We start from the raw sequence: 53,581 nt of genomic DNA on the forward strand, positions 1-53,581 counted from the left end.
CTGGACGACATCCTGTGGCTCAACAGGCTCCACAACCACACGCCTCGAAAGTGCCTGGGCTTCCAGACACCCGCCGAGGTCTACGCCCTGTTGCACTTCAAGTGTGAATCCACATCCCGGCATTCGCCGGGATGAGCGGACTAGGTGACCCCCGCCGCGCTCAACACCGCCGCCTGGCGCTGGGCCAGGCCCTCTTCCGAGAAGCCCTCCAACGAGGCCTCGAACAGCGCCTTCCAATTATGCCGCGCCCCAAGGTGCAAGAACGCCGCGCCCAGGCCGATAGCGGCGCGGTCCATGAACACGAACTCGCGGGGGATGGTGATCGGCCCCTTTTCCTTCAGGGCCTGGCGCACCTTGAAGGCCTCGCGGCGGCCATATTCGCCGGGCGGCACATCGTCGGCGACGGTGCGCACCCGGTCGTCCAGCAAGGGGCCGTAGATGAACCGCGCCCAGACGTTCAGCACATCGACCAGGTCGTCATTGAGATTGGCGAAGCCCCAGCTGCGATAGGCCTCCCTCTGCTCGGCGCGGTCGTCGTTCAGCAGGCCGCGATAGAGCCGCACCACCCCGGCGACAAAGCGCGGCGGAAAGATGCGGATACAGCCAAAGTCCAGCAGGTTCAGATGCGCCGCGCCATCGCCGCCCTCGGGCCCGCCAAAGGTGTAGTTGCCCAGATGCGGGTCGCCATGAATGATCCCCAGCTTGGTCATCGGGGTCCACCAGGCCTCGAACAGCAGGGCGGCGATGCGGTCGCGGGTCTCCTGAGGCGCGTCCTTGAAGGCCAGCAACCCCTGCCCCTGCATCCAGGTCATGCTCAGCAGTCGCTTGGTCGACAGCGATAGCACGGGCTGGGGCACCAGGATCTCGGCGCGGCCAGAGAAGAAGTCGCCATAGAGCGCCATCAGCTTGGCCTCGCGCTCGTAGTCCAGCTCCTCGCGCAGGCGGTCGCCGATCTCGACGATCATCTCGGTCGGGTCGATCGAGCCGTCCATGCGCTTGAACAGTCCAAACAGGCCGCGCAGCTGACCCAGATCGCTCTCGACCGCGCTCTGCATGTCCGGATATTGCAGCTTCACCGCCAGGGCGCGACCGTCGGGCCCGACGGCGCGGTGCACCTGGCCCAGGGACGCGGCGGCGGCGGCCTCGTGCTCGAAGCTGTGGAAACGACCCTCCCACTCCGGCCCCAGCTCGGCGGCCATCCGGCGGCGGACGAACGGCCAGCCCATGGCGGGGGCGTTGGTCTGCAGCTCGGCCAGCTCGGCGGCGAATTCCGGCGGCAGCAGGTCGGGCACGGTGGCGAACATCTGGGCCGCCTTCATCAGCGGACCCTTGAGACCGCCCAAGGCCGCCTTCAGGGCCTTGGCGTTGCGGGCGTCGGCGCTGTCGCCGCCGAACAGGCTGTTGGCGCCGTAGCTGACGGCCGCGCCCGACAGGCCGGCCCCGACCTTGGCGAAGCGGGTCAGGCGACCGGCGAGGCGGTCACGTTCGGGGTCTCTGGGATTATCGGCCATGCTCTAGGTCGTCCCTCTGTGGGGGAGGTGTCGGTGAAGCCGACGGAGGGGGGAGTCGGCCGGCGTGGGATTACTCCCCCCTCCGGCGCTTCGCGCCACCTCCCCCAAAAGGGGAGGACTTAAGAGTGCAGGGCCGCGCCTCACACCAAGGCCTCGAACTCGTCCACCAACCGCTCCAGCTGCGCGCAGCCCGCCGCCCAGAAGGCCTTGTCGCGCGGGTTCAGCCCGAACGGCTCCAGCGCCTGGACATAGGTGCGGGTGCCGCCGGCCGCCAGCAGGTCCTCGTAGAGCGGCGCGAACGCCGCCGGGTTCTCGCGGCGCTTTTCCATCAGGCCGCGCACCAGCAGGTCACCGAACGCATAGGCATAGACATAGAACGGCGCGTGCACGAAGTGGCTGACATAGGCCCAGTAGTGCTCATAGCCCGCATTGAGGGTCACGGCCGGGCCCAGGCTCTCGGCCATCACCTCGACCCACAGCTGGCCGATCTGGTCTGGAGCCAACTCGCCCGCTTCGCGGGCTTCGTGAAAACGCCGCTCGAAGCGGTGGAAGGCGATCTGGCGGACCACGGTGTTGAGCCCGTCCTCGATCTTGCCCGCCAGCAGCCCCTTGCGGTCAGCCGGGGTGGCCTCGGCCAGCAGCCGGTCGAACACCAGGCCCTCGCCGAAGATCGAGGCGGTCTCGGCCAGGGTCAGGGGGGTGTCGGCCAGCAGGGTGCCCAGCGGCGCGCACAGGGTCTGGTGCACGGCGTGGCCCAGTTCGTGGGCCAGGGTCAGCACGTCGCGCCGCTCGCCCATAAAGTTCATGAAGACGTAGGGGTGACGGTCGGCGGTGACCGGGTGCGAATAGGCCCCCGACTGCTTGCCGACGCGGGGGCGGGCGTCGATCCACGGCTCGGCGAAGAAGGTCCGGGCGGTGTCGGCGAATTTGGGGGCCAGGGCCTGGTAGCTGTCGAGCACGATCTCGCGCGCCTCATCCCAGCCATAGGCGCGGGGGGTGGCGGCGGTCAGGGGCGCGTTGCGGTCCCAATAGTCCAGGGTCTCGCGGCCCATGATCTTGGCCTTCAGCGCGTAATAGCGGTGTGACAAGCGCGGATAAGCCTCGACCACGGCGGCTTCCAGGGCGTCGACGGCGTCGCCGTCGACCTCGTTGGCCAGGTGGCGCGACTGGGCGGGACTGTCGAAATGCCGCCAGCGATCCTCGACCTGCTTTTCGAACGCCAGGGTGTTCATGACCAGCGCCTGGGTCGAGACACGCTCTTCCAGCGCCTGAGCCAGGGCGTCGGCGGCGGCCTTCCTGCGTTGGCTGTCGGCGTCCGACAACCGGTTCAGGGCCTCGGGCAGGGTGAGGGTCTCGTCGCCCACCTTGGCGGTCAGCTTGGCCAGGGTCTCGTCATAGAGCCGCACCCAGTTGGACACCGCCGGGCTGCGATCGACGATGTAGCGCTCCAAGTCAGGCGACAGCTCGTGGGGCCGCGACAGGCGCAGGCGGCGTAGCCACGGTGTCCAGCGCTTGGCGGCGGGATGGGCCTGCAAGGCCGCTTCCAGCTCACCGTCCTCAAGCTGGTTCAGCTCCAGCGAGAAGAACAGGCTCTCGGCGGCGATCTGCGAGGCGCGAGCCCGCAGGTCGCCCTCAAACTTGGCCCAGGCCGGGTCGTCGCGGGCGACCGAGGTCGCCAGGCTGGCATAGGCCCCCACGCTCCACAGGCCGTTGGTCGCCTGCTCGTACAGCTTGATCCCGCGATCCAGCAGAACGCCCAGGCGCTCTGGCTCGCCGCGGGCCTGCAGGAACAAGCCCTCCAGCGAGGTCAGTTCGTCATTGGCGGCCTTGGCGGCGGCCAGGTCGGTTTCGATCTGCGGATCATCGCGACCGGCATAGAGGTCGGCGAGCGTCCACTCGGGCAGGGCGTCGTTCTTGAAGGGGGCGTTCATGGTCTACCGATATGGCGCGTGAGGGGGTGGACGCAATCGCGACGGATTGAATTTCGAAGTCATTGCTCTACATTGTAGATACTTCAGCCGGAGATCGAGCCATGCGCGCATCCGTCGCCAAGTGGGGCAACAGCCTCGCCGTCCGCCTGCCGAAGGACGCGGTGGAAGCGATCGGCCTGCGCGACGGTTCCCCCCTCGACCTGACGATCCAGGACGGCGCCCTGACGCTGCGCCCGCGCCAGTGGGACATCAAGGCGTTGGTCGCCCAGATCGACGGTGATCCTCCGCCGCTGGAATTCGACGACGCCCCGCGCGGCAGCGAAGTCTGGTGAGCGACTGGTCGCCCGTTCCTGGCGAGATCGTCTGGCTCGATTTCGCCCCGACCCAAGCCACGGAACAGTCAGGACGCCGACCGGCCCTGACCCTTTCGGATAGCGGCTATAACGCCGCGACGGGTCGAGCCATGGTCGCGCCGATTACCAGCAGGGCTCGCGGCTGGCCGCTGGAGGTCGCGCTGGCGGCCAATGATCCCGTCGAGGGCGCGGTCCTGGTCGATCAGGCGCGTTGCGTCGATTGGCGCGCGCGCTTCGCCAAGCCTGCCGGTTTTTGCGCGCCTGCCACCTTGGAAGCCGTGCGCGGCAAGCTCTCGGCGTTACTGGGCCTCTAGAGCACTTCCCGACCTGACTGCGTCAGGCCGTGAGCTCTAATCTTCTGTTTTGACGCATTTTTCTTCACGCGAACCGGAACGACTTCGCTCGAAAAATGCTCTAGCCCCCACCATTACCGCGAATTAAAATGCGCCGGAGCCCGCTCCCGAATATCCTTGTTCCATCGTTGAGGGACCTTCGATGCTCCGCGTCGCCGCCGCTATCGCCATTGTGCTGAGTCTTGCCGCCGCGCCGTCGGCCATGGCGACGGACAAACCCATGGGTTGGTTCGCGACCTCGGTGCGCAGCGTGTTCATCTTCCACAGCTGCACCGAGCGGTTGAAGGAGAAGTTCAATATTGGCCCGCTCACGGGCCTTGAGGTCACCAATATGGACACCGACGCCAAGCGCGCCGACGGGGCGATGGACGTGCGGTTCGAGGCGATCACCACCGAGAAGAAGACCGCCCGCAAAACCCACTTCGCCGGCGTCTGCCATGTCGGCCCCGAGGGCGAGACCCGCATCGACGCGCGGCGGGTCAGCCAGAGCGGCGGCGAGATCCGCCGGATCAACCCCGGCAAGGCCGGCTGACATCGTCTAAGCGGCCGTTCGTTACCCCGCGTTAAGGGCGACCGTTAATCCCTGACTCACGTCTCCGAAACCCGGTCTTTACACCCGTCCTGTATCACTCTGAACCAACAAGAGCCCTGTCCCATGTCGGACGCGGCCGGTTCAGTGGGTGTCTTCAAATGACCAAGACGGTTCTCGTCGTCGACGACGATCCGACTCAACGTCGGCTGATCCAGGCCGTGCTCGAGCGCGACGGCTTCGCGGTCTCGCACGCCGAGAACGGCGACGCGGCCATGGCTCACCTGGCCAGCGGCGCGCCGGTGGATGTGGTGCTGCTGGACCTGGTCATGCCCGGCATGACGGGCCACGAGACCCTGCAGGAAGTGCGGGCGCGCGGCTTTGCCCAGCCGGTGATCGTGCTGACGGCGAGCGGCGGCGTCGACACCGTGGTCAAGGCCATGCAGGCCGGCGCCACCGACTTCTTCATCAAGCCGGCCAGCCCCGAGCGGATCACCGTCTCGATCCGCAACGCCCTGTCGATGACCTCGCTGAAGGGCGAGGTCGAGCGGCTGACCAAGCGGGCCGGCAACCGCACCACCTTCGCCGACCTGATCGGAACCTCGCCGGCCATGACCCTGGTCAAGCGCATGGGCGAGCGGGCCGCCAAGAGCTCGATCCCCATCCTGATCACCGGCGAAAGCGGGGTCGGCAAGGAGCTGATCGCCCGAGCCGTGCACGGCGCCTCTGAGCGGGCCGGCAAGCCGTTCGTGGCGGTCAACTGCGGCGCCATTCCGGAGAACCTGGTCGAGTCGATCCTGTTCGGCCACGAAAAGGGCAGCTTCACCGGCGCCACCGACAAGCACCTGGGCAAGTTCAAGGAGGCCGACGGCGGCACCCTGTTCCTGGACGAGGTCGGCGAACTGCCGCTGGACATGCAGGTCAAGCTGCTGCGCGCCCTGCAGGAGGGTGAGATCGACCCGATCGGCTCCAAGCGCTCGCAGAAGGTGGACGTGCGCATCGTCTCGGCCACCAACCGCGACGTGGCCCACGCCGTCCAGCAAGGCCGGTTCCGCGAGGACCTCTATTACCGCCTGAACGTCTTCCCGATCGAGGCCCCGTCCCTGCGCGAACGTCGCGACGACATCCCGGCCCTGGTCGAGGCCTTCATCCGCCGCTTCAACATCGAAGAGGGCAAGCGGGTGGTCGGCGCCGCGCCGGAGACCCTGGGCTTCCTCAACGCCTTCGACTGGCCCGGCAATGTCCGCCAGCTGGAGAACGCGGTCTATCGCGCCATCATCCTGGCCGACGCGCCCTATCTGCAGCCCTATGACTTCCCGGCCATTTCGGGCGTCGTGCCCCCCCTGCCGGAGGCCGTCGCCTCCACGCCTTCTACCCCCGACCTGCCCGCCGTGCTGCAGGCCGCCCGCGCCGCCATGGCGCGCACGCCCACACCGGACTCGCCGGTTCGCATCCTCGACGACCGCGGTCACTTGCGGACGCTGGAAGAGATCGAGCGCGACCTGATCCAGCACGCCATCGAGGTCTATGCCGGCCATATGAGCGAAGTGGCCCGCCGCCTCGGCATCGGTCGCTCGACCCTCTATCGCAAGGTGCGCGAACAGGGCATCGACGTCGACATGCGGGAAGCGTCGTGACCAGCGGCGGTCAGATCCACGGCGGATGGCGGTCCAAGGCCTGATCGTCAGGCCATTTTCAGCGCGGAATTGAAGGAGGGCGTCCCGTCGAGAGGCGCCTCCAGCCTTAGCCAGCCGTCGCCCGCCCGACGGGCGGCGCCTTCCAGCTCCAGACCTTTAAGTTCGGCCGTCACCGTCGCCAGCGGCACGGCGCGCCCCCACCGTTGCGTCAGCTGCCGGGTGATCTCGGCGGCTGGAGTCACCGTGTGGCCCTTGCCTAGGACCAACAGGACCATCTCGCGAACCGAGCGGCTCTTGCGGCCGCGTCGGACGGGCGCGTCGGCGGCGAAGCTGGCGGTTTCGGCGGCTACCACCCCCTCCACCAGTCCGGCCTGTTCGATCGCCCCGAGCGCCAGGCTCAAGGCCTTCAGCTCGCCCTGGAAAGGGGCTTGAGCCCGCTTCTGCGCCTCGATCATGCGGATCTCCAAATCCGCCTTGCGTCTCAAAAGATATTCGTAGGTGCTCGCCATAGGAAAATGTCCGTCGTGCGTGAAACTTCCCCCGCGGTCACGCTATCGCGGGGCGTCGCCTGCCCGCGTTTTGCGGACAAGCTGCGCCGTAAAAAATGATTAAGAAATATACCTTCAAGTATCCACGAATTTTCGGCTCTGTTCCTTTCCAGAGACTTAACGTCGTTCGCCGATCACTGTTATTAAGCAATAAAATCAATGCTTATAGGGGATTGACACCACGACTTTCGATACCGCATTGGTTGTTGACCAAGATTACCACTTTTGCTCATTTTGAGGTTTTGCTTAGGCGTTTCACGCTTGAGACGAGCGCCTTTAGTCCTTGCTCGAAGCATTGATCTGGTGTCGGCGGCCAAAACCCTTGCCGCGCTTCATCGGCTTGCGCTCGCCTTTCGCCTTGGCGGCGATTTCCTTGAGCTTGAGGGTCTGGTTGACCGACATGGCCTGGCCGGCGCCGCCCTTCTCGGGATCGCCGAACGCCCGGCCGTAGGTCTCGATGCGCTGAGCGACCGAGCCCAGGAACTCGCCCTCCCATTCGGACAGCTCGATTCCCATCTTGTCGGCCGCACGCCGCGCACGCTTCAGGGCGTTCAACGCCGCCTTGCGGGCCTGGGCTCGGGGATCGGGCGGCTTGCTGGCGCGCATGGCGACAGACTAGCGGGCGTCGGCGGCCAGACGCACGGAGAAAAATGGCCAACTTGGTTGGCTACGAACGGGGACGCTCGCATTGCGAGGTCCCCGTTCGCTCGTTAGATCGCGCCGACGGCTGACAGGTACAGGTCCAGGATCGCATCCTCTTCCTGGCGCTTGGCGCGGTCCTGCTTGAGGATGCGGACCACCTTGCGCAGGATCTTGACGTCGAAGCCGTTGCCCTTGGCCTCGGCATAGACCTCCTTGATCTGCTCGGCGATCTCGCCCTTCTCGGTCTCGAGGCGCTCGATCCGATCGATGATGCTTTTCAGCTGGCCTTGGGCGGTGGAGTTCAGGACGTCTGAATGGGCGGCGTCGTCGGCCATGGTCGTCTCGCATGTGTCGGAGGGCGGAAAGGCCGGGAACCTAGTGGCAACGGGCCGCGAGTGGAAGGCGGATTCAGCGGCCCTCGACACGTCCGCGCGAGACTTCCGCCAAGGCGGCCAGGTCGGGGGTTTCGCCCCCACCCGCCAGCAAGGCCTCCAGCCCGCCCTCGACCAGGTCGGCCAGCGGCAGGGACAGACCCTTGTCCGCGCCCGCGGCCTGGGCCAGGCGCACGTCCTTCAGCGCCAGGTCGGCGGCGAAGCCTGGTGGGTGGTAGCGCCCCTCGGCGATCATGCCGCCATAGATCTTGTAGATCGGGGCGGCAAAGAGGGTGCTGGTCAGGACCTCCAGCAGATCGGCGGCCGGCACGCCGTGCGCCGCGCCCAGGGCGGTGGCCTCGCCCATGGCTTCGACGGCGGCGACGATCATCAGGTTGCCGGCGATCTTGACGGCGTTGGCGCGAACCGGATCCTCGCCCATCGGCCAGACCTTGGCCGCCAGGGCTCCCAGCACCGGCAGGGCTTGGGCCACGGCGTCGGGCGCGCCGGCCGCCAGCACGTTCAGCCCGCCGGCCCGCGCCACCGGTGGGCGGCCAAACACCGGGGCGGCCACGTAGCCCAGGCCCAGCGCGGCGTGCCGGTCGGCCAGTTCGCGTGCGAAGGCCGTGGAGATGGTGGCCAGGTTGACGTGCGTCAAACCAGGCCTGGCGCGCGGCAGGGCGTCCAGCAGCACCTCACGGATCGCCTGGTCATGAGCCAGGATCGACAGGACCATGTCGCCCTGCAGCGCCTCCTCGATCGTTTCGGCGACCTTGGCGCCCGAGGCGGCCAAGTGCGTCGCCGGGCCGGGCGAGCGGTTCCACACCGTTACGGCGTGGCCCTTCTCCAGCAGGTTCTCCACCATGGCCTTACCCATGGCCCCCAGGCCGATGAAACCGATGTCCATGGGAAGCTCCTGTCTTCCTTCTCCCCTTGCAGGAGAAGGTGGCGGCCGAAGGCCGACGGATGAAGGGTCTCTCAAACGTCCGACGTTCGGCCAAATCGATCAACTGGTCGCGGCGGGCGCGTTCTTCAACCCCTCATCCGGCGCTTCGCGCCACCTTCTCCCGCAAGGGGAGAAGGGATTTCAGAGCAAGCCGTGCTTCTCGATCGCCGGGCGCAGGGCCGCCGGGTCGGTAAAGTGGTGGGTGTGGAAGCCCATCGCCGACGCCGCCGCGATATTGGCGGCGCTGTCATCGACGAACAGCAGGTCGGCGGCTTCCAGGCCCGTGCGCTCCAGCACAATCTCGTAGATCCGCGGCTCGGGCTTGAGCACCCGCTCTTCGGCGGAAACCACGGCGTCGCGGAAATGGCGGAAGACCGGGCTCATGGCCTGCACGCCGGGCCAGCTCTCGGACGACATGTTGGTCAGGGCGAACTGCGGCACGTCGCGGGCCGCCAGGGCCTCGATCACCGACTCGGTCTCGGCCAAGGGTCCTGAGAACATTTCGGGCCAACGGGCCCACCAGGCGGCGATGTGCTCGGCATGGTGGGGATGCTCGGCGCTCAGCGCGGCGATGTTGTCGGCGAAAGTGACGCCGCGATCAGTGGCCGCGTGCCAGTCCATAGTCCCGACATGCGAAAGGAACCGATCCAGATGAACCGGTTCCTTGAAGATTTTCGCGTAGAGCGTGCGCGGATTCCAGCGCACGATGACGTTGCCGACGTCCCAGAGCATCGCCCTGGGAGGCCGTGCGGGCGTCATCAGCCCTGCTTGGCTTTGAAGCGCGGATCGGTCTTGTTGATGATGTAGACCACGCCCTTGCGGCGGACCAACTTGCAATCGCGGTGACGCGACTTCAGCGACTTCAGCGAGCTACGAACCTTCATGACCGTCTCTATACTCAGCGGAGAGGTTCGCGACCGCCATGCTGGCGAAAGGAACATCCGGGGTGTTTCGGAGGGCAGGCGTATAAGCAGCACAGGCAGCGGAGTCAATGCGCGCCATAGGTATCAGGTCACTCAAGGAAGCGCGATGACATGACCAGGGTCGCCGGAACCCAGGGCTACGACCAGGACGTCGCGGCGTTCTTCGAACGCTCGGAAAATGTCGCCTTCGCCGACAAGCACGCCGCGGTGCTCAGCGTCCACCCCGCCCCGCCCGGCAGGATCCTCGACATCGGGGCTGGAAGCGGTCGCGACGCCGCCGACTTCGCGAACCTGGGACACACCGTGCTGGCCGTGGAACCGACGCCGGCCTTGCTGGCCGGCGCGATCGCCCGCCACGATCATCCCGCCATCACATGGCTGGACGACAGCCTGCCGGATCTGTCGGCCGTTCTGGCGCGCGGCGAGACGTTCGACCTCGTCCTGCTATCGGCGGTCTGGATGCATCTGGACGAAGACGAGAGGCGGAGGGCCATGCCGAACCTCTCGGCCCTCTTGGCGGAGCGCGGCGTGCTGATCCTCTCGTTGCGCCATGGCCCCGTCCCTCCCGGTCGCCGAATGTTCGCGGTTGCGGCCACCGAGACCATCGCCTTGGCCCAGGCCGCAGACCTTCGGATCCTGGTCCACGAGACGCAGGACTCCATCCAGCCGGCCAACCGACTGGCAGGCGTCACCTGGACGATCCTGGCGTTCCAGGCCGAAAACGCCGCAGATCGAACGCGGCAGGCCGCAACCTTCACCGCTCTGTCGCCCTTGTGATTGCGGCCTTGGTACAAACCCCGTTAGCCTGCCGTCATGGATAGACGCGTTTTTCTCGTTCTGCTGTTGGCGGGTTGCGCCGACACCTCGACCAACGCTCCGTTGTCGCCTTCGACCGCCGCACCGACGCCGCTTGGCCCCGCCCCCATGCCGCCCGCGCCGAAGCCGGTGACGGCGGGCGGCGACATCAATTTCGACGCCTGGCTGGCCGCCTTCAAGCAGAGGGCCTTGGCCGCCGGCCTGAGCCAGGCCCTGCTCGACCGCGAACTGAACGGCGTGACGCCCGATCCCAAGGTGGTGTCGCTGGATGGCAGGCAGCCGGAATTCTCCAAGCCGGTCGGCGACTATATCAAAGGCGTGATTAGCGACGACCGCGTGGCCGTGGGCCAGGGCAAGCGCGAAACCCTGACCTTCCTGCCGGGCGTGGAGAGCCGCTACGGCGTGCCGCGCGACATCCTGCTGGCCGTCTGGGCCATGGAGTCGGCGTTTGGCAAGCTGCAGGGCAGTTTCGACGTCGTGCGCTCGATGGCCAGCCTGGCCGCCGACGGGCGCCGCCGGACCTGGGCCGAGGGCGAGTTGATCGCCGCCCTGAAGATCATCGATTCAGGCGAGGCCACCCGCGCCCAGCTGCGCGGCTCGTGGGCCGGGGCCATGGGCCAGACCCAGTTCCTGCCGTCCAACTACCTGACCACCGCCGTCGACAACGACGGTGACGGTCATCGCGACATCTGGGGCAGCGACAGCGACAGCCTGGCCTCGGCCGCCAACCTGCTAAAGAAGGGCGGCTGGAAGCCCGGCGTCGGCTGGGCCAAGGAAGTCATCCTGCCCGCTGGCTTCGACTACAGCCTGGCCGAGGGGCCGCGCGAAATCCCGTCCTGGTGGGAAGCGCTGGGCGTGCGGCGTGCCGATGGCCTGCTCTGGACGGCCGCCGACGCCGCCTCGCCCGCCGGCCTGATCCTGCCGGCCGGGGCAGCGGGTCCGGCCTTCCTGGCCCTGCCCAACCATTTCGCGATCCGCACCTACAACAACTCGACGTCCTACGCCCTGGGGATCGGCCTGCTGGCCGACCGCTTCGCCGGCGGCGGGCCGCTGGTTGCATCCTGGCCGGTCGAGACGCCGCTCTCGCTGGCCGACCGGATGGCCGCCCAGATCGCCCTCTCCCGCCTGGGCTTCGACCCCGGCCCAGCCGATGGCGTGATCGGGGCCGGCACCCGCAAGGCCCTGCGCGCCTGGCAACAGGACCGCCGCCTGCCGGCCGACGGCTATCTGTCGTCCGACATGGTGGCGCGGCTGAAGGCCCAGGCGGGGATTGGCTAAGCATCCGTTGGAGTAGTCGACAACAGGCCGAACTGTTGGCATAAAGTCCAACATGAAGGCGGAGTTGCTCCTTCGCGAACGTCACCTGCTTGCTGACGCCGCTTTTGTGGAGATGCGGATTTAACGTGTAAGCCGACCGGTGCTTGGGTCGATGCACGATTTCCAATACGCGCTGGTCTACGTGGTCAGTGGCGTCTGCGCGCTTCGCTATGACAACGAGGCCGGCAAGGGCGATCACAAGCACGAAAGAGAGCGTGAACAGGTCTACGCCTTCAGGTCTTCAGAGCACCTTCTGGCTGACTTCTGGAACGCGGTCGATGCGTGGAGGCCCCAATGAACACCGTGACCCTTTCCATCGGCTTGCGCGAAGACGTCAACCGACGCGCCCTGGGGGCGTTCGAGGGCAAGCCCCAAAGCGCGCGAATTTCGTTCGCCTCAACCGACCTTCTTTGGAGCACCTTGACCCGAAAACGCTGGGAGATCCTGCGAGCCATGAGGGCTCAGGGCGCTCTATCGATCCGCGAGGTCGCTCGCCGCGTCGGGCGTGACGTCAAGGCGGTACATGGCGACGTGCGGGCCTTGATCGCAGCGGGCGTCATAGAGAGCGCTGCCGGCGGCGGCGTGATCTTTCCCTATGACGCGGTTCACGTTGACTTCACGCTCGAAGCGAGCTCGGCGTAGGCCTCAGTGCGGCCCCGTCGCGTCGATCGAGCTGGCGTCGATGACCTGGCTTTCGTCGCGGCGCTCCTGGGCCTGCTCGGCGTCGCCGACCTTGCGCATGATCGGGTCGATCAGGGCGTAGGCGACCAGGCCCGACAGGATCGCCAGGTTCAGCAGGTAGGGCGACGGATGGGCCCACTTGTAGAGCGCCACGCCAAGCACCGGGGCGATGATCACCGAAGCCCCGTTGATGGCGCTGATGGCCCCGGCCACCGCCCCCTGCTCCTCGTGCCCCACCGACAGCGAGGCGCCGGCGGTGAAGCCCGGCCGCGCGAAGCCATAGCCCAGGCTGCACAGCGCGAAAGCCACCACGAGGGTATGGTAGTCGGGCGAGAAGGCGACGATCAGATTGCCCACGGCCGCGCAGCCGGCGCCCACCCACAGCAGTTGGCGAGGCTTCAGGCGCAGCATGCGGATCAGGCCCCATTGGGCGAGCAGGCTGGCCACCGCGCCGGCCATCATCGCCACGCCCGCGAAGGCGGCGGCCTTGGCCGGCGAGATCTGCAGCTTGTCGATGACCATGAAGCCCAGGGTCTGTTGGTTCACGGTCTGGGCGCTGGCCAGGAGAAAGCCGAAGATGATGAAGGGCATGATCCGCCGGTCGTTCCAGCGCACCCGGGCGCGGGGCTTGTGGTCGGCGGCGCCTTCCCGGTCGGGGATCTCCTCCGGCTTCTCTGGCAGCCCGCGCACGACCAGCACCAGCACGATCACCGCGATCAGGGCGAACGAGAACATCGGCCCGGCCAGCGTCACCAGCGGAAAGACCAGGAACGGCGCCACGGCCGGACCGAGGATCGTCCCCAGCCCGCTGGCCGAGGCCATGGTGGCCAGGGCGTTGGTGCGGTCGGCCGGCGCGGTGCGGTCGGCGACATAGGCCTGGGCCGCAGGGTTCGAGGCCGAGCCGACCAGGCCGAAGATCGCCCGCGACAGGGCCGCGCCTGCGAACACCGCCAGCGGAACCATCAGGCCCTTCAGGCCCATGAAGATGAAGAAGCCAAAGCCCAGCATCGAGATCGCGAAACCGGCCATGCCCAGCACGACCATCGGCTTGCGCCCCCGCTTGTCGGACATTCGCGCCCAGACCGGCGACATCACGCCCCACAGCAGGGCCGACAGCGAGAAGATCGAGCTGATCAGCACGTCCGGAATGCCCACCTCGCGGCCAATGGCCGGCAGCACGGTCTGCAGGGCGGTGTTGCCGGCGGCGCTGGACAGCAGCACGGCGAACAGGATGGCGAAGGCCCTGCCCTTGGCCCGCTCATCCAGGCTGGCGTTCGCCTGCGGGTCCGGACCGGACTGCGTCATGCTCTCCCTCCCAAGCGACGCGGGAGGACGCCGTTGAACCGGCTTTGGCTCCATCGGCCGTCAAACACTTGTTAGGCGGGTGTGGCGAAAGGCGCAACATGCCCTTCTGGGAGCGCGCCTCACGCTCACCTTGGATTAAGCATTGACGGCGATGATCCGGGCGCAAGTTACCCAGGGCTCTCTTCGTCATGTTCCAGATCATCGGCATCGTCCTGCTGTTTGGCCTCGTGTTCGGCAGCTTCATCATGTCTGGCGGCAAGATGGACGTGATCATTGAGGCCGCCCCCCACGAGCTGATGTGTATTCTCGGCGCGGGCATCGCCTCGTTCCTGATCTCGAACTCGATGACGGTGATCAAGGCCACCGGCGGCGGCTTCGGCAAGATCTTCAAAGGCCCCAAGTGGAAGACCAGCGACTATAGCGACCTGCTGAGCCTGCTGTTCCTGCTGACCAAGACCATGAAGTCCAAGGGCGTCATCGCCTTGGAAAGCCACATCGAAAAGCCGGGCGACAGCACGATCTTCCAGCGCTATCCGAAGATCACCAAGGACCACTTCGCCGTCGATTTCATCTGCGACACCCTGCGGATGATGACCATGAACCTGGAAGATCCCCACCAGGTCGAGGACGCGATGGAGAAGCAACTCGAAAAGCACCACCACGAGGGCCTGGCCCCGGCCCACGCCCTGCAAAGCCTGGCCGACGCCTTGCCCGCCCTGGGCATCGTCGCCGCCGTGCTGGGCGTCATCAAGACCATGGGCTCGATCACCGAACCGCCCGCCGTGCTGGGCGCGATGATCGGCGGCGCTCTGGTCGGCACCTTCCTCGGCGTCTTCCTGGCCTATGGCATGGTCGGCCCGTTCGCCACGCGCCTGACGGCTGTGGTCGATGAGGAAGGCTCGTTCTACAAGATCATCCAGGCCGTCCTGGTGGCCCATCTGCACGGCAACGCCGCCCAGATCAGCGTCGAGATCGGCCGTGGTAATGTTCCGACCCCCTCGCAGCCGAGCTTCCTGGAGTTGGAGACCGCGCTGCAGGCCATTCCCGCCGAGGCCTGATAACGGGCGCACATGACGATCACGCAGCGATCACGGATCCGTGAATTCTCTGCTTGCCCCTGCGTTCGAACTGATGTTCTGTGATCACAGGACGCGGCCCCAAGGCCGCGTCAGCGAACACAGCAGTCGCAAGGGAAGCCCCATGACCACCAAGGTTCTCCGCACCATCCTGATCGCCGGCATGGCCGTCTCGGCCCTGTCGCTCGCCGCCTGCGGCAAGAAGGAAGAGGCCGCCGACGCCTCGACCGCCGCGGCTCAAAGCGCCGCCGCCTCGGCCAGCACCGCCACCGACGCCGCCGCGACCGCCTCCGGCGCCGCCGCCGACGCCAACAAGGCCGCCGCCGACGCCGCCGCCGCTCCGGCTGGGGCCGTCGACGCCACCACCGCCGCCGAAGCGCCGGCCGCCGGCACGACCACCACCACGACCACTGTCGAGAAGAAGACCGAAGCGCCGGCCACTCACTAAGCCTAAGCCTTTCAAGGCTTTCGGAAGGGCCGTCCGCGAGGGCGGCCCTTCTTCTATGGGCCGCTCTCGCTATAAGGCAGGCATGAGCGAGCCCGCGCCCTCCCCCGATTCTCCGCTCGTCTGGCGCGACGACGGCATGCCGCTGTCAGCGCTGTACGGCGACGTTTACTTCTCCAGCGCCGACGGGCTGGCCGAGACCCGGGCGGTGTTCCTCGAGGGATGCGGCTTGCCAGCCGCCTGGGTGGGACGCGATCACTTCACGGTCGGCGAGCTGGGCTTTGGCACCGGGCTGAACATCGCCGCCCTGCTGGACCTGTGGCGGCGAAAAAAAGTGGCGGGCCAGCGCCTCCACATCTTCTCGGTCGAGGCCCACCCGATCACCCGCGACGAGGCGGCCCGGGCCCTGGCGGTCTGGCCGGAGCTGGGCGAAGCGGCCCAGGTGCTGCTCGACCATTGGCCCGGCGTGGCGCGCGGTTTCCACCGCGTCGACCTGCCCGGCTTCGACGCCACTTTCGACCTGGCGATCATGGATGTCGAACAGGCGCTGGCGACCTGGGACGGCGCGGCCGACGCCTGGTTCCTCGACGGCTTTTCGCCCGCCCTCAACCCCGCCATGTGGCGCGAGGAGATCATGGCGGCCGTCGCCGCACGATCGGCGTCCGGCGCGCGGGCCGCCACCTTCACCGTGGCCGGCGCGGTGCGGCGCGGCCTGGCCGCCGCTGGGTTCCAAGTCGATAAACGCCCGGGCTTCGGACGCAAGAAAGAGCGACTGGAGGCCCGCCTGCCGGGCGGACCGGTCGCGGCGCCCCGCCCTCGCCGCCTGGCGGTGATCGGCGGCGGGATCGCCGGAGCGGCCTTGGCCCGCGCGGGCCGCGCCGAGGGCCTGGAGGTCTGCCTGTTTGACGACGGCCATGCGCCGGCCTCGGGCAATCCCGCCGCCTTGGTCACCCCCGCCGTAGACGCCGGCGGCGGCCTACGCGCCGCCCTGCCGGCCCAGGCCTTTGCCCGCGCCGTGGCGCTGTACGAAACCCTGCCCGAGGCCGTGATCGCCCGCGGGGTGCTGAAACTGCCCGCCGCCCCGCGCGATGAGGCTCGCCACGCCGTCGTGTCCGAGCAGGACCTGTTCGAGCCTGGCGCCATGGCCTTGTTGGACGCCGACGCCGTCACCGCGCGCCTGGGCGAGCCCGCGCCGGGCGGCTTGCTGATGACCAGCGCCCTGGTGGTGGAGCCGGCCCGCGTGCTGGACGCCTGGCGTGGCGCGCTGACCGCAACCTTGGTCGCTCGCATCAACCATGACAACGCGACCTGGCGGTTGTTCGACGTCGACGACCGTTGCCTGGCGCAAGTGGACGCGGTGGTCCTGGCCGGAGGCGCCGGGCAGGCCCGGCTATGGCCCGACGCGCCGCTGCGGCCCATTCGCGGTCAGACCAGTTGGACAACCGGCCCGGCCCCAGCCCCAGCCACCGCCCCAGACCCCGTAGCCTTTGGAGGCTACGCGACGCCGACCCGCGAAGGCGTGCTGTTTGGCGCCACCCATGATCGTGACGACCTTGGAACCGAGATTCGCGCCGTCGATCACGCCCGAAACCTGGAGGCCCTTTTCAAGGGCTTGCCGAAGCTGGCGGCCAGGCTGGATCCAGCGACGTTCGAGGGGCGCGCGGCCGTCCGGGCCACCACCGCCGACCATCTGCCCCTGGCTGGCGCGGTTCCGGACGCGCCGACGGGGCTTTGGGTCATGGGCGGCCTGGGTGGGCGCGGCTTCTGCCTGGCGCCTTTGTTGGCCGAACATCTGGTCGCCCGAATTCTCGACGTGCCCTCGCCCCTGCCTCGCCCCCTGTCGGCGCTCATCGAGCCGGCCCGATTTTCATCGCGACAGGGCGTTGGCGAACGCCAAAGCCCCTGACGATCGACCAAAGAAAAGGGCCCGGCGTCGCCGCCGGGCCCTCGACTTCAGTGCTGATCGCGATCTTTAGAAGTTGATCGAGATCGTGGAACGGCGGTTCAGCGGTTCCTTCACACCATCGCCGGTGGCGACGGCGGGAGCGCTTTCGCCCTTCCAGTCGACGGCCAGGGTGGTGGCCGCGACGCCGGCGCCGACCAGACCGTCAGCCACGGCCTTGGCCCGGCGTTCGGAAAGCTTGGCGTTGTACTTCGGCGAACCCGAGGTGTCGGTATGGCCGACCACGGTGATCTTCGTGGCGTTGCCGCCCTTGGCATAGTCAGCCGCCTGGCTGATCACGGCCTGGGCTTCCGGCGTCAGCACGTACTGATCGAACGGGAAGTAGACCACGAACTCCCTGGCTTCGTACGCAGCAGCCGGAGGCGGCGGCGGCGGGGGAGCCGGCATTTCAGGCGGGGGCGGGGGGGGCGGGGGCGGCGGGGGCGGGGGGGGCGGCGGGGGCGAGCCGAAGGTGTAACGGACGCCCAGGGTGATCGAGGTGTCCTTGTACTTGCCGCTGAAGGTGCCGACATCGGTCACCGAACCACCAGCCACGGGGCTGACGTTCGAGGTCACCGAACCCCATTGCAGGTCGTCGGTCTCCAGGTAGCGACCCGTCAGGTCCAGGGACCAGTTCGGAGCGAAGTCCCAGGCGACGCCCAGCAGGCCTTGATAGGCCAGGGCCTGGTCGACGTCGTCGAAGCTGGTGTTCTGGATTTGCGCGGTGGTGACGGGCGTGACGGCCCGGCCAGCTTGCTGACCATAGACCTTGTTATGAACCCAGGCCGTGCCGACGCCCGCCCCGATGAAGGGGTGGAAGCTGGAGTCGGGCATGAAGTCATAGATGACGTTGGCCATCAGGGTGGTGGCCTTCAGCTCGCCGTTCGGTTCGCCGCAGGTCGGGTTGGCCACGGTGCGGATCGGGCCGGCGGTGCACAGACCGATCGGCTGAGGACGACCGGCCGAACCCTTGACGCCGGAGATGTCGCCGCTGCGATAGCCGTATTCGCCTTCGACCCGCCAGTTGGGGGTAAAGCGATAACCGATGCGGCCAAAGCCCGCCCAGTCGTCGTCGGCCGAGAACGTCCATTTGTAAGGTTGGCCGTCTGTGGCGTTGACCGACGAAGTCGCCTTGACGCCGTCGGTCATGTGGTACCCGACGTCGCCGGCGACGTACCATCCGCTCAATGCACTTTGGGCGGAGGCGCCTGACGCGGCGCAGAGCGCAAGCGTCGCGACACCTGCCAGCAACCGGATTTTCATGATGTGAACCCTCTAGATGAATGTCTTGAAGCCGACAGGAGCAGCTTCAAGACGACAAACGCGCCAAGTCAGGAAATAGGTGTGGCCGATCCGCCACAACGGCCTGTATTTCGTCGAGATTGCGACTTTGCAGCCTGCAACTCCCGCCGACCTTGAACCGAACCGGCGAAATCAGAGACTGAATTCTTGATCCCCGCGCCGTGAACTCTAGATTTTGACGCCGCTTCAACACGTGAAAACGCCAAATTCCCTGAGTTTCGCGCAAAAGAAGCGCTGCAGACGGCAGAATGCTAAAGCACCAGACCGGAAATGGTTACGCCAACGGTCAGAGATTTAAAGTGCGCCTGCTGCGGAACCATTCGCGGCCGAGCAGATCCGTGCACGCAAGGCCCGACAACAACGCAATCTTGGGAGGAGATGGTGGACGCGACAGGGATTGAACCTGTGACCCCCTCGATGTCAACGAGGTGCTCTCCCGCTGAGCTACGCGTCCGCCAAAGCGGCCCTGGAGCGCTCTAAAAGCGTCCCGGGCGGGAAGGTGTGGGGGTATAGCGGCGGCTTCTGGATCGCGCAAGCCGCCTTACTTGCCGCCTGGGAAAATTTTAGGCGGCCATCATCTTTTCGACTTCGGAGACCAGGTCGCGCAGGTGCACGGGCTTGGACAGGACCTTGGCGCCGGCGGGTGCGCGGTCCTGCGCCGAGAGGGCCACGGCGGCGAAGCCGGTGATGAACATGATGCGCAGGGACGGATCACGAGCGGCGGCCTGGCGGGCCACCTCTATGCCGTCCATGCCGGGCATGACGATGTCGGTCAGCAACAGGTCCCAGGGGGTGTCCAGGTGCTGGACCGCCTCTTCGCCGTCGGCGCAGGCCTGGACCTCGAAGCCAGCCCGCTCCAGGGCGCGGGCCAGGAAGCCGCGAAGGGAGTCATCGTCTTCGGCGAGGAGGATGCGGGCCATGCGGTCAGTTTCCGGGCGAACGTCGGGATTGGAAAGGAGGAATCTAGAGAAGGACGGTAAATCGCGAATGAATTACCGCCGACCGTCCACAGTTAAAGCCTGGGCGCCCGGTCCTGTCTCTATAACGCTGCGGCCTTGTCGTTTGACCCCGGCGCGCAGGGCCGCGACAATAAGTCCATGACCGCATGGGAGCAGATCGCTTCGAAAACGCCGGCGACGGCGGAGCATGGCTTTTCGCCGGCCTTCGAAGTGTTGCGCGCCGCGCCCGAGGGTCTGCCGCCGCCGACGCCCCTGGTCTTCGCCTCGCCCCACTCGGGAAAGCTCTATCCGCCCGAGATGATGGCCGCCGCCCGGCTGGAGGCTCGCGAGTTGCGCGGCTCCGAGGACGCTTTCGTCGATGACCTGATCGGCGGCGCGCCGGCCCTGGGGGCCAATGTGATCCGGGCCCGGCTGGCGCGGGCCTATGTCGATTGCAACCGCGACGCCTGGGAATTGGATCCCGCGATGTTCGAGGACGAACTGCCCGACTTCGCCCAAGGCCGCACGGCGCGCGTGGCGGCCGGACTGGGGACGATTGCCCGGGTGGCCGGCGAAGGCCGCCCGATCTATGCCCGCAAGCTCACCTTCATCGAGGCCAAGCTCAGGATCGACACCGCCCACCGCCCCTATCACGACGCGCTGGATCGCCTGCTGGCCCAGGCGCGCAACACCCACGGCCTGGCGGTGCTGGTCGATTGGCACTCCATGCCGGCGGCGGCGGCGCGCGGCCACCGGGCGCGCGGCGGCGGTCCGTGCGACATCGTGCTGGGCGATCGCTTTGGCGCGGCCTGCTCGCCCAAGATGACCGGGCTGATGGAAAAGGCGCTGGAGACGCTGGGCTATCGCGTCGCCCGCAACGCGCCCTATGCCGGCGGCTATACCACCGAGCACTACGGCCGCCCCGCCCGACGCACCCACGCCATCCAGGTCGAGATCAATCGCGCGCTCTATATGAACGAGACCACGCGCGAGCCGACCGAGGGTCTGGCGCGCCTGAAGGCGGACATCGAGACGGTGACCCGGCAGTTGGCCGCGACGGATTGGGCTGAGTTGCTCTGAAATTCTCTCTCTTTGAGAGAGAGAGAGAGAGAGAGCCATCGCGCAGCGATGGGAGGGTGAGAGGTTACACCCTCTCAGACCAAGGCGCCGCCTGGATGCCTTGCACAACGCGCTTACCCGCGCCGGCGTATGGATACTGGGACTACCTTGAGATCCCGCGCCCGGCACCGGTTGATCAAATAAAGGTATCGAGCTTTTCCGGTTGGCCGTGAAACCTCTCACCCTCCCACCGCCTGGGGCGGCGGACCCCTCCCTCACTCAAAGAGAGAGGGTTTTTAGCCGCCCAGGGCACAGACCAAAAAAAAGCCCGGCTCGAAAGCCGGGCAGTTCATTAGGGAGGAAACGCCCAGGAAGGGCAGAGGCGGCGAGGCCGCCTCACGGGTTGCTTATAGGGTGCGGTGCGAAATGCATCAAGCAAAATGTTCGGCAACGCTGTCACTTTTTGTCGCACTCAAGCTTAGAAATCCTTTGTAACATAAGGTTTAGCGGACGCCGATCGCCAAGCTTCGCCATATTTCGGCGCAATGCTGCAGTGCACAATTGGTTGCGAGAGAAACGACATCCACTCGTAACTTTCGCAAACCCCATAAAATTAAGGGGTTTGCGGCTGACACCGGTTTCCACGTCAAAGCCTTGCGCAGAGGTGGGGTGGATAAACGTCGCGCAGTCGCGTAAAAGCCGCGCGCCTGACGCGCACAGCGTCAAACCACTTCTCTTCTCCCCGAAAGCCCGCCTTCTCCATGTCCATGCGAAACATCGCCATCATCGCGCACGTCGATCATGGCAAGACCACTCTCGTCGATCAGCTTCTCGCCCAGTCTGGCGTGTTCCGCGCCAATGAGGCGACGACCGAACGCGCCATGGACTCCAATGACCAGGAGCGCGAACGCGGCATTACGATTCTGGCCAAGTGCACCAGCGTCCTGTGGAACGGTGAAGCCGGGGAAACCCGCATCAACATCATCGACACCCCCGGCCACGCCGACTTCGGCGGCGAAGTCGAACGCATCCTGGGCATGGTGGACGGCTGCGTCCTGCTGGTCGACGCCGAGGAAGGCGTCATGCCGCAAACCAAGTTCGTGCTGACCAAGGCGCTGAAGATGGGCCTGCGCCCGATCCTCTGCATCAACAAGGTCGACCGCGCCCACGCCGATCCGGACAAGGTCCACAACGCCGCGTTCGACCTGTTCGCCGCCATCGGCGCGACGGACGAGCAGCTGGACTTCCCGCACATCTACGCCTCGGGCCGCGCCGGCTGGGCGACGATGGACCTGAACGTCCCCAACGATAACCTGGCCCCGCTGTTCGACCTGATCGTCCGCCACGTGCCGGAACCCAAGCAGATCGCCAAGGTCGACGCGCCGTTTCAGATCCTGAACGTGCTGATCGAAGCCGACCCGTTCCTGGGCCGCCTGCTGACCGGCCGCATCGAGAGCGGCAAGGCCGTTCCCGGCATGGCCATCCACGCCCTGGACCGTGACGGCAAGGAAGTCGAGCGCGGCCGCATCACCAAGGTGCTGGCCTTCCGCGGCCTCAGGCGCCAGCCGGTTGACGAAGCCGAAGCGGGCGACATCATCGCCATCGCCGGCATGTCGAAGGCCACGGTGGCCGACACCCTGTGCGCCCTGGACGTCACCGAGGCCCTGCCCGCCCAGCCGATCGATCCGCCGACCATCTCGATGAGCGTCTCGGTCAATGACAGCCCGCTGGCCGGCAAGGAAGGCGACAAGGTCCAAAGCCGCGTCATCCGCGACCGCCTGCTGCGGGAAGCCGAATCCAACGTGGCCATCAAGGTCACCGAGTCCACCGAGGGCGACGCCTATGAGGTGGCCGGCCGCGGCGAACTGCAACTGGGCGTGCTGATCGAGAACATGCGTCGCGAAGGCTTCGAAGTGTCGATCAGCCGTCCGCGCGTGGTGTACCAGATCGACCCGGAAACCGGTAAGCGCCTGGAACCGATGGAAGACGTCATGATCGACGTCGACGACGAGTTCTCGGGCATCGTCATCGAGAAGCTGTCGCAGCGCAAAGCCGAGCTGAAGGACATGGGTCCGTCCGGCGCCGGCAAGACCCGCATCTCGCTGATCGCCCCGTCGCGTTCGCTGATCGGCTATCAGGGCGAGTTCCTGACCGACACCCGCGGTTCGGGCGTGCTGAACCGCGTGTTCAGCCACTATGAGCCCTACAAGGGCCCGCTCGACCAACAGCGCAAGGGCGTGCTGATCTCCAACTCGGACGGGGAAACCGCCGCCTTCGCGCTGTGGAACCTGGAAGATCGCGGCGTCATGTTCGTGGGCGCCGGCGAGAAGACCTATCTGGGCATGATCATCGGCGAAAACGCCCGGGGTGATGACATGGACGTCAACCCGATGAAGGCCAAGCAACTGAACAACATCCGCGCCTCGGGCAAGGATGAAGCCGTCCGCCTGACCCCGCCGCGCCGCATGACCCTCGAGCAGGCCATCGCCTACATCGAGGAAGACGAACTGGTGGAAGTGACGCCCAAGAACATCCGCCTGCGCAAGCAGGTGCTGAACCCGTCGTTCCGCAAGCGTCGCGTCAAGGAAGAATAGTCGGTTCCCGGAGCATTCCGGAGCAGACGATCAAGAAGGCCGCCGCCCTCCGGGGTGGCGGCCTTTTTCATGCGTCCAATGGTCACGGCACGATTAACCGGGGCTTCAGAGACCATCGTTAGGCTGCCGGCACGGGATGGGGGGCATTCCGGATCTCGGGGCCGCACATTGCGCATGACCACTCTCACCTCGATGGTCCTCGGAGGACCCGGCCGCCTGGTGTCGCGGCTAATTCCACCGGTGCCCGAGGCTATCGCCGGCCGCGTTCGCATGGAGCAACTTCAGAGCATCCTGCGCCTGACGCCGGTCATGATGAGCGCCAATATCGTCAACGCCATTCTGGTCTGCGTGGCTGGCTTTGGCGGCTACCACCGCAACGCCCTGATCCTCTGGACCGCCGTGGTCATCGGCTACGCCCTGCTGGGCCTGCGCGGCTGGACCGCGGCTCAACGCCGCAAGGGCGGCAAGAACACCGTGTCGGCCCGAGGCGCGCGGCGCGTGGCGCTGCAAGCGGGCCTGCTGGGTTGCCTGTGGGGCCTGCTGCCGATGTTCGCCTTCGACGACACCGCCGGCATCCACATGAGCATGCTGGTCGTGGCCCTGATGGCCGGGATGATCGGCTGCGGCGCCTTCGCCCTACTGACCCTGCCGATGGCCGCCCTGGCCTATACGACGCCGCTGGTGGTCGGCTCGCTGTTCGTGCTGCTGACCAGCGGCCAGCCCATCCTGCTGGCCTTGGCGGGCCTGCTAATCTTTTGCTACCTGGTGGTGGTTACCTCCTGCCTGTTGCACGCCAAGGTGTTCGTCGAGCGGTTCGTCACCAGCGAGGAACTGGAACGCCAGAAACAGGTCGTCAGCCTGTTGCTCAGCGACTTCGAGGAGGGCTCCAACGACTGGCTGTGGGAAATCGACGCCACCGGCGACCTGACCTATGTGTCCGAGCGCATGGCCGAGGCGGCCGGCGTGACGCGCGACTCGCTGATCGGCCGCAATGTCGGCAGCTTGGGCGCAGAGCTGGCCGAGGTGCCGGACGGCCTGGCCGCCACCCTGTCGGGTCTGCTGACCGACCAGAAGGGTTTCCGCGACGTGTCGATGACCATCGTGGTCGATGGCGCGATCCACTGGTGGTCGCTGACCGCAAAGCCGATCCACGATGTGGACCGGGTCTTCACCGGCTTTCGCGGCGTCGGCGCCGACGTCACCCAGGCCCGCAAGGACCAGGAGCGCATCCGCCGCCTGGCCCATTACGACGTTCTGACCGGCCTGCCCAACCGCCTGTCGTTCCTGCAGGCTCTGGGCGGAGCCTGGAGCGCCGACGGCGAGACCACCGGCTGCGCCGTGCTGTGTCTCGACCTCGACCACTTCAAGGGCGTCAATGACAGCCTGGGCCACCCGATCGGCGACGCCTTGCTGGTCGAAGCGGCCGCCCGCCTGCGCGCCTGCGTGGGCGACATGGGGATCGTCACCCGCCTGGGCGGCGACGAGTTCGCCGTGGTGGTGCGCGACAACCTCGACCCCGCCGCGCTCGGCGCCTTGGCCCAGGCCGTCGTCGACACCCTGGCCGAGGCCTTCGAACTGCACGAGCACCATGTGTCGATCGGCGCCAGCGTCGGCATCGCCATCGCCCCGGCCGACGCCAGCGACCCCGACACCCTGCTGAAGAACGCGGACCTGGCCCTCTACCGCGCAAAGGGCGACGGTCGCGGCGCCTATCGCTTCTTCGAGGCCAATATGGACATCTGGGCCCAGGAACGCCGGTCGCTCGAGATCGACCTCCGCGCGGCCTTGAAGAACGGCGAGCTCAAGCTGTTCTTCCAACCGCTGATCGGCGCCAAGGAACACGAGACCACCGGCTTCGAGGCCTTGCTGCGCTGGCAACACCCGCGCCGCGGCGTGGTGGGCCCCGACGACTTCATCGAATGCGCCGAGCAATGGGGACTGATCTGCAAGATCGGCGAATGGGTGCTGAACGAGGCCTGCGCCCAAGCCGCCTCGTGGCCCGACCACCTGAAGGTGGCGGTCAACCTGTCGCCCAACCAGTTCGCCACCGGCGACCTCGTCGACCAAGTGCGCCACGCCCTGGGCACGTCAGGCCTGGCGCCGTCGCGCCTGGAGCTGGAGATCACCGAGGGCCTGCTGCTCTCCGATACCGCCGGCACCGTGGAGCAGCTGACGGCGCTGAAGGCTCTGGGCGTGCGCATCGCCATGGACGACTTCGGCACCGGCTATTCCAGCCTGGCCTATCTGTGGCGGTTCCCGTTCGACAAGATCAAGATCGACCGGACCTTCATCGCCGAGATGTCCGAAAATCCGGCCATCACCGACATCCTGCGCACCATCACCCTGCTGGGCCGCACGCTGAACCTGGAAGTCACCGCCGAAGGCGTCGAGACCGCCGAGCAGGCCTTGATCCTCGAGGACATGCGTTGCGACCACTTCCAGGGCTATCTGTTTGGCCGGCCCATGCCCATGGCCGACATCCCCGGCTTCCTGCTGGGCAATACCGCCCAGCGGCTGCGACGCGAAGTGCTGGACGACGCGGCTGCGGTCGCCGCCCGGGCAAGCTAGAATATCAAACGGTTGTCATCCCGGATCGGCGCGCTGAACGCTTGTCCGGGATGACACTCTTGGAAGCTAGATCCGGCGCCGGCCGCTAAACAGGCCGAGGATGAACAGCAGCACGATCGCCCCGATGGTCGAGACGATCAGGCTGCCAATCCAGCCCATGAAGTGAATGTTGAACATGCTGGCCAGGAACGCGCCGATCAGCGCGCCCACCAGGCCAACGATCAAGTTGGTGATCAGGCCGTGACTGCGGCCCATGATCTGTTCGGCGATCCAGCCGGCGAAGATGCCGATGATAATCGCGCCAATAAAGCCTACGCCGCTCATGTCAGTGTTCCCTAACAGCCAAGTTCGCCTGCCAAATGCCTGGCGGGCGACGATGGTTGCGTGTCAGCCCGCGTATCGACGTGAAGGGCGACGCTCAGGCCTGGCCGAAGCCGGGCTACGCCGTCCTGATTCGGAGCAAAACGATGCGCTTCGGCGGGCGTTGAACCCGCTTGGTGAAGTGTCCGGTGGTGTTGTCGGGGACCTCTAGATGGTCGCGCCGCCGTCCACCACCAGGGCTTGGCCGGTCATGAAGGTTCCCGCTTTCGAGGCCAGGTAGACGGCCGCGCCGGCGATCTCGTCGGGCTCGCCGATGCGGCGCAGCGGCACGCCCTTGGTCGCGCGCTCCAGGGTGGCCGGATCGTCCCACAGGGCCTTGGCGAAGTCGGTCTTGATCAGGCCCGGCGCGATGCAATTGACCCGCACATTGTCGGGCCCAAACTCGTGCGCCAGGTTGCGGGCCAGCTGAAAGTCTGCGGCCTTGCTGATATTGTAGGCCCCGATGATGGCGTTGCCGCGCAGGCCGCCGATCGAGCTGATGATGATCACCGCGCCGTCCTTGCGCTCACGCATCTCCGGGGCGACCATCGAGATCAGCCAGTGATTGCTGATGATGTTGTTGTCGAGGATCTTGCGGAACTGGTCGTCGGCGATCCCGGCCAGCGGACCGTAATAGGGATTGGACGCGGCGTTGCAGACGCAGATGTCAATCTTGCCGAACGCCGCGCGGGTCTCGTCGACCAGCCGCTGCAGGTCTTCCTTGGCCGCGATGTTGGCGGGCACGGCGATAGCGGTTCCCGCGCCATGCCTGTTGTTGAGCGCCGCGGCCACCTCGTCGCAAGGCCCGGCCTTGCGCGACGAGATCACCACCTTGGCGCCATGCTCGGCCATCCGCTCGGCGATAGCCTTGCCAATGCCGCGTGAGCTGCCGGTGATGATCGCCACCTTGCCGGTCAGGTCGAAGAGGGTGGTCATGGCGATGGCTCCCAGGGCTTTCAAAACGATCGTTTGAATTGCCCATAGATTGGCCCTAGGCCAGCCCACCGGTCAAGCATCGACGAAATTTGCCGCCTCCGATGTCGGAGCCGAGACGCGCCGGCCGTCCTTCGGGCACAACACTAAAAATCCCTGGAGAGCGTCATGACCACCGACAACGCCAGCGACCGCGAACTCGTGCTGACCCGCGTCATCGACGTCCCTGCCGACAAGCTTTTCAAATGCTGGACGACGGCGGAACTGCTGCCCAAGTGGTTCTGCCCGCCGCCCTGGGTCGTGTCGCACGCCGAAATGGACGTTCGCACCGGGGGCAATAGCGTGATCACCATGAAGGGGCCGAACGGCGAAGAGGTCGTCAATCCAGGCGTCTATCTGGAGGTGGTCGAGAACCGCCGCATCGTGTTCACCGACGCCTTCACCTCGACCTGGGTTCCGTCACAAAAGCCCTTCATGGTCGGTATCGTCGAGTTTGAAGACCTGGGCGACGGTACGACCCGCTACACCGCCACCGCCCGCCACTGGACCGTCGAGGATCGTCAGACCCACGAGGCCATGGGGTTCAAGGAAGGCTGGGGGATCGCGGCCGATCAGATGACGGCGGTCGCGAAGACGTTGTAAGGCGACGCCTCAGGCGCACTTGTTCCAGCCGGCCATGTCGAGGTGGAAGTGGTCGTGATGCTGGGCGTTGTAGTCGGGGCTCAGCGTGGTCAGGAACACCCGGCAGGCTCCATCGCGCACCCGGTGCAGGAACTGCCCCTTGGGCCCGGGATCGTTCCAGTCGCGGGCCACGTACACCGTCTGGCCGTCGGCGAGCTTGAAGCCTGCCAGGTCGATCGCGTCGGCGCTGGCGTGCTCGCTGACCGGTCCCTCCGCCTTGCCGTACATGCGCCGGCACGAATAGGTGCCGTAGTGCTCCATCGACACTACACCCTGGCCCAGCACCTCATAGGCGGCCGGCTGGACCACCTGGCGCTCCCAGATCGACAGGGCCAGGGCCTCTTTACAAACCATGGGCGCATCTGTCGGTGACAGGGGCGCCATGCCGCTGTCGATGCGCAGGGCGTCGCGCACCACGCAGAACCCGCCATCGGTCTTTTCCGGCAGGTCCGCATAGGTCAGGCCAGCCTTGCGCAGGATGGCCCGACAGATCACCGGATCGCTGCCCGCCCGCGCCGCCTTGATCCGCGTGGCCATGCCCACCGGATCGACCACGCTGAGCGGCTTCCAGGGCAGGTGCTGGCGCGCGATGCTGCGATCGGCCACCAGGGCCATGATCAGCACCAGGACCCAGAGCAGGACGAGCGCCGTCAGGCCCGCCAGCCTGTTCTGGTGGCGCGTGCGATGCTCGACACGCGGATGGCGCGGGACGCGATAGGCCATGGGCGGGGGGGCGCTCGAAGGGTTAATGTTGCACCCAAGCATGACCACGGCGTGCGGTTCAACCGCCAAGGCTTGGCTAGGCGATCCCGAGAGGGCATGTAGCGCCTCCCTGGAGGTCCTTGATGCCCACGCCGAACAGTTGGCGCGCCCTGCTCAACGCCGAGATGGCGCCGCGCTTCGCCCTGCTGTGCCTGGGGATCTGGCTGAACGCCGCCGACACCCTGGTGACCGTGACGATCATGCCCAGCGTGGCGCGCGAGATCGGCGGCTACCAATATTTCGGCTGGTCGATCGCCGCCTTCCTGCTGGGCTCGATCCTGGCGGGGGCCTGCGCGGGCAAGCTTTCGATCCGCCTGGGCCTGCGCAACGCCACCGCCCTGGCCGGCCTGCTCTACGCCCTCGGCTGCGCCATGGGCGCGCTGGCCCCGGACTTTTTGACCTTCGTGGCCGGCCGCCTCGTTCAGGGCCTGGGCGCGGGGGCGATCGTGTCGCTGTGCTATGTGGCGATCAGCGCGATGTTCCCCGAGAGCCTTTGGCCCCGCGTCTATGGCGCGATCGCCGGGGTTTGGGGGGCGGCGACGCTGCTCGGTCCGCTCTGCGGCGGGCTGTTCGCGCAGGCGGGCTTCTGGCGCGGGGCGTTCTGGCTGTTCGTGGCGCAGGGCGTGATCTTCGTCGGCGCGGTGCTGGTCATGGTTCCAGCCGCGCCCAAGGCTCCGGCGGGTGGCCGAATCCCCGGACGCCAGTTGGCCCTGCTGGTGGTCGGCGTGTCGCTGATCGCCGCCGCCGGGGTCGTGCCGGGACATCTCACCGCCGGCCTCTGCGCGCTCTTCGGCGTGGCGGCCCTGGCGGCCCTGCTGCTGGTCAACGGCCGGGCCGAGGACCGCCTGCTGCCCCGCGCCGCCGGCGACCTGACCACCGCCACGGGGCTGGGCCTGATGGTGATCTTCTTCTGCGAGGCGGCGACGATGGGCTTCTCGGTCTATGGCCCGGCCTTCATCCAGGCGCTGCATGGCGCCAGCCCGTTGCTGAGCGGCTATGTGATCGGGGCCATCGCCGCCGGCTGGACGGGCTTCTCGTTCGCGGTGGCGGGGCTGAAGCCCAAGCACGAGGGCCAGGCCATCCGGCTGGGCGCGGCGGTCATCGCGGTCGGTGTCGCCTGGGGCGCGGTCGAGATGGTGCGCGGCGGGCTCTGGGGCGTGGTGGCGTCGATGTTCACCCTGGGCGCGGGCTTCGGGATCTGCTGGGCCTTCCTGGCCAAGCGGGTGATCGGCGGCGCGCCGGAGGGCGAACAGGCCCTGGCCTCGGCCGCCGTGCCCACCACCCAGCTGATCGGCGGCGCGGCCGGCGCGGCGGCGGCCGGGGCGCTGGCCAATGCGCTGGGGTTCGCCGGCGGGGTGACGCCGGCCAGCGGCCAAGCCCACGGCCTATGGCTCTTCGCGGCGTTCGCGCCGCTGGCGCTGGTGGGACTGGCGGCGGCTTGGCGGCTGGGGCGGGACTAGGCGTCCGAGAGGGTGATCCTTGCGACCGCCTCCGCGAGCGGATCGAGTTCAACGACCACGATGGACCAAAGAACCGAGAAGCTGAGATCATCGTAGCCGTGGGCGATGCGGTGACGAAGATTGATCGCGTCGCGCCAGTCGGCGTCCGGCGCCAGGGCTCGAACCGCTGTAGAAATCTTGGAAGCGTTTTCGCCGATGGCCAGCAGGTTCATGGCCACGGCGTCGCAAGCCAAGGGATCGGCCAGAAAAGCCGGCTGATCCATGCCGCGTGTGTAGAGCCGAATACCCCCGATCGCTGGAGCATGCGCGACAGATAGAGACTGTCGGCGGGATCACGCAAAGACGGCCTCGTCCATCACCCGTGCCTGGATCAGTTCATGCAGCCCATCCTGGGTAACCAGATCGACCGGCCGTCCGAATAAGGCCGCCAGATCGCGTTCCAATCTGAAGAAGCCAAAGCCCGGAAGCGTGGCGGGCCCGTACTCCACCAGCACGTCGACGTCGCTATCGGGCCCCGCCTCGCCCCGCGCCGTCGAGCCGAACACGCCGACCCGCTGGACGCCGTAACGATCCAACAGCGGCTTGGCCGCGCGCAATCTGGCAAGGGCGTCTTCGAGGGTCATGCCGAGACGTATAGCACGAAAGCGGAACGGGGCATTCGGTCCGGAAAGTAACTGCAGAATGCGTCGGCCAAGGCGATGTAAAGCCTTTCGCCCGTTTCGCAGCGGCGAGGATCCCCTCACGGCAACAGTCGCAGCACCCGCGCCGCCATGGCTTCGGCGACCTCCGCCGAAGCCGGCAGCCGGCCGTCGACGATCAGACCCGCCAGGCCGTGCACCAGCGACCAGCAGGTCAGCACCAAATCGTCTCGCCGCGCGGTATCGGCCTGCGGATAGGCGGCGGCGACCGCGCCGCGCAGCGCGTCCAAGGCCGGGGCGCTATCGCGGTCGAGATGCTCCAAGGCCACTGCCTTGGTGATCAACGGCCCGAACATCAGCCGAAACAGCGCCGGCTGGTCATGGGCGAACCGCACATAGGCGACGCCCTGGGCGATCAATCCGGCCCTGGCGTTCGGGGCGGCGGAGGTGGCCTGGTTCAACCGCGTCTCGAACTGGCGAAAGCCGTCTCCGGCCACGGCGGCCAGCAACGCGTCCTTGTCGGCGAAGTGGCGGTAGGGCGCCATGGCCGAGACGCCGGCCTCCCGCGCCACGCCGCGCAGCGACAGTTCGGAGGGCCCCATCCGGGTCAGCAACGTCTCGGCGGCCGCAATCAGGGCCGCGCGTAGATCGCCATGGTGATAGGGGGCCTTTGATGTTGACAGCGTACACATCCCGTCGCTATGTATACGCCATAAACATCAGGAGACGGCGTGATGCAATCCCAGGCCTCCACCGCCATGACGCGCGTCTCGGTCGATCTCTCGGCCTATCCCGACCTGGTGGTGATCTATCTGGGCATCCGCCTGAACCGCTGGCGCGGCCTCAAGGCCATGGTCGGCATCGGCCCGGACCTCAACCAGATCGTCCGCCACAAGCCAGACGGCCTGTTGGCCCACGAAAACCTGGTCTACGGCCTCAACCATTTCGGCATGCGGCAATATTGGCGCGACATGGACAGCCTGGAACGCTTCACCCGCAGCGCGCCGCACAAGACCTGGTGGCGTGACTTTCTCAAGGACGGCCAGGGCGTCGGCTTCTGGCACGAAACCTACCGGCGCAACGGCGGCATGGAGGCGATCTATCTCGACATGCCGCCCACCGGCCTTGCCCTGTTCGCCCCGCCCCTCGCCCCCGTCGGCCCGTTCATGACCGCGCGGGCGCGGGTGGAGGCCGGTGTCAGGTGAAGAACACGCTCTTTCAAGCCAGACCGGCGCAACGCCGACCCCGTGTTCCAGGGGCTCCCGAAATGAGTGTGTGTCCCTGTTTCCGACTTCTGGAATCCACTGGGAAGCGTGACCGAGCTGAACGGGATTTTCCCCGTCGCGCGCAGTGGCCGAGTAGTTGTTCCGCGAAATTTTACCGTAACGCTACCCGGAGTGGCCATTCTTCATCCCGTATAATTATCTAAAGATTCACTTTTTTGATCAGACGTTATAATATTCAGGCTTATAAATATAAATTCTCATAGATGGATTGCCCGGACGGGTGCTTAGCGTACAGGCCGAGAACGCCACATGCTTTCGCCGTTTCGAGTAATTCTCGTGACCAAAACCAGTCTTTTATATCCAAATCTTTAAATGCATGGATTTCAGGGCTTAATTTCTTAAAAATTACACCAGATGGAAAGTTTACCCTTATGGCAGAGACGCCAGGGACAGTTTCCTTGTAATGGACGGTGACATCCGAGGCATCAGGATCCACGGCCTCGATGAGGCGACCGGGCATAATGACATTCATGGGGCGCGCGAAGCCGTTGCCCTTTAACGTGGCCCGCCGTAGCTCCACGGCGTCAGGGTCAAGACCCTCGATTATTTCCAACGCCTTGTCAGACACTATGAAGATGTCCGCCGCCGGGGCATAAAAGTCGATGACTTCGCTCTCCTTGCCCCGAAAAGTCAGGTCAAAATCCGCCACGGCATCCAAGCCGCGATGTTGCTGGTATCGATTGCCCACGTACGGCGCCTCCATCATGGGAAGAGCATTTTCCCAGACCAGCAAATCTTGCCCGTAGTCGTAGTTCGCGTGGACGCTCATGAAGCGCCCGACAGGGTCCGCGGGCTGGATGCTTCGCGCGAACGTTCGTTTCTCACGAAGCTTCACAAGCCCGCGCATCTCGGAGATCGAAGGATTGGACATAGAGTTGATAGCTCCAAACTGTTGACCGTAACTGCCAGGCTGGGAGTCCAGCTGTGCGTCGCAAATGCACTCGACCCAATTGGCTCGTCGAGACCCCATAATCGTTGCGCTCTTGTGATTCACCGCTCCCGCCCGCCTTCCTTCACCCGCCGCGCCAACGGCGACAGCAGGAACCCAATAATCCGGCGCTCACCGGTCTTGATCTCGACGGTGGCCGCCAGGCCCGGAGCTAGCGGTACGCGTTGACCCTCGATCATGATCCAAGGTTGCAACAGCTTAACCATGGCGGGAAAGACGAGTCCTTCCTTTTCGTCCTGCACAGCGTCGCGGCCCACATGTTCGATCACCCCGTGCACAATTCCGTAGCGGGTGAACGGATAGGCTTCGAGCTTGACCTCGACGCTCTGGCCCTCGTGGACGAAGCCGGCGTCGCGGTTCTGGGCGCGGGCCTCGATGATCAGCTCGCCGCCCTTGGGCGCCAGCACCATCAGGGGATCGGCCGGCTTGACGACCCCGCCCAGGGTGTGGACCTGCATCTGCTGGATCACCCCGTCCTGCGGCGCGGTCAGCACGGTGAGACCTGCCTTGTCGCTGGCCTTAGTCAGTTCCTCGCCGGGCAGCCGGCGGTTGGCCTGCGCCTCGGTGAGAGCGCCCCGCGCCTGATCTCTCGGGACGCACGATCACCATCGATCCAGACGGCGGGCGCGACGGGTCAGCGACCAGTTCGCAACGCGCCCAGATCACTCTCCCAAGCCAGATGGCCGCGAAGTTCGCGGATGCCCCCTCAGGCCTCCGCCAGCGCCGCGGCCTCCACCAGCCGCACGACATCGCCCATGATTTCGGTGATCTTGAAGTCTTTCGGGGTGTAGATCCGCGCCACGCCCATCTGTTTCAGCACCAGGGCGTCGCCTTCGGGGATGATGCCGCCGACCACCACCGGGATGTGGCCCAGGCCCTCGGCGCGCATCACGCGGATGACCTCTTGCACCAGGTCCAGGTGCGAGCCTGACAGGATCGACAGCCCGACCACGTGGGCGCGGCCCTGCTTGGCGCGCCGGACGATCTCGTCGGGGGTCGAGCGGATGCCGTCATAGATCACTTCCATCCCACAGGCCCGGGCCCGGGTGGCGATCTGTTCGGCGCCGTTGGAGTGGCCGTCCAGACCGGGCTTGCCGACCAGATAGGTCAGGGTGCGACCCAGCACCTGGGAGACTCGCTCGACCTCGCGCTTCACCGATTCCACGTCTTCGGCGTCGCCGGTCGAGACCACCACCGCCACGCCGGTGGGGCCGCGATACTCGCCGAACACCTCGCGGAGAGCCCCGGCCCATTCGCCGGTGGTGACGCCGGCTCTGGCGGCGGTAATCGAGGGTTCCATAATGTTTCGGCCATCAGCGGCGGCGGCCTTGAGGTCAGCCAGGGCGGCCTCGGCGGCGACAGGGTCGCGGGCCGCGCGCCAAGCCTTGAGGCGTTCGACGACCCCGGCCTCCAGGCGCGGGTCGACGGTCTCGATGCTGCTCTCACCCGCCGACAACGGCGAGGCCTCGGTGTCGGTCCAGCGATTGACCCCGACCACGGTCATGTCGCCGGTCTCGACGGAGCGCACCCGCTTGGCGTTGGAGCCGACCAGTTCGCCCTTCATGTAGTCGATGGCGTTGGAGGCCCCGCCCATGGCGTCGATCAGCGCCAGCTGCGCCAAGGCGCCCGCCGACAGCTCGGCGACCTTGGCCTCGACCACGTGGGAGCCATCGAACAGGTCCTCGTATTCCAGCAGGTCGGTCTCGTAGGCCAGCACCTGTTGCAGCCGCAGCGACCACTGCTGGTCGAACGGCCGCGGCAGGCCGAGCGCCTCATTCCAGGCCGGCAGCTGCAGGGCCCGGCAGCGGGCGTCCTTGCTCAGCGTGACGGCCAGGGCCTCGATCAGAATGCGGTAGACATTGTTCTCGGGCTGCTGCTCGGTCAGTCCAAGAGAGTTGACCTGCACGCCATAGCGAAAGCGCCGGGCCTTCTTGTCCTGCACGCCATAGCGCTCCAGCAGGATATGGTCCCATAGCCGGGTAAAGCTGCGCATCTTGCAAAGCTCGGTGACGAACCGCACGCCGGCATTGACGAAGAAGCTGATCCGCGAGGCGACGATCTCGAAGTCTTCCTCGGGCACCTGGCCGCCGGCCTTGACGGTGTCGAGCACGCTGATCGCCGTGGCCAGGGCGAAGGCCAGTTCCTGCTCCGGCGTCGCGCCGGCCTCCTGCAGGTGGTAGCTGCAGACGTTCATCGGGTTCCACTTGGGCACCTCGATATAGCACCAGGCGATCATGTCGCCGATCAGCCGCAGGCTGGGGCCGGGCGGAAAGATGTAGGTGCCGCGGCTCAGATATTCCTTGATCAGGTCGTTCTGGGTGGTGCCCTGAAGCAGGCGACGGTCGGCCCCCTGCTCGTCGCCCAGCGCCACATACATCGCCAGCAACCAGGCGGCCGGGGCGTTGATGGTCATCGAGGTGTTGGACTGCTCCAGCGGGATCTGGTCGAACAGCTGGCGCATGTCGCCCAGGTGGCTGATCGGCACGCCAACCTTGCCGACCTCGCCGCGCGCCAGGATATGGTCGGCGTCATAGCCGGTCTGGGTGGGCAGGTCGAAGGCCACCGACAGGCCCGTCTGACCCTTGGAGAGGTTGGCGCGGTAGAGGGCGTTCGACTTCTCGGCCGTGGAGTGTCCCGCATAGGTGCGGAAGATCCAGGGCGCGTCCGGCGCGTGCTGGAACGGCTTGGTCGTCATCCTGCGCTTCCCGTTTATCGTTCTTGATTACCGCCGATCATGAACCGGGTTTTGCTGCGACGCAATATCGCAGGAGCGAAGGCGATCAGAAGGGTCGCTTGCCCGTCACAACCTCGAACCACAGCCGAAAGTCGCCGGCCAGGCTGTAGAGCGGATATTTGAACGTCGCCGGCCGGTTCTTCTCGAACACCAAATGCCCCACCCAGGCGAAGCCGTAGCCGATCAGCGGGGCGGCGATGAAGAACCGCCAGTCGACCAGAAACCCGCAGGCCAGGACGGCGATCACCAAGCTCGTTCCGACCACATGCAGCCGGCGGCTGGTGCGGTTGATGTGTTCGCTCAGATAGAAAGGGTAGAAGGCGGCGAAGCTGCGATATCGCCCGGGTTCGTCTTGCGTGCTCATGCCCGATGTTCCGCCCATAGGCTTGTCAGGGCAAGAACCGTGTGTCGCCTTGGCTGCCACCGGCGCCTGCCGCGCTCAACGCCAAACGATCGCAAGGTTGCGTAACAATCTGGCCTAGAATTCGCCGTGATCGAAGTATTTTAAGGCGTAACGTTAGCGCAGCACGAGGTCAAAAAGCGGCCTTCAGCGACCTAACGCCGCAGTGCCACCTCGCCGTTTCATCAACGCCACGGACGTGTCATTGTAGGGAACAACCTTTGGAGGCGAAACTTGAGCGAGGAAACCGAGGGCCGACGCCCTAATCCCGTGGACCTGCACGTCGGTGGCCGGGTCCGCATGCGTCGCAGGCTGCTGGGCGTCAGCCAGGAGCAGTTGGCCGATTCGCTGGGCCTGACCTTCCAGCAGGTCCAGAAATACGAGCGCGGCGCCAACCGCGTCAGCGCGTCGAAGCTGTACGAGATCGCCCGCACCCTGCAGGTGCCCGTGTCGTTCTTCTTCGACGGTCTGGCGGATCCCATGGACGGGTCGGAGATCGACGAAGTCGGTCAGAAGGCCGAGCGTATCGTCCAGGAATTCCTGACCACGCCCGAGGGCCTGGAACTGGCCGAGGTGTTCCCGAAGATCGGTCGCGGTCGCGTCCGTCGCCAGGTCCTCGATTTGGTTCGCGCCATGGCCGAAGAAGCCAGCCGCGCGGAAGAGGCCGCCTAACACCGGCCAAGATCTCGGATGTTTCGTTCAGGCCTCGGCGTTCACACGCCGGGGCCTGATCGCTATCGGGGGTCAGCTTGCCGAGACGCGGCCCTGAGCCGCCTGCCACATCCGCTTGGCGGTCTGTAGCGAAGCCGTCGCCAGGCCGCGCAGGTCGTGGCTGCGCACGATCCTCAGACCGAACTCGCGGTCCTTCTGCCAGATCACCTTGACGTCGTGGGCGTAGCCGCTGACGAGATCGACCAGTTGAACGGATTCAGGCGGCGTGGACCCCGACAGCATCTGGATGCGCAGGCCGCTCGCGGACTCGTCGCGGATCACGCAGTCCCAGGCGAAGGCGCCGCAGAGCACCTTGCCGGCATGTTGCATTATCGTGCGTGTACCAGCGCGCCGGTCTTGGGCCCCGCCAGAGCCGAACTTGGACATACACCTACCAACGCGCATCGATGTTAATCGGCGGTGCGCGCAGAGGGTTTATTTCCCGATGACCACGCCGCCTGAACGGACTCGCCGCTAAAATCTGTGGAAACCCAGAGGCTCGACCGTTATTTGGCCGGTAACCGGTCTGCGGCTAACGTGTCTGGGCGAGCCGGCGAAGAACGGCATGCGAGGAATCACAGGGGACGACTCCATGACCCACGGCGTGGCGCTGCTGGCGGACGTGACCGGGCGCGAACTGATCGTCGCCCTGGCCAAGCCGGGCGACAATCCGGGCGACCATCGCGTCCTGCCGTGCTCCACCGCGCTGGAACTGGAGGCTGGCCTTCGGTCGGTGGTGGCGGAACTGGCGACCGACGACCTGATCGGGGCGGCGGTCAGCGCGGCCGGGCCCGCGATCGACGGCTCCGTGATCTTGACCAGCACCGGCCTGACCATTTCCCAGGCTTGGCTGCGCAACGTCCTGCGCACGCCGCGGGTCTATCTGGTCAACGACTTCACCGCCTGCGCGATGGGGGCCCCAAAGGTGGCGGAAGCCTCGCTCGGCGTGATCCACCCCGGAAAGGCGGACCGCAACAGCGCCATCGCGGTGCTGGGACCCGATATTGGACTGGGCGTGGCGGCCCTGGCTCCGTTGCGAGGCGACGGCTGGCTAGCCGTTCCCAGCGAGGGCGGCCACATGGACTTTTGCCCGCTGGAGGCGCGCGAAGCGGCGGTCTTCTCGGCCATCCGCGTTCGTCATGGCGATATCTCCGCCGAACGGCTGCTGTCCAAGGAAGGATTGAGCGACATCCACGCCGCCCTGGCGAGCGAAGACCCCACTTACCGGCCTAAAGATGACAACGCTGTCATCAGCTTGGCGCGGTCGGGCGACGCGGTCGCGCGTGAGGCGCTCTCGATCTTCAGCGGCCTGCTGGGCGGTTTCGCCGGCGACATGGCCCTGCTGTTCGCCGCCCGGGGCGGGGTGTTCCTCAACAGCCCCCTGCTGGAAGAGATCGGCGATTTGCTGGACCAGGAGGCCTTTATCCGTCGCTACCGCGCCAAGGGCCGGATGAGCCACTACGTGGCCGACCTGCCGGTGTTCATCATGCCGGGTCGCCCCGCCCTGCTGGGTCTGTCGAGCCTGTTCACAGCCAGCGACATGCGCTACGCGGCCTCGGACGTGAAGTTCTTGGACTGCTGACAGGCGGCGGGGACCAGCAAGCCGCGCCCCGCCCACCGCTCTACGCCTTGGGCGTGGTGGCGATCGACCATTTGACGCCGTAAGGGTCCTTCAACTGGCCATAGCGGTCGCCCCAGAACATCAGCTGCGGCGCCATCAGGGTCTCGGCGCCCGCCTTGATCGCGCGCTCGAACCAAGCGTCCACGTCGTCGACCTGTAGATGCAGGGTGAAGGCGCCGGGGGTTTTGAGCGCATAGCCGTGATCGGGATAGGCGTCGCTGAGCATCACCGAATTGCCATTCATGCGCAGATGGATGTGCATGGTCCGCCCCTGCTCGTCGGGCTCGAAGCGAGACAGATCCTCGGCCGCGAACGCCTTGACGTAGAAATCCGCCGCCGCGCTGGCGTTGCTGGACTGCAGACAGGGAACCACGCCGCCGACGACGGGCGGGCTGGCGGCGAGCTTTTCGAGTTGCCGGTCGCTCATGGTCGTTTTTCCTTGGATCGAGGCCTGATCTGAGGACGAACCGGGCCATGCGGACCCGACATCACCGGAGGATTTTTCCGCAGCTTGCCTAGCTGGCCGCGCCGTCGCGCTCCAATCGGTCGAGATGAAGCCGGATATGGGTGGCCTCGGCGGGGGTGTTGGCCAGGGCGATCGCCTGGTCGAACGCCGCGCGGGCCTCTTCGCGCCGGCCCAGCTGGAAAAGCAGCCCGCCCCTCAACCCGAAGAAGTAGAAATAGCCCGACAGCTTGGCGGCCAAGGGCTCGATCATCGCCAGGGCCGCCCCTGGCCCCGCGACCTTCGCCACGGCCACGGCGCGATTCAAGGTGACCACCGGCGACGGCGCCAGTTGCTCCAGGTCGCCATACAGCAGGTCGATCCGCGCCCAATTGGTCGCTTCGGGGCGCGGCGCGCGATCGTGCTCGGCGGCGATCGCGGCCTGAACCAGATAAGGGCCTGGCCGGCGGTGGCGGACGGCCTTGTCGATCAAGGCCAGCCCCTCGTCGATCATCCGGCGGTTCCACAGGCTTCGATCCTGGTCCTCCAGCAACACGACCGCCCCCTCGGTGTCGAAACGGGCCGCCGCACGAGCGTGCTGCAGCAGCAGCAAGGCGGTCAGGCCCATGACCTCCGGCTCGCCCTGAAACAGGCGCAGCAGCAGCCTTGCCAGGCGAATGGCCTCGTCGCACAGCGAGCCCCTGGTCGCGGCCGCCTCGCCGCTGGCCGAGTAACCCTCGTTGAAGATCAGATAGATCATCGCCGCCACGGCGTTGAGCCTCGTCACTCGCTCCGCCGCGTCCGGCGCGCCGAACGGTACGCCCGCCGCGCCGATCCTGGCCTTGGCGCGGGTGATACGCTGCTCCATCGCCGATTCTCCGACCAGAAAAGCGCGGGCGATCTGGCGAACATTCAGGCCCGAGACAATGCGCAAGGCGACCGCCACCTGCTGGGTGGCGGTCAGGTCTGGGTGGCAGCAGATGAACAGCAGCCGCAGCACGTCGTCGCGATAGTGGTCGCCGTCCAGCCGCTCGACCAACGAGGCCTCGGCGTCTTCGAGGTCGGAGATCAGCGCCTCGGCCGGCAGAGGCGCCGACTTGCTGCGCTTGCGCACCCCATCCAACGCGGCGTTTCGGCCCACCAGGATCAGCCAGGCGGTCGGGTCGCGCGGTGGCCCATTCCCTGGCCAAGCCTTCAGGGCGCGCAGGCAGGCGTCCTGGAAGGCTTCCTCCGCCGTGTCCAGGTCGCGAAAATACCGCAGCAGCGCCGCCACGGCCTGGGGCCGGGCCGCGGTCAGGGCGGCGTCGATCCATGCCCCGTCGAGACTGCAGCCGCCCATGCTCGCCATGTCGCTCATCCGAGAGCCGCCTTCATCGCGCGGCTCGGCCCGACCTGGACCGCGACAGGCCGAAAAAGGCCGATCGGCCGCACTTCAAAGGCCCCGCCGCTGGCATTGGCCGTGGCCAGTTGCCGCGCCACATCGATCGCCGCCTCCAGCCCTTCGCACTCGATCACATGGAAGCCCAGCAGCTGTTCCTTGGTCTCGGCGAACGGCCCGTCGATCACCAGATTCTCGCGACCCTTGCGCAGGGTGACGGCGCTGGTGGTCGGTAGCAGCCGGGCGACGGGGCCAAGCCAGCCCTTGCGGACCAACGCCTGTTCAACCTCCGCCAGCCGCGCCATCACCGCGTCGTCCTCCGCCTGGGTCCACGATCCGACCATGTCTTCGGCGTCGTAGCAAAGGATCGCGTAGAGCATGGAACAGACCGCCTCTCGCAACCAGGACGATCCGCGCGCCCGGCATCCGACATGGCGTTCTGGAAAAGGCCGCGAAATCCTTTTGCGGCCAGGCTTGGACGATCAAATTACCGACACGAACCTGCGCTAACCGGTCGCACGGAGGCGAGAAAATCGTCCACTGCGTGAGCGTCGCAATCCTTTTTCGCCTTCGGGACGCAGGCGGAATTGACGGGCGCGAGCTGGCGCAACTGCGGTCAACGCCGCCCGTTCAAGGCGGGGTAAGGCGGCTGGCGAAATCGCGGCGGGCGTTGGGAAACACCGCTTGGTGGCTGGGGGCGGGATTGAACCGCCGACCTGTGGGTTATGAATCCACCGCTCTAACCATCTGAGCTACCCAGCCCGCGCGAAGCGGAGGCGGGCTTATATGCGCAAAGCGGGGGCGGCTTCAAGCCCGTCCGAGCATCAGATCGAGCACCGCGCCAAGTCGCCGCTCAAGGCTTTCCGGACCATAGTCAGCCAGCACCTTTGCGCGCGCCGCGACGCCCAGGGCCACGGCCCTGGACGGCGCGGCGATCAACCCCGCCAGGCTGGTGGCCAGGGCGGCGGCGTCGCCCGGGGGGACTAGCCGGCCATCGACGGCTTCGGCGATCATCTCGACCGGACCCGGAATGGCGCTGGCCGCGACCGGCAGGCCGACGGCCATGGCCTCCAGCAGCACCAGCGGGAAGCCTTCCTGGTGAGACGGGAAAGCAAAGACGTCGCCGGTGGCGAGAAAGGCCGAGACGTCGTCACGCCAGCCGACCAGGCGCACGCGCTCGGCCAGACCGTGCTGGGCGATCAGCCCTTCCAGCTTGCCGCGTTCATCCCCCTCGCCGGCGATCTGCGCCTCGAAGGCCACGCCTTCGTCGCGCAACAGGGCCAGGGCGGCGATCAGAATGTCGAAGCCCTTCTTGGGATGCAGACGGCCGGCGGCGACGATAAGCGGCGGGCGGTCCATCCCTGAGAAAGGCGCCGCCAGAAGCGTCGGGGGCCGGACGGCGTTGGGCACGAAATGGACGCGGTGAGCGGGCGCGCCGCGTTCGATGGCGAGCCGCGCCAAATGCTGGCCGACGCAGAGATAATGCGTCCGGGTGGTGTCGATATCGAAGGCCGGCTTGTGCACGCAGACGGCCAGCACGGCCTTCGCCGGCGCGACCTTGGCCATCAGGCGGGCTGGACGCTGGCCATGGCTAAGGATCAGGTCCGGCGCCGCGGCTTTCACCAGCTTGCGAGCCGCGCCCAGGGTGATGGGGTCCCAGTCGGTATGGGCCGGCATCGTCGCCAGGGCCGGAACGCGGCCATGCTCTTGGGCCGCGACCCTGCCCCCGGTCCGCACCACACCCGTGGCGACGCCGCCGTCGGTCGCCGCATAGGCTTCGAGGATGGGCTGGTAGTCGAGAAACACCTGCTCCAGGCCACCCAATCCCTTGCCCAACATGGCGTGCAGGATGGCGATCAAGGCGGGCTCCGTCTCTGGCGAGGCCGGACCTTCGTCGGGGGCGCGCCGCAAGTCAACGCCTGGAGCCCTGGGTCTCCCCGCCTGGAAGGCGGAGCCTGCTGGTCGGCGGGCTCAAGGGCTAACTCGCGCGCCTGACCCTCGAGCTCGCTCCACCGATCGACTCGCGACCGCCTCCTCCACAGAGTGAGCCTGCTATTTCGGCTTGCCCTTGCGTGCGTCCCAGAGGCTCGCCGCCAGTGACGGCTTGCCCTTCAGCAGGGTGGCGGCGGCCATGCCGGCCATGAACGAGGCGGTGGGATGGGCCTGGATCATCGCCACCACGCGCTCGTCCAGCGGCGGCTGGCGGGTGCGGGCGATGTGGCTCTTCTGCGCCAGCGCCCACACCGTCACCGCCAGGGCGGCTGTCGCGGCGACGATGGTATAGGCCCATGCGGCCCCGACCCACTGACTGAGAAAGGCGAACACCGCCATCGCCGTCGCCACCGCGGCGATCGCGGCCGCCATGATCAGACCAACCCCCGTCATTAATCGCGAGATCAGTCTATCGATGAAGTCGTCAAGCATATCGCCCTCCTGAAAAGCCAAGACGCCAACGCATGAAGTGGAACTTGGTCGCAAAGCGGCCTTACACGGCCAGCCGTAGGGCGACCTCTTCGCCGATGGCCAACGAACTGGTCAGGCCAGGGCTCTCGATGCCAAACAGCGCCATCAGCCCCACCAGGCCGTGGGTGTCGGCGCCGCGCAGCTGGAAATCGGGCTGCGGATCGTTGGGGCCATGCAACTTTGGCCGGACGCCGGCATAGTCGGCGGTCAGCAGGTCTGCCGGCACGTCGGGCCAGAACTTGCGGATATAGGCGGCGAACACCGCAGCCTTGGCGGGATCGACCGAATAGTCGGGAGCCGGCACATATTCCAGGTCGGGTCCGAACACCGCCTGACCGCCCAGATCGTTGCGATAGTGGGTGCCAAGGGCCCCATGGATCGGCGGCGGATAGATCAGCCGCTGGAACGGCGCCTTGGCCGCCAGCCGGAAATAGACGCCCTTGCCGAAATGGGCCTCCGGGATCTGGTCCTTGGGAAAGCCTTCGATGTTGGCCGCCACCGCCTGGGCCGACAGGCCGGGGGCCGTGACCAGCAGGCGACAGGTCAGGGTCGCCGCCTCGGGACCGCCGATCCGCACAGTGAAGCCGCCGCCGGCCAGGGGGGTCGCGCCCTCGAACGGCGTATTGATCACAACCGCCCCGCCGGCCGCCTCGACCTCGCCCTGCAAGGCCAGCATGTAGTCGTGGCTGGCGAAGACGCCGCTCTCGGGCGACAGCAGGGCGGCGTGAGCGTTGAGACCAGGCTCCAGGGCGCGGGCCTGGGCGCCGGTCAAGCGCTCCATGCCCTCCACATCATTGGCCAGGGCCTGGTCGTAGATCGTCGCGAGTTGCTCGAGTTCGGACTCCTGGGTCGCCACCACCAGCTTGCCGCACTTCTTGTAGTCGAGGTGATGCTTGTCGAGGAAAGCGTAGAGCAGCCGCCGCCCCTCGACGCACAGCCGCGCCTTCAGCGAACCGGTCGGATAGTAGAGCCCGCCGTGGATCACCTCGGAATTGCGCGACGACACACCTTGGCCGATGTGGCCCTCGGCCTCCAGCACGGCCACGGCCAGCCCGCGCTGGCTCAGGGCGTAGCCGCAAGCCAGGCCCACCGCGCCAGCCCCCACCACGACGGCGTCGAAATCGAAGTCTTGGATCATTTGAGGGACGCCGCGTGCTTCATGGCGCGAATGCGCACGAGGCGATCCGAGACCGAAGAGAAGATGATGAACGGTCCGTATGGAATGGCTCGCCAGTCCTTGCGGTTGCGCAGATTGACCGGGGCCGCGAACGGAAAATCGACGACGCGCTCGCAACGATCCAGCAATTCATCGAGATAGCGCTCGGCTCGGCGCGGCCAGGACTGCCTTCGGCAACATAGGCCAGAGCGGACAGCAGATCGCGTCGCGCGCCCGCCGTGATCGCCAGCCGCCGCCTCACCCGCGCGACGCATCCAGGCGCTCTTTCAGACCCGCGCGAAGCTCGGCGAAGAAACCTTCCGCGTCGACGTCGGTCGAGGGATCATCCTCGGCCTCAAGCTCGTCGAGGAAGCGCTCAAGCTTTTCGGAGCCGCCCATGACCTCGGCGGCGCGCCGATAGTTGAGTTCGGCCAGTTCCGCGCTGACCGCTTCGTCGAGCGACGTGAACTCGCCACGCTCGACACGCGCCTGCAGATCGAAGGCGTCGTCCGGCGTCAGGGTCACGGCGACCGGGGCGGGATGGACCGGCTTGTTCATGGGCCGAGCCTATCACGAAGGCAGAAACTCGCCAGTCATCAGCGCGTCAAGCGCTGCGTGGAAAACGTCATCACGATCCCGCCGATCGGCCCAGACGCTTTGTTCCCTACCCCTCCCACTGCGACCACAGCGCCGCAGCGTCCGCCTTGGCCTTGACCACCGAGGCGTCCTTGACGTGGCCGTAGCCGCGGATGTTCTGCGGGACCGCCGCGATGCGGGCCGCGATCGGCAGGCGTTCGGGCGTGAGCCCGCCGGTCAGGCGGTCAAGGGTGAGTTCGTAGTCGGCGATCAGGCCGCGCTCCATCCTGCGCTCCTCGGTCCCGCCGAACAGGTCGAGCGGCCCGCCACGCAGGCCCTTCATCTTGGCCATGATGGGGAAGGCGTAGTCGAGCATCCACCCGCCGAAAGCCATCTTGCGCGGCCGGCCGTCCTTGTCCTTGGCGCCGATGATCGGCGGAGCCAGCCAGACCTTGGCCTTGCCGCCCTTGAAAGTCCCGGCCAATTCGGCCTTGAAGCGACCGTCCGTATACAGACGGGCGACCTCGTACTCGTCCTTGTACGCCATCAGCTTGTGCAGATTGACCGCCGCCGCGCGGGTCAAGGGCAGGCCCCCAACGGAGTCGGCGCCTTCGCCGCCATCGGCGCCTTCGCCGCCATCGGCGACCTCGGCGGCGCGGACCTTGGCGACCTTGGCGGTGTAGCGATCGGCATAGGCCTGGTTCTGATAGGCCACGAGGTCGGCCGTGCGCTTGGCGATCAGTTCGTCCAGCGACATCGTCTCCGGCGTCGGCACATCGGCGTCGCCCCCCTGCTGGCTTGAGGGCCCCATCGCGGCCGGGTCATGCGCTACGCGGCGACCCAGCTCGAAGGCGGCGAGGTTGGCGTCGTAGTCGACGCCATTCAGCTTGATCGCCCGATAGACCGCGCGGCTGGACAGCGGGATCACCCCGCGCTGCCAGGCGAAGCCGACCATGATCATGTTGGCGAAGATGGCGTCGCCGAACTGGGTCTCGGCCAGGTGCTGGGCCGGACAGGAGTCGAAGGTCTTGACCGCGCCCTTGATACGCCGGGCCATGGCGCTTGAGTCGAACCGCACGTCGCGGCTGGTGACGAAGTCGGCGGTGGGCGCAAAATCGCTGTTGCCGAACGCGCGGGTGCGGTCCTTGGCGTATAGCGACAGGCCCTCCGGCGAGGCCGCCACCAGCATGTCGCAGGCGATCAGCACGTCGGCGCTGGCGGCGGGCACGCGGCCGCCGACCACGGTGTCCTCGGTCTCGCCGATCTTGACGTGGCTGAACACCGAGCCGCCCTTCTGGGCCAGGCCGGTCATGTCCACGACGCTGCCCGCTCGACCGTCGACATGGGCGGCCATGGCCAGGATCGAGGCCACGGTGGTGACGCCCGTGCCGCCCACGCCAGTGAAGATGATCCGCCGCACGCCGTGGAAGTCGCTGAATACCGGTAGCGGCGTGGAATCGGCCGTCAGGGTCGGGGCCTTCTTGGCCTTGGTGCTCTCGGCGCCCTCCAGGGTGATGAACGACGGGCAGAAGCCGTCGACGCAGCTGTAGTCCTGGTTACAGGACGACTGGTTGATCTTGCGCTTGCGGCCGAACTCGGTGTTCAGCGGCTCCACTGACACGCAGTTGGACTTGATCGAGCAGTCGCCGCAGCCCTCGCAGACCAGGGGATTGATGAACACCCGCTGGGTCGCCTTGGCCATGGTCCCGCGCTTGCGGCGACGGCGCTTCTCGGTGGCGCAGGTCTGGTCATAGAGCAGCACCGTGGTGCCCACCGTGTCGCGCAGCATCTTCTGCACGCTCATCAACTCGGACCGCGGGAAGACCTCCACGCCGGGGGCTAGATCCTTGACCCCTTCGTAGCGCTTCAGCTCATCGACCACGATCACCGTCCTGGTGACGCCTTCACTGGCGAGCTGCCGAGTGATCTGAGCAGGGGTGAAGCCGCTTTCGGCCTGCTGCCCTCCGGTCATGGCCACCGCATCGTTGAACAGCAGCTTGTAGGTGATGTTGGCCTTGGCGGCGATCGCGGCCCGGATGGCCAGGGAGCCCGAGTGATTGTAGGTGCCGTCGCCCAGGTTCTGGAAGACGTGCTTCTCGGTGGTGAACGGCGCGGCGCCCACCCAGGTCAGGCCCTCGCCGCCCATGTGGGTGTTGAGGTCGGTCGAGGGATCGTTGAAGCCGGCCATGTAGTGGCAGCCGATCCCGGCCAAGGCCCGCGAGCCCTCGGGCAGCTTGGTCGAAATGTTGTGCGGGCAGCCCGAGCAGAAGAACGGCTTGCGCTGCTGGTCGGCGGCCAGGCTGACAGCGGCGACGCCGGCGGCCGAAACGCGGTTCAGATAGGCCTGGGCCCGCTCCATGTGCGGCCCTTGCGGCAGGCGGTCATAGATGGCCAGGGCGATTTCGGCGACCGACAGCGAGCCCAGCTCCGACAGCAGCGGGTGGCCGTGCTCGTCCAGCTTGCCGATGATCCGGGGACGGGCATGGGCGGGCAGGTCGTAAAGCGCAGCGCGGGCCTGCGGCTCGATCAGCCCGCGCTTGTGCTCGATGACCATCAGGATCTCGAGACCGGCGGCGAAGCTGCGCATGCCCAGCGGCTCCAGCGGCCAGGGCATGCCGACCTTGTAGATCGAGACACCCAGGTCCGACGCTTCCTCGAGGCTCATGCCCATGGCGGTGAAGGCTTCCAGCACGTCCTTATAGGCCTGGCCCTGGCAGACGATGCCGAGGCGGGCCTTGCCGACCCGCACGTGCCCCCCTTTTCCATACAAGCCGCCCAGCACGACCCGGTCGATACGGTTGGCGCGGGCGAAGGCCAGGGCGGCGGGCAGCTTGTGGAGGCGGAGGCGACGCTCCTTCTCCATCGGCTGGTCCTTCAACCGGATCCCCAAGCCGCCGGGCGGCATCGGGAAGTTCTCGGGAATGATGATCTTGTGCCGGTCCAGCGAGACGTCGATGGTCACGCCCGAGTCCATGGTGTCAGCCAGGGCGATCATGCCCGTCCACAGGCCCGAGAACCGCGACATCGAAATGCCCATCAGGCCGTAGTCGAGCACCTCCTGGACGTCGGCCGGTGACAGCACCGGCATCTCGAAGTCCTGGAAGGCGAACTCCGACTGCGACGGCAAGGTCGAGCTCTTGCAGCCATGGTCGTCGCCGGCCACGGCCAGCACGCCGCCCGTGGGGAAGGATCCGGCGAAATTTGCGTGCTTGAAGACGTCGCCGGTGCGATCGACGCCGGGCGCCTTGCCGTACCACATGCCGAAGACCCCATCATGGGTGGCGCCGGGGAACAGGTTGGCCTGCTGGCTGCCCCACACAGCGGTGGCGGCCAGGTCCTCGTTGAGGCCCTCCTTGAAGACCACGTCGTGGGCGGTGAGAAGTCCCGACAGGCGAGCGGCCTGCTGGTCCAATCCCCCCAGGGGCGAGCCGCGATAGCCCGACAGGAAGCCGGCGGTGTTTAGCCCATTGCGGGTGTCGAGACGCTTGCGGTCGAGCAAAACGCGGAGCAGCGCTTGCACGCCAGTGATGAAGGCGCGGCCATCTTCGAGCACATATTTGTCGTCAAGCGTGACTTCCGAGTGCCGCATAGCAAAAATTTTCCTCGTGGGTCTTCTCGCCCGCTCAGCAATATCTTATAGAAGCGGGGAAATTGTTTGCCCAAGGCTTGCCCGACTCAAGGCCGCTTTCGGCACGATCGCCGCGCTAAATGACCTCTGGGGGAGGAATTCTTGTCCGAACAACTCGACGCCGTGGATGCCAAGATCCTCGATCTCATCCAACACGACGCCGGACTGTCTGTCGCGGAGATCGCGGAGCGAGTCGGGCTGTCTTCCAGCCCGTGTTGGCGCCGGATCAAGCGCCTTGAGGACGCGGGCGTCATCCAGCGCCGCGTGACCATCCTGGACCGCGAAAAGCTGGGCCTGGGCTTCGAGGTCTATTGCACCGCCAAGCTCTCGCTGCCGACCAAGGAAAACCTCGAGGTCTTTGAACAGGCCGTCGGCAAGTGGGCCGAGGTGGTGCAGTGCGCCACCGTCACCGGCGCCGCCGACTACGAGCTGCGCATCGTCACCCGCGACATGCGGGCCTTCGACGAGTTCCTGCGCGACAAGCTGCTGTCGCTGGGCCTGGTGTCCAACATCGAGAGCCGGATCGTCATCCGCGGCGTCAAGAACTCCACCGCAGTGCCGCTGGGGCTGGTCAGCCCGTATGTCAGCCCGCTGAGCTGACCGAAAGGCTCGGCAATAGCGAAAATTGCTATATATTGGCATTGCCCCTTGGAGCGACGCCATGAACGTGTCCTTGACAACCGAACTTGAGCGCCGGATCGCCGAGAAGGTGGAGTCCGGCCTCTACACCACCGCTAGCGAGGTCGTACGGGAAGGTCTGCGCCTGCTGTTCTCCGCCGACTCACTTCGAGCCCAGCAACTTGAGCGCTTGAACGCGGACCTTCAGCTCGGCCTCGACCAACTGGATCGAGGCGAAAGCATCACGGGCGAAGAGTTGGCCCGCGAACTGGACGCCCTGCTGAAATCGGCGTGACCGCCTACTCGGTCTCCTCGGCGGCGCGGCAGGATCTGTTGGATATCGTCAGCTATATCGCTGCTCGCGATATTGACGCCGCGACAAAGGTTCGAGACGCCCTGCTGACCGCTTTCGACCGCCTGGCGAGACGCTCAGCCCTGGGCCACGCCCGGCCCGACTTAACCAGGCTTCCCCTAAGGTTTTGGAGCGTCGCCGGTCGCTACAGCGTGGCCTATCGCGGCGATGGCGGGTCCGTGGAGATCGTTCGCGTCTTCGGCCCGGGCAGGGACATCGCCTCGCTTCTGCGCTGAGCTTCACCTCCGATTTCTTCTAGAATCCCCTCGCCTCCCCATTCACACTAACCTCTCCACCACCTCGGAGCCCTCCCATGATCGACCTCGTCATCGACCGGCGCCGCAAGGATCTCGGCGGGTTCGAGGTGGGGCGCGTCCTGCCCTTTCACAGCCGGCGGATGGTGGGGCCGTTCACCTTCTTCGACCACATGGGGCCGGCCCGGTTCGAGCCCGGCTTCCCGCGCAATGTCGATGTCCGGCCGCATCCGCATATCGGCCTGTCGACCCTGACCTATCTGTTCGAGGGCGAGATCACTCACAAGGACAGCATCGGCTCCAATCTGCCGATCCGTCCGGGCGAGGTCAACTGGATGACGGCCGGCAGCGGCATTACCCATTCCGAACGCTTCGAGACCTTGCGCCGCGACGGCGGCGTCATGCACGGCATCCAGGCCTGGGTCGCCCTGCCGGACGGCCAGGAAGAGGTCGATCCCGCCTTCTCGCATCATCCCCGCGACCAGATGCCGGTGTTCGAGGACAAGGGTCTGAAGGCCGCCCTGGTGGCCGGCAAGGCGTTCGGCGCCTCGGCCCAGGTGCCGGTGTTTTCGCCGCTGTTCTACGTGCACTGGGAAATGGCTGCGGGCGCCAAGGCCGGACTGCCGGCCGAATATCCCGAGCGCGCCGCCTATGTGGCCACCGGCAAGGTCGAGGTCGAAGGCCAGACCCTGCACGCCGGGCAGATGGCGGTGTTCAAGCCGGGCGACACCATCGTCTTCGAAGCGCTTGAGCCGTCGACCGTGATGCTGCTGGGCGGCGAGCCGGTCGGCCCGCGTTTCATCGAATGGAACTTCGTCTCCTCGTCCAAGCACCGGATCGAGCAGGCCAAGGCCGACTGGCGCGCCCAGCGCATGAAGCTGCCTGACCTGGACGACCAGGAGTTTACCCCCCTGCCCGAGCCGGTTCCGCCGGCCCAGCCGATGTCCTAAGCCCCGCGACCAAGGTCGGGGACACGCCCAAGGGCATGTCCCCGACCTGCGGCGTCACGATCCCCGTTGAATCTCCCCGCCTCGAGCGCCCATAAGGTCTCCATGACCGATCTCGCGCTCGAAACCTTCGTCCGTGGCCTGCCCAAGGCCGAACTTCACATGCATATCGAGGGCAGCCTCGAACCCGAGCTGATGTTCGAGCTGGCCGCGCGCAACGGCGTCATCCTGCCGTTCAAGACGGTCGAGGAGGTCCGCGCCGCCTACGACTTCTCCAACCTGCAGGACTTCCTGGATATCTATTACCAAGGCGCGGGCGTCCTGCTCACCGAGGCCGATTTCAAGGACCTGGCCCTGGCCTATTTCCGCCGGCTGGCGGCCGATGGCGGCACCCATGCCGAGATCTTCTTCGACCCCCAGACCCACACCGATCGCGGCGTGGCGTTCGGCACGGTGATCGCCGGGCTGACGGCCGGCATGGTCGAGGCCGAGGCGACGCTGGGCATCAGCTCCAAGCTGATCCTCTGCTTCCTGCGCCACCTGGACGAAGCCGCCGCCTTCGCCACCCTGGAAGAGGCCAAGCCCTATCTCGACAAGATCGCCGGGGTTGGCCTGGACTCCTCCGAAGTCGGCCACCCGCCCGCCAAGTTCGCCCGTGTGCTGCAGGCGGCGCGAGACCTGGGCCTCAAGCTGGTGGCGCACGCCGGCGAGGAAGGCCCCCCGGCCTATGTCTGGGAAGCGGTCGATATCATCAAGGTCGACCGCATCGACCATGGCAACCGGGCGCTGGAGGACGACTGCCTGACGGCGCGGCTGGTGCAGGACGGCACGACGCTTACGGTCTGCCCGCTGTCGAACCTGAAGCTGTGCGGGGTTTCGGATCTGAAGCATCACCCGCTGAAGCGAATGCTGGATCTGGGGCTGAAGGCCACGGTCAATTCCGACGATCCGGCCTATTTCGGCGGTTATCTGCTCGAGAACTACATGGCGACGGCAGAAGCCATCGGCCTGACGCGGGATGAGCTGATCACCCTGGCCAAGAACAGCTTCACGGGGTCGTTCCTGGACGAGGCGGAGAAGGCCGAACGGGTGGCGGGAATCGACGCCTATGTGGGATCACACCCACTTGCCCCCACCTGACCGCTTCGCGGTCTGTCCGCCCCCATGGGGGGCGGAGCTCAAAAGCGCGGGGCTCTTCTCCCTCTGGGGGAAGACGATCGCGAAGCGATCCCTAGGGGGCAAGTGTTCGCCGCTAGAGCGCCCGGCGCACCGCGTCCGCCAACTCGTCCAGCTCGGCGATGCCCAGATCCGCGCTGAACGGCAGGCTCAGCACCGAGTTGGCCAACCGATCGGCCACCGGCGTCTCGTCGCGGGCGGCGTGGCCCGGGCCGACGGCGTTGGTGGCGTAGCCCATTTCGGCCAGCTTGGCGGCCACGGAGGGCGCCGCGCCCTCCTGCAGGCTGACGACCCAGGCGTCGGACACCCAGCTCATCCCCCAGCCCGGCTGAAAACCGATCGGCGCGCCCAGGAGCAGCATCCGCAGGCGCTGGGCGGCGGTGGCCAGGCGCAGGCGCTGGCCCGACCAGGCGTCCAGACCCGCGTCACCGGAAAAGGCCGGCGCATCAAGGCGGGCGACGAAATCGGCGTCCTCGCAGGCCACGAACACCCCGCGACCGCCGGGCATGCCGACCACCACGGGAACGGGGGCTTCCATCACCACGTCGAAGCCCTCTGCGGCGTCGACGACGATCGGCAGGCCCGTCTCGATGTGGAACGCGGCCCAGGCCGTCATGTCCGGCGCTCGGCCAAAGGCGCAGGTGGGGACAATGGCCTCGATCGGCGGCGGAGCCTCACCCAGTCGCTCGCGCAGGTGGGCGGGGTCGAACATCCAGCTGTAGGGATCCACATCGACCAGCCACGGCCGGAGACCGGCGGCGGCGATGCCCTGAAGCGTGGCGGCCGAGGCCAGGGCGGGAACGATGCAGACGCCGCCGCGACGCGCGCCGGCGGCGGCCAAGGCGGCGGCCAGGGCGGCGACCCGGGTCGAGACCGCGCGGACGGCGGTCGGACGATCGAATCGGTCGGCCAGCTTGGCGTCCAGGCCCGGCGTCAGGCCCTGGCGCAGCAAATGCTCGACGGCCGCGAAGTCGACGGGCACCCCGCGCTTGACGAGTCGCTCGCGCTTGCTGACCTGGCCCGAGGGCGCGGCTTGGGACTGAGGCTGCATCAGGATTACGTTTCCGACGAATCCGGCTTTGCCACACGGCATCACCTTATGGTTAAGCAAACGTATCGAGTGACTCGGATGATGCGCATGCGGCGCGCCGTCGCGGCATTTTTGGCGCCGGAATCTTTGACCTAGGCAGAAGCCGTCCATTCGTCGCGCAGTTCGCGCTTCAGAACCTTGCCGATATGACTGCGGGGCAAGGATTCCACGAGACGCAGGTCGACCAGTCGCTGGGTCTTGCCCAGCCGAGCATTGACCCAGTCCCTCAACCCCGCCGCGTCGATTCGCGCATCAGGCCTCAGCGCCACGAAGGCCACCGGCGATTCGCCCCAGGCGTCGGACGGCACGCCGACCACCGCGGCCTCGACCACATCCTCGTGCTTGACGATCTGCGCCTCGATGTCGCTGGGATAGATGTTGAAACCGCCGCTGATGATCATGTCCTTCTTGCGATCCATCAGGGTGAGGAAGCCTTCATCGTCGAACCGACCGACGTCGCCGGTCCGAATAAAGCTCCAACCCTCGGGCGAGCGCCAGGTCGCCTCGGCGGTCTTGCCCGGCTGGCCGTGATAGCCGTTCATCATGCCCGCCGAGCGGCCGACGATCTCGCCGACCACGCCCGGGCCAACCTGCACGCCATCCTCGTCGATCAGCCGGATGTCATGGCCGGGCGCTGGGCGGCCGACCGTGTGCAGCTTGTCCGGATGCTCGTGGGCCATCAGGATGCAGGTGCCGCCGCCCTCGGTCATGCCGAAATACTCGACCAGCCCGCCGGGCCAGCGAGCCAGGACCTCCCCCTTCAGCTCGGCGGCGAAGGGCGCGCTGGTGCAGAACTTCAGGCGGGTCGAGGACAGGTCGAAGTCGCTGAAGTCGGGGCGGTCCATCAGCCGGCGGTACTGCACGGGCACCAGCATGGTGTGGGTCATGCGATGATGCTGGGCCAGTTCGAGATATTTGCCGGCGTCGAACTTCTTCATCAGCAACACCGTGCCGCCGCCCGCCAGGGTGGGAAAGAAGCAGACCAGGGTGGTGTTGGAATAGAGCGGCGTCGACAGAAGGGTGACGGTGTCGGACCCGTAGCCCACGGCGTCGCCCCGGAACACGTGCTTCCAGCGCATGGCGTGCGACTGGACGATGCCCTTGGGCGCGCCGGTGGTGCCGCTGGAATAGATGATGTTGAAGGGGTCTTCGGGCGCGATGGTCACGGGCTCTGGCCGG

Annotated in this window: 58 protein-coding genes and 2 tRNA genes (1 of these 60 cut by a window edge); 25 read left to right on the plus strand and 35 right to left on the minus strand. The window is 66.7% G+C overall.

Going from position 1 to position 53,581, the window contains the following annotated elements:
• Positions 1-140: 140 nt before the first annotated feature.
• Positions 141-1,511: an ABC1 kinase family protein gene (locus ACP694_RS19085; RefSeq protein ID WP_426015111.1), complete on the minus strand. Its 1,371-nt coding sequence runs from the start codon at positions 1,509-1,511 to the stop codon at positions 141-143.
• Positions 1,512-1,651: 140 nt separating this feature from the next.
• Positions 1,652-3,442 carry a M3 family oligoendopeptidase gene (locus ACP694_RS19090; RefSeq protein WP_426015113.1) on the minus strand — a complete coding sequence of 597 codons (1,791 nt, stop codon included), beginning with the start codon at positions 3,440-3,442 and terminating at the stop codon, positions 1,652-1,654.
• Positions 3,443-3,543: 101 nt separating this feature from the next.
• Here ACP694_RS19090 and ACP694_RS19095 point away from each other — a divergent pair, with 101 nt between their 5' ends.
• The 4 genes from ACP694_RS19095 to ACP694_RS19110 all read left to right on the plus strand — a co-directional run bounded on the left by ACP694_RS19095 (position 3,544) and on the right by ACP694_RS19110 (position 6,314).
• Positions 3,544-3,774 carry an AbrB/MazE/SpoVT family DNA-binding domain-containing protein gene (locus ACP694_RS19095; protein ID WP_426015115.1) on the plus strand — a complete coding sequence of 77 codons (231 nt, stop codon included), beginning with the start codon at positions 3,544-3,546 and terminating at the stop codon, positions 3,772-3,774.
• Positions 3,771-4,109, plus strand: coding sequence for a type II toxin-antitoxin system PemK/MazF family toxin (locus ACP694_RS19100; protein ID WP_426015116.1), 339 nt, complete (start codon positions 3,771-3,773; stop codon positions 4,107-4,109). The genes ACP694_RS19095 and ACP694_RS19100 overlap by 4 nt, the downstream gene beginning before the upstream one ends.
• A 181-nt stretch (positions 4,110-4,290) precedes the next feature.
• Positions 4,291-4,680, plus strand: a complete 390-nt coding sequence (locus tag ACP694_RS19105; protein WP_426015118.1) for a hypothetical protein — start codon at positions 4,291-4,293, stop codon at positions 4,678-4,680.
• Positions 4,681-4,838: 158 nt separating this feature from the next.
• Entirely contained in the window at positions 4,839-6,314 is a 1,476-nt protein-coding gene (locus tag ACP694_RS19110; RefSeq protein WP_426015121.1) for a sigma-54-dependent transcriptional regulator, read from the plus strand.
• A 47-nt stretch (positions 6,315-6,361) separates the two neighbouring features.
• On the opposite strand, the gene ACP694_RS19115 is transcribed toward ACP694_RS19110, so the two are convergent.
• From ACP694_RS19115 to ykgO, 6 genes are all read right to left on the minus strand, one after another.
• The gene (locus tag ACP694_RS19115; protein ID WP_426015122.1) at positions 6,362-6,769 is read right to left on the minus strand and encodes a hypothetical protein; all 408 of its coding nucleotides are present in this window, start codon (positions 6,767-6,769) and stop codon (positions 6,362-6,364) included.
• Positions 6,770-7,138: 369 nt separating this feature from the next.
• On the minus strand, positions 7,139-7,468 hold the full coding sequence (locus ACP694_RS19120) for a hypothetical protein (RefSeq protein WP_426015123.1): 330 nt from the start codon (positions 7,466-7,468) through the stop codon (positions 7,139-7,141).
• Positions 7,469-7,572: 104 nt separating this feature from the next.
• Positions 7,573-7,839 (minus strand): DUF2312 domain-containing protein, encoded by a 267-nt coding sequence (locus tag ACP694_RS19125; RefSeq protein ID WP_426015125.1) that lies wholly within the window; start codon positions 7,837-7,839, stop codon positions 7,573-7,575.
• 73 nt (positions 7,840-7,912) lie between these two features.
• Entirely contained in the window at positions 7,913-8,782 is an 870-nt protein-coding gene (locus tag ACP694_RS19130) for an NAD(P)-dependent oxidoreductase (protein WP_426015126.1), read from the minus strand.
• 180 nt (positions 8,783-8,962) lie between these two features.
• On the minus strand, positions 8,963-9,580 hold the full coding sequence (locus ACP694_RS19135) for an HAD-IA family hydrolase (protein WP_426015127.1): 618 nt from the start codon (positions 9,578-9,580) through the stop codon (positions 8,963-8,965).
• A complete protein-coding gene (gene ykgO, locus ACP694_RS19140; RefSeq protein WP_007663273.1) occupies positions 9,580-9,705 on the minus strand; it encodes a type B 50S ribosomal protein L36 in 126 nt (41 codons plus the stop codon). Before ykgO ends, ACP694_RS19135 begins: the two co-directional genes overlap by 1 nt.
• A 150-nt stretch (positions 9,706-9,855) precedes the next feature.
• Here ykgO and ACP694_RS19145 point away from each other — a divergent pair, with 150 nt between their 5' ends.
• From ACP694_RS19145 to ACP694_RS19160, 4 genes are all read left to right on the plus strand, one after another.
• The gene (locus ACP694_RS19145; RefSeq protein WP_426015129.1) at positions 9,856-10,521 is read left to right on the plus strand and encodes a class I SAM-dependent methyltransferase; all 666 of its coding nucleotides are present in this window, start codon (positions 9,856-9,858) and stop codon (positions 10,519-10,521) included.
• A 36-nt stretch (positions 10,522-10,557) separates the two neighbouring features.
• Positions 10,558-11,838 (plus strand): lytic murein transglycosylase, encoded by a 1,281-nt coding sequence (locus ACP694_RS19150; RefSeq protein ID WP_426015130.1) that lies wholly within the window; start codon positions 10,558-10,560, stop codon positions 11,836-11,838.
• A 151-nt stretch (positions 11,839-11,989) separates the two neighbouring features.
• Positions 11,990-12,175: a toxin-antitoxin system TumE family protein gene (locus tag ACP694_RS19155; protein ID WP_426015133.1), complete on the plus strand. Its 186-nt coding sequence runs from the start codon at positions 11,990-11,992 to the stop codon at positions 12,173-12,175.
• Positions 12,172-12,519, plus strand: a complete 348-nt coding sequence (locus ACP694_RS19160; protein WP_426015135.1) for a winged helix-turn-helix transcriptional regulator — start codon at positions 12,172-12,174, stop codon at positions 12,517-12,519. Before ACP694_RS19155 ends, ACP694_RS19160 begins: the two co-directional genes overlap by 4 nt.
• Before the next feature lie 3 nt (positions 12,520-12,522).
• Here the strand turns inward: ACP694_RS19160 and ACP694_RS19165 are convergent, their stop codons facing one another.
• Positions 12,523-13,863: an MFS transporter gene (locus tag ACP694_RS19165; protein WP_426015136.1), complete on the minus strand. Its 1,341-nt coding sequence runs from the start codon at positions 13,861-13,863 to the stop codon at positions 12,523-12,525.
• A 188-nt stretch (positions 13,864-14,051) separates the two neighbouring features.
• Between ACP694_RS19165 and motA the strand changes: the two genes are divergently transcribed.
• From motA to mnmD, 3 genes are all read left to right on the plus strand, one after another.
• Complete coding sequence (gene motA, locus ACP694_RS19170; protein WP_426015137.1) at positions 14,052-14,921, plus strand: flagellar motor stator protein MotA; 870 nt, start codon at positions 14,052-14,054, stop codon at positions 14,919-14,921.
• A 142-nt stretch (positions 14,922-15,063) separates the two neighbouring features.
• Positions 15,064-15,387 (plus strand): hypothetical protein, encoded by a 324-nt coding sequence (locus ACP694_RS19175; protein ID WP_426015139.1) that lies wholly within the window; start codon positions 15,064-15,066, stop codon positions 15,385-15,387.
• Between the two features lie 82 nt (positions 15,388-15,469).
• Positions 15,470-17,290 carry a tRNA (5-methylaminomethyl-2-thiouridine)(34)-methyltransferase MnmD gene (mnmD, locus tag ACP694_RS19180; RefSeq protein WP_426015140.1) on the plus strand — a complete coding sequence of 607 codons (1,821 nt, stop codon included), beginning with the start codon at positions 15,470-15,472 and terminating at the stop codon, positions 17,288-17,290.
• A gap of 66 nt (positions 17,291-17,356) precedes the next feature.
• Here the strand turns inward: mnmD and ACP694_RS19185 are convergent, their stop codons facing one another.
• The 3 genes from ACP694_RS19185 to cpdR form a co-directional block, all read right to left on the minus strand.
• The gene (locus ACP694_RS19185; protein WP_426015142.1) at positions 17,357-18,589 is read right to left on the minus strand and encodes an OmpA family protein; all 1,233 of its coding nucleotides are present in this window, start codon (positions 18,587-18,589) and stop codon (positions 17,357-17,359) included.
• A 418-nt stretch (positions 18,590-19,007) separates the two neighbouring features.
• Positions 19,008-19,082: transfer RNA gene (locus ACP694_RS19190), tRNA-Val, on the minus strand.
• Between the two features lie 109 nt (positions 19,083-19,191).
• Positions 19,192-19,548 carry a cell cycle two-component system response regulator CpdR gene (gene cpdR, locus ACP694_RS19195; protein ID WP_426015143.1) on the minus strand — a complete coding sequence of 119 codons (357 nt, stop codon included), beginning with the start codon at positions 19,546-19,548 and terminating at the stop codon, positions 19,192-19,194.
• A 177-nt stretch (positions 19,549-19,725) separates the two neighbouring features.
• Here cpdR and ACP694_RS19200 point away from each other — a divergent pair, with 177 nt between their 5' ends.
• The 3 genes from ACP694_RS19200 (at position 19,726) to ACP694_RS19210 (ending at position 25,787) form a co-directional block, all read left to right on the plus strand.
• A complete protein-coding gene (locus tag ACP694_RS19200) occupies positions 19,726-20,646 on the plus strand; it encodes an N-formylglutamate amidohydrolase (protein WP_426015145.1) in 921 nt (306 codons plus the stop codon).
• A gap of 740 nt (positions 20,647-21,386) precedes the next feature.
• A complete protein-coding gene (typA, locus tag ACP694_RS19205; RefSeq protein ID WP_426015147.1) occupies positions 21,387-23,219 on the plus strand; it encodes a translational GTPase TypA in 1,833 nt (610 codons plus the stop codon).
• A 174-nt stretch (positions 23,220-23,393) separates the two neighbouring features.
• On the plus strand, positions 23,394-25,787 hold the full coding sequence (locus ACP694_RS19210; RefSeq protein ID WP_426015149.1) for a putative bifunctional diguanylate cyclase/phosphodiesterase: 2,394 nt from the start codon (positions 23,394-23,396) through the stop codon (positions 25,785-25,787).
• A gap of 66 nt (positions 25,788-25,853) precedes the next feature.
• Here ACP694_RS19210 and ACP694_RS19215 read toward each other — a convergent pair whose 3' ends face one another.
• Together ACP694_RS19215 and ACP694_RS19220 are read right to left on the minus strand one after the other, a co-directional pair.
• Positions 25,854-26,111: a GlsB/YeaQ/YmgE family stress response membrane protein gene (locus ACP694_RS19215; RefSeq protein WP_426015151.1), complete on the minus strand. Its 258-nt coding sequence runs from the start codon at positions 26,109-26,111 to the stop codon at positions 25,854-25,856.
• Positions 26,112-26,315: 204 nt separating this feature from the next.
• Positions 26,316-27,083, minus strand: coding sequence for an SDR family oxidoreductase (locus tag ACP694_RS19220; protein WP_426015153.1), 768 nt, complete (start codon positions 27,081-27,083; stop codon positions 26,316-26,318).
• Positions 27,084-27,248: 165 nt separating this feature from the next.
• Between ACP694_RS19220 and ACP694_RS19225 the strand changes: the two genes are divergently transcribed.
• Complete coding sequence (locus ACP694_RS19225) at positions 27,249-27,722, plus strand: SRPBCC family protein (protein WP_426015154.1); 474 nt, start codon at positions 27,249-27,251, stop codon at positions 27,720-27,722.
• Between the two features lie 9 nt (positions 27,723-27,731).
• Here the strand turns inward: ACP694_RS19225 and ACP694_RS19230 are convergent, their stop codons facing one another.
• On the minus strand, positions 27,732-28,484 hold the full coding sequence (locus tag ACP694_RS19230; protein ID WP_426015156.1) for an extensin family protein: 753 nt from the start codon (positions 28,482-28,484) through the stop codon (positions 27,732-27,734).
• 122 nt (positions 28,485-28,606) lie between these two features.
• On the opposite strand from ACP694_RS19230, the gene ACP694_RS19235 reads away from it, so the two are divergent.
• A complete protein-coding gene (locus ACP694_RS19235) occupies positions 28,607-29,983 on the plus strand; it encodes an MFS transporter (protein WP_426015159.1) in 1,377 nt (458 codons plus the stop codon).
• Here ACP694_RS19235 and ACP694_RS19240 read toward each other — a convergent pair.
• The 3 genes from ACP694_RS19240 to ACP694_RS19250 form a co-directional block, all read right to left on the minus strand.
• Positions 29,980-30,276 carry a DUF86 domain-containing protein gene (locus ACP694_RS19240; protein ID WP_426015228.1) on the minus strand — a complete coding sequence of 99 codons (297 nt, stop codon included), beginning with the start codon at positions 30,274-30,276 and terminating at the stop codon, positions 29,980-29,982. The genes ACP694_RS19235 and ACP694_RS19240 overlap by 4 nt on opposite strands.
• A 39-nt stretch (positions 30,277-30,315) precedes the next feature.
• Entirely contained in the window at positions 30,316-30,606 is a 291-nt protein-coding gene (locus ACP694_RS19245) for a nucleotidyltransferase family protein (RefSeq protein ID WP_426015161.1), read from the minus strand.
• A gap of 116 nt (positions 30,607-30,722) precedes the next feature.
• A complete protein-coding gene (locus tag ACP694_RS19250; protein WP_426015163.1) occupies positions 30,723-31,313 on the minus strand; it encodes a TetR/AcrR family transcriptional regulator in 591 nt (196 codons plus the stop codon).
• Positions 31,314-31,355: 42 nt separating this feature from the next.
• Between ACP694_RS19250 and ACP694_RS19255 the strand changes: the two genes are divergently transcribed.
• Complete coding sequence (locus ACP694_RS19255; RefSeq protein ID WP_426015165.1) at positions 31,356-31,826, plus strand: DUF4188 domain-containing protein; 471 nt, start codon at positions 31,356-31,358, stop codon at positions 31,824-31,826.
• A 262-nt stretch (positions 31,827-32,088) separates the two neighbouring features.
• Here ACP694_RS19255 and ACP694_RS19260 read toward each other — a convergent pair whose 3' ends face one another.
• The 4 genes from ACP694_RS19260 to ACP694_RS19275 all read right to left on the minus strand — a co-directional run bounded on the left by ACP694_RS19260 (position 32,089) and on the right by ACP694_RS19275 (position 35,954).
• Complete coding sequence (locus ACP694_RS19260) at positions 32,089-32,778, minus strand: imm11 family protein (RefSeq protein WP_426015167.1); 690 nt, start codon at positions 32,776-32,778, stop codon at positions 32,089-32,091.
• Between the two features lie 119 nt (positions 32,779-32,897).
• The gene (locus ACP694_RS19265; RefSeq protein ID WP_426015169.1) at positions 32,898-33,350 is read right to left on the minus strand and encodes an HlyD family efflux transporter periplasmic adaptor subunit; all 453 of its coding nucleotides are present in this window, start codon (positions 33,348-33,350) and stop codon (positions 32,898-32,900) included.
• Between the two features lie 212 nt (positions 33,351-33,562).
• Positions 33,563-35,551: a methylmalonyl-CoA mutase family protein gene (locus ACP694_RS19270; RefSeq protein WP_426015171.1), complete on the minus strand. Its 1,989-nt coding sequence runs from the start codon at positions 35,549-35,551 to the stop codon at positions 33,563-33,565.
• Between the two features lie 85 nt (positions 35,552-35,636).
• On the minus strand, positions 35,637-35,954 hold the full coding sequence (locus ACP694_RS19275) for an Mpo1-like protein (protein WP_426015173.1): 318 nt from the start codon (positions 35,952-35,954) through the stop codon (positions 35,637-35,639).
• 270 nt (positions 35,955-36,224) lie between these two features.
• Here ACP694_RS19275 and ACP694_RS19280 point away from each other — a divergent pair, with 270 nt between their 5' ends.
• Positions 36,225-36,662, plus strand: coding sequence for a helix-turn-helix domain-containing protein (locus tag ACP694_RS19280; protein ID WP_426015175.1), 438 nt, complete (start codon positions 36,225-36,227; stop codon positions 36,660-36,662).
• A gap of 72 nt (positions 36,663-36,734) precedes the next feature.
• Here the strand turns inward: ACP694_RS19280 and ACP694_RS19285 are convergent, their stop codons facing one another.
• Entirely contained in the window at positions 36,735-37,031 is a 297-nt protein-coding gene (locus ACP694_RS19285; RefSeq protein WP_426015177.1) for a PilZ domain-containing protein, read from the minus strand.
• 235 nt (positions 37,032-37,266) lie between these two features.
• On the opposite strand from ACP694_RS19285, the gene ACP694_RS19290 reads away from it, so the two are divergent.
• Entirely contained in the window at positions 37,267-38,283 is a 1,017-nt protein-coding gene (locus tag ACP694_RS19290) for a glucokinase (protein WP_426015179.1), read from the plus strand.
• Positions 38,284-38,323: 40 nt separating this feature from the next.
• Here ACP694_RS19290 and ACP694_RS19295 read toward each other — a convergent pair whose 3' ends face one another.
• From ACP694_RS19295 to ACP694_RS19305, 3 genes are all read right to left on the minus strand, one after another.
• A complete protein-coding gene (locus tag ACP694_RS19295) occupies positions 38,324-38,749 on the minus strand; it encodes a VOC family protein (protein ID WP_426015181.1) in 426 nt (141 codons plus the stop codon).
• 88 nt (positions 38,750-38,837) lie between these two features.
• Positions 38,838-40,121: an RNA polymerase sigma factor gene (locus tag ACP694_RS19300; RefSeq protein ID WP_426015183.1), complete on the minus strand. Its 1,284-nt coding sequence runs from the start codon at positions 40,119-40,121 to the stop codon at positions 38,838-38,840.
• Complete coding sequence (locus ACP694_RS19305; protein WP_426015184.1) at positions 40,118-40,522, minus strand: YciI family protein; 405 nt, start codon at positions 40,520-40,522, stop codon at positions 40,118-40,120. Before ACP694_RS19305 ends, ACP694_RS19300 begins: the two co-directional genes overlap by 4 nt.
• Here ACP694_RS19305 and ACP694_RS19310 point away from each other — a divergent pair.
• A complete protein-coding gene (locus tag ACP694_RS19310) occupies positions 40,521-40,652 on the plus strand; it encodes a hypothetical protein (protein WP_426015186.1) in 132 nt (43 codons plus the stop codon). The genes ACP694_RS19305 and ACP694_RS19310 overlap by 2 nt on opposite strands.
• A gap of 175 nt (positions 40,653-40,827) precedes the next feature.
• Here the strand turns inward: ACP694_RS19310 and ACP694_RS19315 are convergent.
• The 7 genes from ACP694_RS19315 to ACP694_RS19345 all read right to left on the minus strand — a co-directional run bounded on the left by ACP694_RS19315 (position 40,828) and on the right by ACP694_RS19345 (position 47,926).
• Positions 40,828-40,904 (minus strand) — tRNA-Met (locus ACP694_RS19315).
• Positions 40,905-40,949: 45 nt separating this feature from the next.
• On the minus strand, positions 40,950-42,002 hold the full coding sequence (locus ACP694_RS19320; protein ID WP_426015189.1) for a glycosyltransferase: 1,053 nt from the start codon (positions 42,000-42,002) through the stop codon (positions 40,950-40,952).
• A 192-nt stretch (positions 42,003-42,194) separates the two neighbouring features.
• Positions 42,195-42,566, minus strand: coding sequence for a hypothetical protein (locus ACP694_RS19325; RefSeq protein WP_426015191.1), 372 nt, complete (start codon positions 42,564-42,566; stop codon positions 42,195-42,197).
• A 61-nt stretch (positions 42,567-42,627) separates the two neighbouring features.
• A complete protein-coding gene (locus ACP694_RS19330) occupies positions 42,628-43,740 on the minus strand; it encodes an NAD(P)/FAD-dependent oxidoreductase (protein ID WP_426015230.1) in 1,113 nt (370 codons plus the stop codon).
• A complete protein-coding gene (locus tag ACP694_RS19335) occupies positions 43,740-44,036 on the minus strand; it encodes a type II toxin-antitoxin system RelE/ParE family toxin (protein ID WP_426015193.1) in 297 nt (98 codons plus the stop codon). Before ACP694_RS19335 ends, ACP694_RS19330 begins: the two co-directional genes overlap by 1 nt.
• Entirely contained in the window at positions 44,020-44,319 is a 300-nt protein-coding gene (locus ACP694_RS19340; RefSeq protein ID WP_426015195.1) for a hypothetical protein, read from the minus strand. Before ACP694_RS19340 ends, ACP694_RS19335 begins: the two co-directional genes overlap by 17 nt.
• Before the next feature lie 106 nt (positions 44,320-44,425).
• Positions 44,426-47,926, minus strand: coding sequence for an indolepyruvate ferredoxin oxidoreductase family protein (locus ACP694_RS19345; RefSeq protein WP_426015196.1), 3,501 nt, complete (start codon positions 47,924-47,926; stop codon positions 44,426-44,428).
• A gap of 141 nt (positions 47,927-48,067) precedes the next feature.
• On the opposite strand from ACP694_RS19345, the gene ACP694_RS19350 reads away from it, so the two are divergent.
• The 5 genes from ACP694_RS19350 (at position 48,068) to ACP694_RS19370 (ending at position 51,276) form a co-directional block, all read left to right on the plus strand.
• Positions 48,068-48,565: an Lrp/AsnC family transcriptional regulator gene (locus tag ACP694_RS19350; RefSeq protein WP_029914476.1), complete on the plus strand. Its 498-nt coding sequence runs from the start codon at positions 48,068-48,070 to the stop codon at positions 48,563-48,565.
• A gap of 61 nt (positions 48,566-48,626) precedes the next feature.
• Entirely contained in the window at positions 48,627-48,878 is a 252-nt protein-coding gene (locus tag ACP694_RS19355; RefSeq protein ID WP_426015197.1) for a type II toxin-antitoxin system ParD family antitoxin, read from the plus strand.
• Positions 48,875-49,171, plus strand: a complete 297-nt coding sequence (locus tag ACP694_RS19360; protein WP_426015199.1) for a type II toxin-antitoxin system RelE/ParE family toxin — start codon at positions 48,875-48,877, stop codon at positions 49,169-49,171. Before ACP694_RS19355 ends, ACP694_RS19360 begins: the two co-directional genes overlap by 4 nt.
• Before the next feature lie 77 nt (positions 49,172-49,248).
• Positions 49,249-50,139 carry a pirin family protein gene (locus tag ACP694_RS19365; RefSeq protein WP_426015202.1) on the plus strand — a complete coding sequence of 297 codons (891 nt, stop codon included), beginning with the start codon at positions 49,249-49,251 and terminating at the stop codon, positions 50,137-50,139.
• 102 nt (positions 50,140-50,241) lie between these two features.
• Positions 50,242-51,276, plus strand: a complete 1,035-nt coding sequence (locus ACP694_RS19370) for an adenosine deaminase (protein ID WP_426015203.1) — start codon at positions 50,242-50,244, stop codon at positions 51,274-51,276.
• Between the two features lie 112 nt (positions 51,277-51,388).
• Here the strand turns inward: ACP694_RS19370 and ACP694_RS19375 are convergent, their stop codons facing one another.
• Both ACP694_RS19375 and ACP694_RS19380 read right to left on the minus strand, forming a co-directional pair.
• Positions 51,389-52,363, minus strand: a complete 975-nt coding sequence (locus ACP694_RS19375) for a DegT/DnrJ/EryC1/StrS family aminotransferase (protein ID WP_426015205.1) — start codon at positions 52,361-52,363, stop codon at positions 51,389-51,391.
• 131 nt (positions 52,364-52,494) lie between these two features.
• Positions 52,495-53,581, minus strand: partial view of a class I adenylate-forming enzyme family protein gene (locus ACP694_RS19380; RefSeq protein WP_426015207.1) — the 3' portion only. Its footprint extends 464 nt past the window's final position; 1,087 of the gene's 1,551 nt are visible here — the last part of the coding sequence; the start codon falls outside the window, past its right edge — the gene reads right to left on this strand; its stop codon occupies positions 52,495-52,497.

Origin of the sequence: Caulobacter sp. DWR2-3-1b2, from assembly GCF_049896345.1 — a bacterium.
Lineage (GTDB): Bacteria > Pseudomonadota > Alphaproteobacteria > Caulobacterales > Caulobacteraceae > Caulobacter.

Excerpts from the sequence above, each read along its gene's own strand:
- ACP694_RS19085 (WP_426015111.1), bottom strand. The coding sequence starts at position 1,511 with ATGGCCGATAATCCCAGAGACCCCGAACGTGACCGCCTCGCCGGTCGC.
- ACP694_RS19090 (WP_426015113.1), bottom strand. The coding sequence starts at position 3,442 with ATGAACGCCCCCTTCAAGAACGACGCCCTGCCCGAGTGGACGCTCGCC.
- ACP694_RS19095 (WP_426015115.1), top strand. The coding sequence starts at position 3,544 with ATGCGCGCATCCGTCGCCAAGTGGGGCAACAGCCTCGCCGTCCGCCTG.
- ACP694_RS19105 (WP_426015118.1), top strand. The coding sequence starts at position 4,291 with ATGCTCCGCGTCGCCGCCGCTATCGCCATTGTGCTGAGTCTTGCCGCC.
- ACP694_RS19110 (WP_426015121.1), top strand. The coding sequence starts at position 4,839 with ATGACCAAGACGGTTCTCGTCGTCGACGACGATCCGACTCAACGTCGG.
- ACP694_RS19115 (WP_426015122.1), bottom strand. The coding sequence starts at position 6,769 with ATGATCGAGGCGCAGAAGCGGGCTCAAGCCCCTTTCCAGGGCGAGCTG.
- ACP694_RS19120 (WP_426015123.1), bottom strand. The coding sequence starts at position 7,468 with ATGCGCGCCAGCAAGCCGCCCGATCCCCGAGCCCAGGCCCGCAAGGCG.
- ACP694_RS19125 (WP_426015125.1), bottom strand. The coding sequence starts at position 7,839 with ATGGCCGACGACGCCGCCCATTCAGACGTCCTGAACTCCACCGCCCAA.
- ACP694_RS19130 (WP_426015126.1), bottom strand. The coding sequence starts at position 8,782 with ATGGACATCGGTTTCATCGGCCTGGGGGCCATGGGTAAGGCCATGGTG.
- ACP694_RS19135 (WP_426015127.1), bottom strand. The coding sequence starts at position 9,580 with ATGACGCCCGCACGGCCTCCCAGGGCGATGCTCTGGGACGTCGGCAAC.
- ykgO (WP_007663273.1), bottom strand. The coding sequence starts at position 9,705 with ATGAAGGTTCGTAGCTCGCTGAAGTCGCTGAAGTCGCGTCACCGCGAT.
- ACP694_RS19145 (WP_426015129.1), top strand. The coding sequence starts at position 9,856 with ATGACCAGGGTCGCCGGAACCCAGGGCTACGACCAGGACGTCGCGGCG.
- ACP694_RS19150 (WP_426015130.1), top strand. The coding sequence starts at position 10,558 with ATGGATAGACGCGTTTTTCTCGTTCTGCTGTTGGCGGGTTGCGCCGAC.
- ACP694_RS19155 (WP_426015133.1), top strand. The coding sequence starts at position 11,990 with ATGCACGATTTCCAATACGCGCTGGTCTACGTGGTCAGTGGCGTCTGC.
- ACP694_RS19160 (WP_426015135.1), top strand. The coding sequence starts at position 12,172 with ATGAACACCGTGACCCTTTCCATCGGCTTGCGCGAAGACGTCAACCGA.
- ACP694_RS19165 (WP_426015136.1), bottom strand. The coding sequence starts at position 13,863 with ATGACGCAGTCCGGTCCGGACCCGCAGGCGAACGCCAGCCTGGATGAG.
- motA (WP_426015137.1), top strand. The coding sequence starts at position 14,052 with ATGTTCCAGATCATCGGCATCGTCCTGCTGTTTGGCCTCGTGTTCGGC.
- ACP694_RS19175 (WP_426015139.1), top strand. The coding sequence starts at position 15,064 with ATGACCACCAAGGTTCTCCGCACCATCCTGATCGCCGGCATGGCCGTC.
- mnmD (WP_426015140.1), top strand. The coding sequence starts at position 15,470 with ATGAGCGAGCCCGCGCCCTCCCCCGATTCTCCGCTCGTCTGGCGCGAC.
- ACP694_RS19185 (WP_426015142.1), bottom strand. The coding sequence starts at position 18,589 with ATGAAAATCCGGTTGCTGGCAGGTGTCGCGACGCTTGCGCTCTGCGCC.
- cpdR (WP_426015143.1), bottom strand. The coding sequence starts at position 19,548 with ATGGCCCGCATCCTCCTCGCCGAAGACGATGACTCCCTTCGCGGCTTC.
- ACP694_RS19200 (WP_426015145.1), top strand. The coding sequence starts at position 19,726 with ATGACCGCATGGGAGCAGATCGCTTCGAAAACGCCGGCGACGGCGGAG.
- typA (WP_426015147.1), top strand. The coding sequence starts at position 21,387 with ATGTCCATGCGAAACATCGCCATCATCGCGCACGTCGATCATGGCAAG.
- ACP694_RS19210 (WP_426015149.1), top strand. The coding sequence starts at position 23,394 with ATGACCACTCTCACCTCGATGGTCCTCGGAGGACCCGGCCGCCTGGTG.
- ACP694_RS19215 (WP_426015151.1), bottom strand. The coding sequence starts at position 26,111 with ATGAGCGGCGTAGGCTTTATTGGCGCGATTATCATCGGCATCTTCGCC.
- ACP694_RS19220 (WP_426015153.1), bottom strand. The coding sequence starts at position 27,083 with ATGACCACCCTCTTCGACCTGACCGGCAAGGTGGCGATCATCACCGGC.
- ACP694_RS19225 (WP_426015154.1), top strand. The coding sequence starts at position 27,249 with ATGACCACCGACAACGCCAGCGACCGCGAACTCGTGCTGACCCGCGTC.
- ACP694_RS19230 (WP_426015156.1), bottom strand. The coding sequence starts at position 28,484 with ATGGCCTATCGCGTCCCGCGCCATCCGCGTGTCGAGCATCGCACGCGC.
- ACP694_RS19235 (WP_426015159.1), top strand. The coding sequence starts at position 28,607 with ATGCCCACGCCGAACAGTTGGCGCGCCCTGCTCAACGCCGAGATGGCG.
- ACP694_RS19245 (WP_426015161.1), bottom strand. The coding sequence starts at position 30,606 with ATGACCCTCGAAGACGCCCTTGCCAGATTGCGCGCGGCCAAGCCGCTG.
- ACP694_RS19250 (WP_426015163.1), bottom strand. The coding sequence starts at position 31,313 with ATGTGTACGCTGTCAACATCAAAGGCCCCCTATCACCATGGCGATCTA.
- ACP694_RS19255 (WP_426015165.1), top strand. The coding sequence starts at position 31,356 with ATGCAATCCCAGGCCTCCACCGCCATGACGCGCGTCTCGGTCGATCTC.
- ACP694_RS19260 (WP_426015167.1), bottom strand. The coding sequence starts at position 32,778 with ATGTCCAATCCTTCGATCTCCGAGATGCGCGGGCTTGTGAAGCTTCGT.
- ACP694_RS19270 (WP_426015171.1), bottom strand. The coding sequence starts at position 35,551 with ATGACGACCAAGCCGTTCCAGCACGCGCCGGACGCGCCCTGGATCTTC.
- ACP694_RS19275 (WP_426015173.1), bottom strand. The coding sequence starts at position 35,954 with ATGAGCACGCAAGACGAACCCGGGCGATATCGCAGCTTCGCCGCCTTC.
- ACP694_RS19285 (WP_426015177.1), bottom strand. The coding sequence starts at position 37,031 with ATGCAACATGCCGGCAAGGTGCTCTGCGGCGCCTTCGCCTGGGACTGC.
- ACP694_RS19290 (WP_426015179.1), top strand. The coding sequence starts at position 37,267 with ATGCGAGGAATCACAGGGGACGACTCCATGACCCACGGCGTGGCGCTG.
- ACP694_RS19295 (WP_426015181.1), bottom strand. The coding sequence starts at position 38,749 with ATGAGCGACCGGCAACTCGAAAAGCTCGCCGCCAGCCCGCCCGTCGTC.
- ACP694_RS19300 (WP_426015183.1), bottom strand. The coding sequence starts at position 40,121 with ATGAGCGACATGGCGAGCATGGGCGGCTGCAGTCTCGACGGGGCATGG.
- ACP694_RS19310 (WP_426015186.1), top strand. The coding sequence starts at position 40,521 with ATGGAACAGACCGCCTCTCGCAACCAGGACGATCCGCGCGCCCGGCAT.
- ACP694_RS19305 (WP_426015184.1), bottom strand. The coding sequence starts at position 40,522 with ATGCTCTACGCGATCCTTTGCTACGACGCCGAAGACATGGTCGGATCG.
- ACP694_RS19325 (WP_426015191.1), bottom strand. The coding sequence starts at position 42,566 with ATGCTTGACGACTTCATCGATAGACTGATCTCGCGATTAATGACGGGG.
- ACP694_RS19335 (WP_426015193.1), bottom strand. The coding sequence starts at position 44,036 with ATGCGTCGCGCGGGTGAGGCGGCGGCTGGCGATCACGGCGGGCGCGCG.
- ACP694_RS19340 (WP_426015195.1), bottom strand. The coding sequence starts at position 44,319 with ATGAACAAGCCGGTCCATCCCGCCCCGGTCGCCGTGACCCTGACGCCG.
- ACP694_RS19345 (WP_426015196.1), bottom strand. The coding sequence starts at position 47,926 with ATGCGGCACTCGGAAGTCACGCTTGACGACAAATATGTGCTCGAAGAT.
- ACP694_RS19355 (WP_426015197.1), top strand. The coding sequence starts at position 48,627 with ATGAACGTGTCCTTGACAACCGAACTTGAGCGCCGGATCGCCGAGAAG.
- ACP694_RS19365 (WP_426015202.1), top strand. The coding sequence starts at position 49,249 with ATGATCGACCTCGTCATCGACCGGCGCCGCAAGGATCTCGGCGGGTTC.
- ACP694_RS19370 (WP_426015203.1), top strand. The coding sequence starts at position 50,242 with ATGACCGATCTCGCGCTCGAAACCTTCGTCCGTGGCCTGCCCAAGGCC.
- ACP694_RS19375 (WP_426015205.1), bottom strand. The coding sequence starts at position 52,363 with ATGCAGCCTCAGTCCCAAGCCGCGCCCTCGGGCCAGGTCAGCAAGCGC.